Origin of the sequence: Leisingera sp. ANG-DT (assembly GCF_000813785.1) — a bacterium.
Lineage (GTDB): Bacteria > Pseudomonadota > Alphaproteobacteria > Rhodobacterales > Rhodobacteraceae > Leisingera.
Window position 1 is genome coordinate 1 of the sequence record NZ_JWLE01000048.1, and the last position, 43,492, is coordinate 43,492.

Genomic DNA, 43,492 nt, shown 5'->3' on the forward strand with positions numbered 1-43,492 from the left:
CCGGCTGCGCGCAGCCGGGCCACATGCAGCGCGTCGTAATCCGGCACAAAGGTCTCAAAACTCTTGGACCCCCAGGTGGTGCGCAGCCCCTTGGTTTCAAAGCAATCCTTGATGGCAACGGGCAGACCGTGCAGCGGGCCGGCAAAATCCCCGCGTGCCGCCATTGCATCCAGCTCCGCCGCCCGCGCCTCTGCTGCCTCCCAGTCCAGGGTGACAAAGGCATTGACCGTGCCTTCCCGCACTTCGGTCTGTGCCTTGTGGGCAGCCAGCACCTCCCGCGCGCTCAGCTCCCGCCACCGCAGTTTGGCAGCCATCGTTTCGGCGCTAAGCGCGGTTATATCGGCCATGCGGCAAGTCTCCCGGTTAAGATGGCAGCGGTGCTGCCTCGACCCTAGGGAGATTGAACGCTTCGCTCCGTCCTGAAACCGGCCTGAAAGCGGCCTGCCAGCGACCTTGCCGCGGTCAGCGGCGCAGCCAGCGGTGGACAGAGAGCTTGGCTTGACCGCAAGCGCTGTCCAAATCAGCGCCCCGCGCCAGATGGCAGGCAATTGCGGTGGCGAGGCTGCATCCGGTGCCGCGTTTCGCAACAGGCAGCCGCTGCGCCGTGTGCCGCCTGACTGACCTTTGCGGCGTGAACAACAGGTCGGTGCTCTTGGTGCCGGTGCCGTGCCCGCCCTTGACCAGCACCGCCTGCGCGCCTTGGGCCAGCAGCGCCGCCGCCTTCACTTCAACTGAGCCGCCGACGCCTGCCAGCACTTTCAGCTCCGCTAGATTGGGCGTGACCAGCGCCGCACGGTGCAGCAAGGTGCCAAACCCGTCCGCGTCCATCAGCGTGCCGCCGGAACTGGCCTGCAGAACCGGGTCCAGCACGGCGGGAAGATCAGCGGGCAGGGCGGCCGCCACAGCCTCCGCGACTGCGGCAGAACCGAGCATGCCGATCTTCACAGCACCCGGCGCCGGGGATGTTGCCAGCGCCGCGCGGATCTGATCCGCCACCGCCTCAAGCGGGCAGGGGTGAACACCCAGAACTGCCTCGTCTGTTTGCACCGTGACGGCTGTCACCACCGGGCGGACAGTCACGCCCAGCTCTGCGGCCATCGCCGTATCCCGTGTCAGCCCCGCACCGCCGCTGCTGTCGGTGCCGCCAATGGCCAGGATCACCGTCATGCGCTGTCCCCCGCGGCGAGCAGGGCCAGATCGCTGTACCCCGCCTGTCGCAGATCCTGTGCCGCACCCCAGGCCCGCAACCCGCTGCGGCAGCACAGCACGATCCGGCTCTCCCTTGGCAGCCCCGCTGCTGTTAGCTCCGCACGCGCGATCCGGCGGGCCTGCGGAGCCAGCAACTTGGGCGCCTCAGCGGTGTCCCGCAGTTCAACCACCGTATCGTCAGGCGAGATATGAGCCGCGGCAAGGAAGGGCAGGGCCTCCTCTGGCTCCTCGGCTTTGTCAAAGCGGAAAGTGCTCACCTGCAGCTCTCCGAGCCGGAAAACAAACAGCTGCCCCAGCGGCGAGGGCTCATGTTTCAGCAGCGTCTTCAGCGCCAGTTGCGCCTGCAGGGCGCCGATCATGCCCACCACCGGCCCCATCACACCGGCGGTTGCGCAGGTCGCGGCCTGTGCAGGCAAGTCCGGGAAAACGGCACGCAGCGACGGCGCGCCGCCGCAAAAGCCCCCGGCATAGCCCGACTGCCCCAGTGCAGAGGCCGAAACCAGCATCTTGCCCTGCCGCAGGCATTCATCCGACAGAATATAAGACACCGCAAAACTGTCCGCCGCATCCACCACCAGATCGACGCCAGCCACCATCTGCTCCGCGTTGGCTGCATCAAGATACCGGGCCTGCGCTGTAAACTGCAAACCCGGATTGGCGGCTAGCAAGTGCTGCCGGGCCGCCTCCACCTTGGGCAAACCGATGTCCGCCATGGAATAGAGCACCTGCCGGTGCAGGTTGCTTTCCTCTACCATGTCGCCATCCATCACCGTGATCCGCCCGACACCCGCGCCGCTCAGGTATTGCAGCACCGGACAGCCAAGCCCCCCGGCGCCAACCACCAGCACATGGGCGCGGGCGAGGCGTGCCTGGCCCTCCGCACCTACTTCCGGCAGGACCATCTGACGCGCATAGCGGCTCATGCGTCCTCCCGGATCCGGCAAGCCTGCACCCATTCGCGGGTGCGGGCCTCAGGATCGTCTGCCAGCTGGATGTCCGTCACCACCGCCGCGCTGTCGGCGCCCGCTGCAAAAACCCCCGGCAGCCGCTCCGGGGTCAGCCCGCCGATGGCAACCAGCGGCACATCGCCTGTCATCTGCTTCCAGCGCGTGACCCGCTCCAGCCCCTGCGGCCCCCATTTCATCTTCTTCAGGAGTGTCGGATAGACCGGCCCCAGCGCCACATACGCGGGCCCAAGGGACAGGGCACGGTCCAGTTCCGCCTCGTCATGGGTCGACAGGCCGAAGCGGACCCCTTTGCGGCGCAGCGCGGCAAAGTCGGCGGTGTCCATGTCTTCCTGTCCCAGGTGCACAAAGCCGCAGTTCAGATCCAGCGCCGCCTGCCAATAGTCATTGACCACCAGCTGGCAATCATGCACCGCGCAGAAATCCCGCGCCCGGGCAATCTGACGGCGGACTTCAGCCTCCGGCTGGTCCTTGATCCGCAGCTGCACCAGCTTGACCCCATGCGGCACCAGCAGCTCCAGCCGTCCCACATGGCCTGTGATCAGATAAAACCGTTCCATCATGCAAACTCCGCCATTCCCAGAACCGGGGTTGAGGGCACCGCCATATCGCGCCGCTCCATTGGATCGGCTGCAAACCCCGCACGGCCCGCCTCAACCGCCAGCGCCATTGCACGGGCCATGCCCGCAGGGTCGCCGGCCTTGGCGACCGCAGTGTTCAACAGCACCGCGTCCATGCCCAGCTCCGTCGCCTGGGCCGCGTCCGAGGGCCGCCCGATCCCGGCATCAACAACCATCGGCACCCCCGGAAAATGCGCTCGCATCGCCCGCAAGGCGTCCGGGTTGCGCAACCCCTGGCCGGAGCCGATCGGCGCGCCCCAGGGCATCAGCACTTCGCAGCCCGCCTCCAAGAGTTTCTCACCCACCACCAGATCATCGGTGGTGTAGGGGAAGACCTGGAAGCCTTCGCTGCTCAGGATACGCGCGGCCTCTACCAGACCAAACACATCCGGCTGCAGCGTGTCGGAGTGTCCGATCACCTCCAGTTTGATCCAGGGCGTATCAAACAGCTCCCGCGCCATGCGGGCCGTTGTCACCGCCTCCTGCACCGAATGGCAGCCCGCTGTGTTCGGCAGGATGCGGCAGCCGGTCTTCTGCAGCTCCTGCCAAAAGGCGGTGCCGGATCCATCGGCGGTTTCGCGGCGCAGGGACACGGTGATGATCTCCGTGCCGCTGGCCTTCACCGCCTCCGCCAGCACCGCAGGCGACGGGTATTGCGCGGTGCCCAACAGCAGCCGCGAGGTGATCTCTGTTCCGTAGAATTCCATCTCAGCCTCCCTGCATCGGGGCCAGGACTTCCAACTGGTCGCCCTCCGCCAGTTGCACCTCTGCCCGCTGGCCGCGGGCAACAAATGTGCCGTTCAGAGCGGTCGCAACAGAGGAACAGGCAAAGCCGAGTTCCCGCAGGGCAGATTGCAGGTCACTTGCCGAAACCTCATGCGGTTTGGCGTTCACGATGATCTTCATCTGAAGTCTCCGGTAGCAGGTGGTCCGCGGCCTGCTGCGCCATCGCGGGCGCCAGCAGGAAGCCATGGCGGTACAACCCGTTGAGGTAAAGCGTGCCGTCTTGTTCAGTGAGCCGCGGCAGGTTGTCGGGGAAGGCCGGGCGCAGGCCCGCGCCGGTTTCCACGACGCCGGCCTCGGCAAAGCCCGGGTGCAGGGCAAAGGCCGCGCTCAAAAGCTCGCTCAGCGAGCGCAGCGTGACGGCACGGTCGGAACTGCTCTCGATCATGGTGCCGCCGATCATGAAATACCCATCATCGCGGGGCACCAGATAGAGCGGCATCCGCGGGTGCAGCAGGCGCAGGGTGCGGCGGATTTCCAGCTCCGTGCAATGCAGGATGGCCATCTCGCCGCGCACCGGACGCAAGGCGGGCAGGGGTGCCGCCATTCCGGTGCAATCCAGCGTGACGCGGGCCGGGGCGGGTGAGCCATAGCGGATCTCGACCCCCAGCTCCTGCACCTTGGTGCTCAAGTCCCGCAGCGCCCGCCGCGGGTCCAGATGCGCCTCGTCCTCAAAGAACAGCCCTTGCGCAAACCGTCCCGCCAATGCCGGCTCCAGCGCGCTGATCTCCGCTCCGTCCACGCTGCGGTGGCTACTTGTGCGGCGGGCGAAACGGGTCAGCTCTGCCCGGTCGCGGGCAGGCGCCACCACCAGCGTGCCGCGCCTGTGCACGGTCGTGACCTTGGCCCACCAGCCGAAGGCGCGGCTGCCGAGGGTGATCACCTCTGCTTCGGCGCTTTCGCGTTCGCACCAGGGTGCCAGCATGCCGCCGGCAAAGCGCGCGACACTGCCAGCCCCGGGCGTCTCGCCCCGCTCATAGACGGTGACCGCGGCCCCGCGCTGCGCCAGTTCATAGGCGCAGGCGAGACCGGCAAGCCCCGCACCGGCGATGGTGATCATTCCGCCGGTTCCGCAGCTTCAGCGGCAGGCACATACAGCTCGCCGCCTTCGCGGAACTTGGCGGCCATTGCCTCCATGCCCTCTTTCTGCGCCTCGGAGCGGATGTCGTGCGAAATCCGCATGGAGCAGAACTTCGGCCCGCACATGGAGCAGAAATGGGCAACCTTGTGGGCCTGTTTCGGCAGGGTCTGGTCGTGGAATTCGCGCGCGGTGTCCGGGTCCAGCGACAGGTTGAACTGGTCCTCCCAGCGGAATTCGAACCGCGCGCGGCTCAGCGCATCGTCGCGGCGCTGGGCACCGGGCAGACCCTTGGCGAGATCGGCGGCATGGGCGGCGATCTTGTAGGTGATGACCCCGGTCTTAACATCGTCGCGGTCGGGCAGGCCCAGGTGTTCCTTCGGTGTCACGTAGCACAGCATCGCGCAACCGAACCAGCCGATCATCGCCGCCCCGATGCCGCTGGTGATGTGGTCATAGCCCGGCGCAATGTCGGTGGTCAGCGGCCCCAGCGTATAGAACGGCGCCTCGTGGCAGCACTCCAGCTGCTTGTCCATGTTCTCCTTGATCTTGTGCATGGCGACATGGCCTGGCCCCTCGATCATCACCTGGCAATCCTTGGCCCAGGCGATCTTGGTCAGCTCGCCCAGGGTTTCCAGCTCGGCAAACTGGGCTTCGTCATTGGCGTCCGCAATGGAGCCGGGGCGCAGCCCGTCGCCCAGCGAGAAGGACACATCGTACTGGCGGCAGATGTCGCAGATTTCCTCGAAATGCTCGTAGAGGAACGACTCCTTGTGGTGATGCAGGCACCACTTCGCCATGATCGAGCCGCCGCGCGAGACTATCCCCGTCACCCGGTTCACCGTCATCGGCACCATGTGCAGCCGCACGCCCGCGTGGATGGTGAAGTAGTCGACGCCCTGTTCCGCCTGCTCGATCAGCGTGTCGCGGAACACTTCCCAGGTCAGGTCCTCGGCGATGCCGTTCACCTTTTCCAGCGCCTGGTAGATCGGCACGGTGCCGATCGGCACCGGGGAGTTGCGCACGATCCATTCACGGGTGTTGTGAATGTTGCGGCCCGTCGACAGGTCCATCACCGTGTCGGCCCCCCAGCGGATCGCCCAGACCAGCTTGTCGACCTCTTCCTCCATCGAGGAGGTCACGGCGGAGGTGCCCATGTTGGCGTTGATCTTCACCTTGAAATTGCGGCCGATGATCATCGGCTCGATTTCCGGGTGGTTGATGTTTGCGGGGATGATGGCGCGACCGGCGGCGATTTCGGACCGCACGAATTCCGGCGTCACGTAGTCCGGGATGTTGGCGCCAAAGTCATTGCCGTCGCGGTTTGCGTGGCAGGGCGACAGCTCGCGCAGCTGGTTTTCGCGGATCGCCACGAACTCCATCTCCGGCGTGATGATGCCCGCACGCGCATAGGCCAGCTGGGTCGGCGCCTTGCCGTCCTTGCCGCGCAGCGGGGCGGGCTTCACCGGGAATTCGGGCGTCAGCCGGTCGCCTTCGACAAAGCCGTTATCCTCCGGTTTCACGTCGCGGCCCTGGTAGCTTTCGACGTCGCCGCGCGCCTCGATCCACTGGCGGCGCAGCTGCGGCAGGCCCTGGCGGATGTCGGTCAGCACCTCCGGATCGGTATAGGGGCCGGAGCTGTCATAGACCGGCAGCGGCGCCTCGCCCGCGGTGGGGTGGGTGGCAATCTCACGCATCGGCACGCGGATGTCCTCATGGACCTCGCCGCTGACGTAGATCTTGCGCGATGCGGGCAATGCGCCCGTGGTGATTTTCGGGTTGGGGACGTTCATCTGGTGTTCCTCCGGGCCTTCGGTTCAAAAACACCAATTGAGCCGGGACGGAGGAAAACGGGCAGGGGGGTGTACAGCCGGTGTACGGCCGGTGCACGCATGCTGCCTGTCCGAAACACCGCTTGCCGCCGGGGCGCCGTGCGATGCTTCTTGCTTCCTACGCCAGTATCAACTGGGTCAGGTTCAAAGGGTCGCGCCGCCGGTCCGGGATCCTCCGCACCATGACGCCTCTCAGTCCCTTGGGCGGGACTCCCCTGCGTGCCTATAGGGCTAGGGGAGGTGCGGGGTTTGCGTCAACCGGAATCTTTGTAGATTATTTTTTGGCATTAATATCAGTTCAGTATTGGCCTTATTGGCGCCGGGTTGGGGCAAATCGCTGCAGCGCAGCTTTGATGCTTGATCGAAGGCTGCAAAATTATCTATAAAACCGGAAACGCCATCCGCGCATGGCCAACAGGTATAGAGAACAGGAGACAGCATGCTGGACGCTGCACCCATCCGCACCGACTGGACCCGCGAGGAAGCGGAAGCGATTTATAACAAACCTTTCATGGACTTGCTGTTTCAGGCGCACACCGTGCACCGGCAGTATTTCGATCCCAACCAGGTGCAGAAATCCAAGCTGCTCAGCATCAAGACCGGCGGCTGCGCCGAGGATTGCGCCTATTGCTCTCAGTCGGCGCGCAACGGCGCGCAGCTTTCTGCCTCCAAGCTGATCGAGGTGCAGCGGGTGATCGCCGAGGCCAAGAAAGCCAAGGAAGGCGGCGCGACGCGCTATTGCATGGGGGCCGCCTGGCGCTCGCCCAAGGACCGAGACATGGCCGCACTTGAGGCGATGGTGCAGGGCGTCAAGGACCTGGGCATGGAAACCTGCATGACCCTGGGCATGCTGGACGAGGAACAGGTGTTCCGCCTGCGCGATGCCGGTCTGGATTACTATAACCACAACATCGACACCTCGGAGCGTTACTACTCCGAGATCATCACCACCCGCACCTTTGCCGACCGGATCGACACCCTGAACCGGGTGCGTGAGGCGGGCATCAAGGTCTGCTCCGGCGGCATCGTTGGCATGGGGGAAAAGCAGCTGGACCGCATCGACATGATGCTGGCGCTGGCCACGCTGGAGGTGCACCCGGATTCGGTGCCGGTCAACATGCTGATCCCGATCGCCGACACGCCGCTGGCCAATGTCGAGAAGCTGGACCCGATCGAATTCGTCCGCTCGGTGGCGCTGGCCCGCATCCTGATGCCGAAGTCCCACGTGCGCCTGTCCGCGGGCCGCACCGATATGTCGGACGAGATGCAGGCGATGTGCTTCTTTGCCGGTGCCAACTCGATCTTTGTGGGCGACACGCTGCTGACCGCGGACAACCCCGAAGAGGACAAGGACCAACAGCTGTTCGACCGTCTGGGCATCACCGCGATGGCGGCAGGCTGCGACGGCAGCCGCTGATGGCGGGCGCCTTTCCGCGGCATGAGAACTCGCTGGAAGCGCTGCGTACGCGTGGACGCTACCGGCAACTGATGCCGCGGGACGGGCATGACTTTGCCTCTAATGACTATCTTGGGCTGGCGGGCAGCGATGTTCTGCGCGCCGCCGCCGCAGACGCGCTGGCGCGCGGGGTGCCGGTGGGGGCGGGCGGCTCGCGCCTGCTGCGCGGCAACGATGCAGAACATCAGCTGCTGGAGGCTGAGGCGGCTGCGTTTTTCGGCACTGAGGCCGCGTTGTTCATGGGCGGCGGGTTCAATGCCAATCAGGCGATTTTCTCCACCCTGCCGCAGCAGGGTGATCTGGTGCTCTATGATGCGCTGATCCATGCCAGCACCCATGACGGGATGCGGCTGGGCCGGGCAGAGACCCGCAGCTTTGCCCACAGCGATGCGGAGGACGCGGCACGGGTGCTGAAGGACTGGCGCTCGACAGGCGGCGAGGGCCAGGTCTGGTTCGCGGTTGAGGCGGTCTATTCGATGGATGGGGATCTGGCGCCGCTGGATGCGCTGATGGCGGTGGCAGACGCCGAGGGCGCCGTGCTGGTGGTGGATGAGGCGCATTCCTCTGGCGTGTTCGGCGATCTGGGGCGCGGGCTGGCGCACGGCATCGCCAACCGTCCGAATGTCCTGTCCCTGCACACCTGCGGCAAGGCGCTGGGCGCCTCGGGCGCGCTGATCTGCGGCCAGAAGGTTTTGATCGAGACACTGATCAACAAGGCGCGCGGGTTCATCTTTGCCACCGCGCCGTCGCCGCTGAACGCGGCCCTGGTGCGCGCAGCTTTGCAGGAACTTCAGCAGAACCCGGGCCGCCGCGAACAGGCGTGGCAGGGAATTACCCATGCCCAAGATGAGGCCAAGCGCCTGTGCGGGCTGGATGGTTCCCAAAGCCAAATCCTGCCGGTGGTGATCGGTGACGACAAGAGCACCATGGCGCTGGCCGCGGCCATGCAGGCGCGCGGCTACGACATCCGCGGCATCCGCCCGCCGACAGTGCCGCGCGGCACCTCGCGGCTGCGGCTGTCGATCACACTGAATACGGGGGTAGAGGTCATCACCCGGATGTTCGAAGACCTCTCCCGGGAAATGGAGACAACCCCATGAGCGCGCTGATCGTGACCGGAACCGACACCGGCATCGGCAAGACCGTCTTCTCGGCCGGCCTGGTGCAGGCGCTGGGCGCCGCCTATTGGAAGCCGGTGCAATCGGGGCTGGAAGAGGAGACCGACAGCCAAATCGTCTCCCGCCTGTCGGGCCGCCCGGCGCTGGCCGAGGGCTACCTTCTGCAACTGCCCGCTTCGCCGCACCTGTCAGCAGAGGCCGAAGGCGTTGAGATCGACCCGGACGCGCTGTCCTTGCCGGAGGTGGACGGTACTCTCATCGCCGAAGGCGCGGGCGGGCTGATGGTGCCGCTGAACCGCGAGGTTCTGTATCTCGATCTGTTCGCCCGCTGGCGCGCACCGGTGATCCTTTGCGCGCGGACCCAGCTGGGCACGATCAACCATACGCTCCTTTCGCTGAAGGCGCTGCGCGATGCGCGCTGCCCGGTGGTCGGCGTGGCCTTCATCGGCGACGCGGAGCCGGCGGTTGAGGAGACCATCTGCCAGTTCGGCCAGGTGGCGCACCTGGGGCGGCTGCCGGTGCTGGGCGAGCTGACCTCTGACGCGCTGGCCGTGGCCTTTCAGGCCAGCATCCGGGTGGATCTGATCAAGGAGGCCTTGGCCCAAGGAGAGATGGCATGAGTGCCGCAGACCTCACCCAGCTGGAGTTTGATCAACAGCACCTCTGGCATCCCTATACAAATGTCACCAAGCCCGGCCCGACCTTTGTGGTGAAGGAAAGCGAAGGCATGTACATCACCCTGGACGACGGCACCCGTCTGATAGATGCCATGTCGTCCTGGTGGTGCATGATGCACGGCCACAAGAACCCGGCGATTACCAAGGCAATCCACGACCAGCTTGACACCCTGCCGCATGTGATGTTCGGCGGGCTGACCCATGACCCGGCCATCGACCTGGGCCGCAAGCTCTTGGAGATCACCCCCGAAAGCCTGACGCGCATCTTCTATTGCGACAGCGGGTCCGTCTCGGTCGAAGTGGCGATGAAGATGGCGGTGCAATACCAGCACGCCATCGGCCAGGCGGGGCGCAAGGAATTTGCCACCATCCGCTCCGGCTATCACGGCGACACTTGGAAGGCGATGAGCGTCTGCGACCCGGATACCGGCATGCACCACCTGTTCCAGGGCGCGCTGAGCGTGCAGCACTTCGTCTCCCGCCCGCCAGTCCGCATTCATGAGGATTGGATCGACGACCCGGCGCAGAACGGCCTGGGCGAGCTGCGGGCAGTGCTGGAGGCCAACGCCAAGAGGATCGCCGCCTTCATACTGGAGCCCGTGGTGCAGGGCACCGGCGGGATGTATTTCTATCACCCCGAATATCTCAATCAGGCGCGCGCGCTCTGTGATGAGCTGGGCATCCTCCTGATCTTCGACGAGATCGCCACCGGCTTTGGCCGCACTGGCGAGTTGTTTGCCACCAATTTCTGTTCGGTTGAGCCGGATATCATCTGCCTCGGCAAGGGGCTGACCGGCGGCCATATCTCCTTTGCCTGCACCATGACCAATGACCGGGTGGCAGAGGGCATCGGCGGCGGCAACCCGGGCCTGTTCATGCACGGGCCGACCTATATGGGCAACCCGCTGGCCTGTGCCGCTGCCAAGGCGTCGCTGGACCTGCTGACGGGGCAGGACTGGCGCGGCACGGTGGCGGCAATCGGCGAACAGATGCAGGCCGAACTGGCCCCGGCGCGGGATCTGCCGAATGTGGCCGATGTGCGGGTCCTGGGCGCCATTGGAGTCATTGAGATGAAGCATCGCGTCTCAGCCGACGAGGCGCATGCCCGGGCGCATGAAATGGGCGTGTTTCTGCGCCCCTTCGGCACCAACATCTACACAATGCCGCCCTTCATCACCTCGCCGGATCAGCTGAGCGAAATCACCGCAGGTATGCTGCGGCTGGCGCGGGAGCTGTAAGCCATGGAGTTCCGGTGGCTCAAACAGATCCAGGCAGCCGAGGCCATCGTGGTCTTCGGCGGCTGGGCTGTGGGGCCGGAGGTGTTCTGGCACCTGGATGGCCCCCAGGACATCCTGTTTGCAAGCGATTACACGGATTTGGATGCAGAGCTGCCGGACCTTTCCGGCTATGAGCGGGTCAGCCTGCTGGCCTGGTCGTTTGGCGTGGCTGCCTATGCGCATTGGCAGCAGGGGCGTCCGGACCCGTTCAGCCGCAAGACGGCAGTGAACGGCAGCCTGCAGCCGGTGAACCGCGGGGCGGGCATACCGCCGGCCGTGTTCCGCCGCACTGTGGAAACCCTGAGCCTTGACAGCTATCAGCAATTCCTAGGCCGGGTGTTTGGCGCCCGGCAGGACGCCGAAGCTCTGGATGTGGAAGCGCGCCGGGCAGAACTGCTGGCGGTGGAGCGCCGCGGGGACGCGCCTCAAATGCGCTTTGACAAGGTCTGGATTTGCTCCGGCGACAAGATTTTTCCGCCAGCCAATCTGGCGCGTGCCTGGGCGGGGCAGAACGTTGCGAACCTGGACGCGCCGCATGCGCCATTTGACCGGTTTGCGCAGTGGGAGGCGCTGTTCTGATGAAAGACATGCAGCCCCAGCATCCGGATCAGTCACGTGTGCGGAAAAGCTTCCGGCGCGGGCTGGAGAGTTATCACGACGCCGCATCGGTACAGGCGGAAACTGCCCGCCAATTGGCCCGGATGCTGCAGGATCAGGCGGGGGCGCGGCGCTTCGGCAGTGTTCTCGAGTTCGGCTGCGGAACCGGCCATTTGACGCGGCAGCTTATGCAGCGGTTCCGGGCGGACCGTTTGATCCTCAATGACCTTGTGCCGGAGGCGGGACAGGTGTTGCAGGCACTGGATGAGGAGACCCGGCTGAACGCCAGGTTCGAGGCCGGTCCGGTGGAGAGCTTGCCGCTGCCGTATCAGCTGGATTTGATCGCTTCTGCCTCGACCGTGCAGTGGATACCTGACTTGCCGGCGCTGCTTTCCCGGCTGGCAATGCAACTGAAACCCGGCGGCTGGCTGGCGCTATCGGGTTTCGGCCGCAGCCAGTTCCGCGAGCTGGCAGCGTTGGGGTCCGCCGCCGCTGCACCCAGTTACCTTGATGCGGATGAATGGTGCTCGGTGCTGCCGGATGGTTTGGAAATCCAGCAAATCGCCCAGCATCCCTCCGTTCTGGAGTTCGGCTCTGCGGTAGAGCTGCTGAAGCATCTGCGCCAGACCGGGGTGAACGGCAATGCTCAGCAGGGGTGGAGCCGCAGGAAACTGTGTTCGTTCGAGGATGACTACCGCGAGCGGTTTGGCCGGGGCTGCAAGCTGCCGCTGACCTATGATCCGGTGCTTCTGGTTGCCCGTCGTGCTGGCTGATCCGGGCGGATGCTTGAAGCAAGTTTTAGGCTTTTTCCTATTCAAAGGCGCAGCTGTTCCCGCAAGCCGTTAATCTTTGTCAACTCCCGCCTGATATGCCGGTCCGCGGAGCTGCGCTGAGGCGCGGCGCGTGGGACGACTGGCAGAACGGGAGTTACGCCAATGAAAATCAATGTGATTGCCGCAGCTTTTGCGGCACTGGCGGCTACGGGGGCCGCCGAAGCTGCAGATATGGGGGATATGGGAACTCCGATCCGGCTGTCGCTGAACAACTGGACCGGCCAGCACCTGTCGACTTATATCGCTGGCGGACTGCTGGAGGAGGCGGGCTATACCGTCGAATATGCCGAGGCGGACCAGAGCAACCTGTACGGTGAAATCGCCGACGGCGATATGCATGCAATGGTGGAAGTCTGGACCAGCAGCGATCCTGCTGAGTACTTCGATCTGGTGGATGCGGGCCGTCTGGAGAACCTGGGCGACATGGGGCTGGATGCGCGCAACGGCGTGGTGTTCCCGCCCTACGTGGCGCAGATGTGTCCTGGGCTGCCCAATTGGGAGGCGCTGCGCGACTGCGCAGGCATCTTCTCAGAGGACGGCAAGGGCAAACGTGGCATTTACTTGGCCTACCCGGAATCCTGGGGTTCGCCCGGTGCTGACCGGATCCGCGCGCTGGAATTGCCGTTTGACGTGGTCGCGGCCGAGTCGGAGGCGGCGATGATCGAAGCCTTCCAGGCGGCTTATCGCGAGAAACGCCCGGTGATCTCCACCTTCTGGGCGCCGCATTGGGCAATGTCTTCGTATGCGCTGCAGTTTGTGCGCCTGCCCAAGCCGGAGCCCGCCTGTTACACCGATCCGACCTGGGGGCCGAACCCCAAGGCCACCGGCGACTGCGATTTCTACCGCGGTGGCGTGGTCAAGGCGAGCTGGCCGGGGTTTAAGGAGCGCTGGCCTGCCGCCTATGAGATTTTGAAGAACTACCAACTCAGCATCTGGGACCAGCAACCATTGATCGGGCTGGTGGATGTCCGCGGCGAAACCCCGCAGGGTGCGGCCCGCGGCTGGCTGGCGGTGAACCGGGCCAAATGGATGCCCATTGTCGAGGAAGCGACGGGCAAGGGCCGTTCCTGAGCCGGGCTGCTCTTAACTGCTAAAAAAAAGACAGCGCTCCCGCGATGCGGGGGCGCTCGTCCCGTTTCATCGCATCCGGCTTGCGGTCTGAAGAGCCCCCGGGCTAAGTCCAGCGGGCACGCCGGTTGATTCCGGAACTTGTGTGTTTGCACAAAAACTTAAACCGTCAATCAAAATTTTTTGCCATTTGCGTCGCATTTGCTCGACAAGCGGTCGTAATATGTTCCAATACTTGCATTATCCCCGGCCACACTTGGGGCATCGGCGTCTGCAAGTAACAGAACGGCCGGCCAAAAGGCTGGCCAGGCGCCATGAACCGCCGGGTTCCAATGACGCGCCAAGCCGGACAACCGGCGGCGCAACAACAATGACAGGGAGTAGAAGGATGAACTTCAAGGGATTTGCGCTGGCGCTGGGCGCCGCAACAATGACGGTTGCCGCGGGCATCGCCTCCGCTGCCGAGCTGGGCGACACCAGCAAGCCGATCAAGCTGGCGGTGAACGAATGGACCGGCCAGCATGTGACCACCCACATCGCGGGCGAGATGCTCAAGGCTGCGGGCTATGATGTGGAATATGTCTCTGCTGGGATGATGAACCAGTTCCAGGCGATTGCAGATGGCGACATCCATGCGACGCTGGAAATCTGGTCCTCCAATGTCTCCGATGAATACGCCAAGAAGGTTGAGGAAGGCACCGTCGTCGAGCTGGGTGACCTGGAGCTGAACGCCCGCGAAGGCATTGCCTATCCGGCGCATGTGGCCGAGATCTGCCCCGGCCTGCCGGCCTGGGAGGCGCTGAAGGACTGTGCCGCGCAATTCGCCACCGCTGAAACCCTGCCCGAAGGCCGCTTGGTTGATTACCCGGCCGATTGGGGAACTCCGGGGGCCGATCGCATGACCGGCCTGGCGCTGCCGTTCAAGGCCGTGCCTGCGGGTTCCGAGGCCGCGCTGATTGTTGAACTGCGTGCCGCGACCGAACGCAAGACGCCGCTCCTGATCACCTTCTGGCAGCCGCATTGGGCGATGTCGGCATATGACGTGAAATTCGTCGATCTGCCGCCGGGCGAGGACGCCTGCTTCTCCGATCCGGCCTGGGGCCCGAACCCGGATGCTGTCAACGACTGCGACTTCTCACCCTCGCGCATCTTCAAGGCCGCCTGGTCCGGCACCGCGGAAACCTGGCCCGCGGCGTTTGAGATCCTGTCGAACTACACCCTGGCCGTGGAAGACCAGCAGCCGATGATGGGCGCGGTCGACGTGGATGGCGGCAAGGTCGAAGAGGTGGTTGCCGAATGGATGGCCGCCAATGAGGACAAGTGGCGCCCGGTTGTCGACGCCGCCATTAACTGAGCTGACCCAAGTGAGCGGCTCTGAGACGCCAGCCATCACCTGCCGGAATGTCTGGCAGGTGTTTGGCAACAACGCAGACAGCGCCTTGAAGGAGGCGCTGTCGCAACACGAAACACCTGAAGCAGCAGCACAGGACTTGCGCTCCAAGGGGCTGATCCCCGCCGTGCAGGACGCTTCCTTTGACGTGAAGGAGGGGGAGCTGTTTGTGATCATGGGGTTGTCGGGTTCTGGTAAGTCGACCCTGATCCGATGCATCTCGCATTTGCTGCACGCCACCGGCGGCGAGATCCGCATCGACGGCGAAAACATCGTCGAGGCCAGCCCCAAGCGGCTGATCGAGCTGCGCCGCAAGAAGCTGGGCATGGTGTTCCAGCATTTCGGCCTGTTCCCGCATATGACCGTGGCCGAAAACGTCGCCTACCCGCTGCGGGTGCAGGGGGTGAAGAAGAAACAGCGCCTTGCCAAGGCGCAGGAGGTGATCGAACTCGTTGGCCTTGGCGGGCGTGAAAAGAACTTCCCGCGTGAACTCTCCGGCGGTCAGCGCCAGCGCGTTGGCATTGCCCGCTCACTGGTGGCGGATTGCTCGGTCTGGTTTCTGGATGAACCGTTCTCGGCCTTGGACCCGCTAATCAGGCGGCAGCTGCAGGATGAGTTCCTTGAAATCCAGGCCAAACTTAGGACCACCATCGTTTTCATTACCCACGACATCAACGAGGCGCTGAAGCTGGCTGACCGGATCGCCATCATGCGCGACGGCAAGGTGGTGCAGATCGGCACCCCCGCCGATATCGTGCTGCGCCCGGTGGATGACTATGTGCGCGAGTTCTCCAAGGACGTGGCCAAGGGCCAGCACGCGCATGTGTCCTCGGTGATGCAGACCGGCGAGCACCATGTCTATGGCGCTGACGATCCCGGCCTGCGCCAGGATATGACGCTGGACGCGGCCCTCGCGCGCTGCATGGAGCTGTATGAGCCGGTGCCGGTCCGCACGCCGGAGGGCAAACTGGTCGGCGTCGTGAACCCGGCAGACCTGGCCGCCGCATTGCAGGTGGAGCAGGGGTGATGGCAGGTCTTTCGAAAGGCTCGATTGCGGCGCTGATTGCTGCCGCAATGGGCGCCCTGTGCCTTCTGCTGGAAAGCAGCATGCCGTGGCTGGTGAAATTTCCCGCTGCCTGGGTGCTGCCCGCCACCGACTGGGTTGGGGCCTTCATGGAGTGGTTCCTGGCGCTGATCAAACCAACCGCACGCGCCTTCTCAGCGCTGATGTTCTATCCGATGGAAGCGGCAAATTATGTGCTGAGCCACACGCCTTGGCCGCTGGTCATCTGCGCCACCACGGCGCTGGCTTGGACCCTGGGCGGCGTGCGGATGGCGCTGATGGCGGTGGTGGGCCTCGGCTTTGTGCTCGCTTCCGGCTACTGGCCCGAAAGCATGAACACCCTGGCGCTGGTTGCTGTCTCGGTGCCGTTGGCGCTGATCATCGGCGGCGGTATAGGCATCCTTGCCAATGAATACCCCCGCATCCGCCAACCGGTTCAGGCGGTGCTCGACATCATGCAGACGGTGCCGACCTTTGCCTACTTGACGCCGTTGCTGGTGCTGTTCGGCTTTGGTCCTGTGGTCGGCCTCATCGCCTCTGCCATCTACGCGGCGCCGCCGATGGCGCGCAATGTGCTCCTTGGCCTCGAACGGGTGGAGCCGGAGATCAAGGAAGCTGCCATCATGTCCGGCGGCACCCGCTTGCAGCAGCTGTTCCAGTGCGAGATCCCCTCCGCCGGGCAGCAGATCATGGTTGGTGTCAACCAGTGCCTGATGGCGGCGCTGTCGATGGTGATCATCGCCGCCGTGATCGGCGGCTTTGACGACATCGGCTGGGAGGTCCTCTTGACCATGCGCAAGGCCCAGTTCGGGCAGAGCCTGCTGGCAGGCCTGGTGATTGTGATCTTCGCGATCCTGATCGACCGGATGAGCGGCACCCTGACCCAGGACCGGCGCGACAGGCATGACCCGCGCGTTGCCTGGGGCATCCTGGCGCTGGGCGTCCTGGTCAGCGCGGCCTTCTGGGGCAGCGTTCAGCAGCCCGGCAACTACGGCTTGTTCAACCCGGTGGCGGACAGTGTCGACCGGGGGCTGTCGTCCTTTACCAGCGCCAATGCGGAGTTCCTGACCGCGCTCAAGAACAACGTGCTGTTCTATGTGCTGCTGCCGATGCGGATCGGGCTGGACCAGGCGGTTCTGCCCTTCACCTGGGGTTTTGCCTGGACCCCGGCGATGAGTGCGGCGCTGTTTGCGGCGGGCGCCGTTGCCGGCGTGGTCTTTGCACTGCGCGGACAGGTAGCGCTCGGTATCATGCTGCTGATTGCTGCCGGAATGCTCGAAACAGGCATTTCGCAGCTGCCTTGGCCCTTTGTGCTGGTGGGTGCCGGCGCGCTGGCCTGGGTTGCAGGCGGCCGCAATTTGGCCGTCCTGACTGTGGTTCTGCTGGGCACCATCCTGCTGTCCGGCCTGTGGGAGCGGGCGCTGCTGTCGCTCTACCTTTCTGGCGCTGCAGTCTTTGCCTGCGCGGTGATGGGCGGCGCCATCGGTCTGGCCTCTGCGGTCTCACCCGGTGTCTGGCGTGTGGTGCGCCCGGTCTGCGACATGCTGCAGACCATTCCGCTGTTCGTGTTCCTGATCCCGGTGCTGATGGTGTTCCAGATCGGCGAATTCTCCGCCTTCCTGGCGATCATCGCCTATGCCATCGTGCCGATGATCCGCTACACGCGGCACGGGCTGGTCTCCACTCCGGAGGAGATGATCGAGGCTGCGACTGCCTCCGGCGCCACCACATGGCAGATGCTCAAGGACATCCGCGCGCCCTATGCGGCGCCGTCGATCCTGCTTGGCCTCAATCAGACCATCCTCTATGCCTTTGCGATGCTGGTCATTGCGGCGCTGATCGGCACCACCGGCCTCGGCCAGTCGATCTATCTGGCGCTGGGACAGGCGGATGTAGGGCTGGGCATCTCTGCAGGCGCGGCGATGGCGATCCTCGCCCTGATCGCCGACCGCATGGTGCAAGGTTTTGCTGAGGAGCGGCGTAAGGCGTTGGGTCTGTAACGGCCCAAGAAGCCAATAGAAAGGGCGCCCAAGCGGCGCCCTTTTTTGATCTGGGGCAACGTTTTATACTGCCAGCCCGCCTATAGCTGCACAGAAGACTGATCTATATCCGGAGAGACCCTGATGGGCTGGCTTGAATTCACCGCCGCGCTGTTGCTGTTCCTGGCCAGCCACGCCATCCCCGTGCGCCCGCCGGTGCGGCCCTGGCTGGTCAGCCGCCTCGGCCTGCGCGTCTATATCGTCGCCTACAGCCTGCTGTCGCTGATGATCCTCGCTTGGCTGGTCGCCGCCGCCGCTCGCGCGCCTTTTGTTGGCGTTTTGCCCTATTGGGAGGGCTTCCGCTGGGTGCCGCTCTTGGTGATGCCGCTGGCCTGCCTGCTGGCTGTGGGTGGCATGATGCGGCAGAACCCCTTCAGCTTTGGCGGGCTTGGCATCAAGCCCTTTGATCCGGCAGCCCCCGGTATCTTGGCTGTAAGCCGCCATCCGCTCCTGGCGGCGATGGCGCTTTGGGCCGGGGCGCACCTGCTGGCAAACGGCGACCTGGCGCATGTGATCCTGTTCGGCCTCTTTGCGGGCTTTGCCTGGATGGGTATGGCGCTGATCGACAAGCGCAAGCAGCGTCAAATGGGGCAGGGGGAATGGCGCCGCCTCAGCCGCGATACCGCACGGCTGAACCTGCTGCGGATGCGCCCAAAGGCTAGTGAAGCCGCGCTGGCCGCTGCGGTGTTCCTGGCGCTTTTGCTGCTGCACGCCCCTGTCATCGGCTACAACCCGCTGCCCTGGTAGGGGTTGACCCCGGCGCCCGCATGACCACCTATGAAACGACACGAGACTGGAGAATAAGACCGATGCACCTGGCCTATGTGATGACCGAAGAACGCGGTGCCACGGACCGCTTGCTGAGCGAGCTGGCCGAACGGCTGCAGGCCAAGGGGATCCGCCTGGCCGGCATCGTGCAGACCAATGTGGAATGCTACGACAAGGAGCTGTGCGACATGGATGTGCGGGTGCTGCCCGCAGGCGAGACCATCCGCATTTCGCAATCCCTTGGCGCTGGCGCCCGCGGCTGCCGCCTGAACCCGGAGGCGCTGGAACAGGCGGTCGGGCAGGTCTCTGCCACCCTGCAGACGGACCCGGCACCGCAGCTGATGATCGTCAACAAATTCGGCAAGCATGAAGCCGACGGGCGCGGCATGCGGCCCATCATCGGCGAGGCGCTGGCGCTGGGCATCCCGGTTATTTCCGGTGTCAACAAGATGAACGTGGAGCCGTTCCAGGCGTTTGCCGACGGCATGGCGGTCGCGGCAGGCCCGGGTCTGGATGCACTGGCCGAATGGGCAGAACAGGCCGTGGCCGAAACTGCCTGAGTGGCGGATTCTCTATTCAAATCAAAGTAAAGGCCTGCGAAGCTCACGCGGGCTCTTTGCTGTGCGCACAGCGCGCGGCCTGTCCAGCCTGTTGCTGAACCACCATCGTCATTTCTGAAATAGAGAGAAGATGGTGGGCGACCCTGGAATCGAACCAGGCGTGCGTCTCCGCGAGGGAGTTACAGTCCCCTGCCACACCTTGCGGCCTGTCGCCCACTGTCAGTTGCTTGTTGCACCTGATGTGGAGGCGTGATTACAAGCAGGCCAAAGGGGCGTCAACCGGAAAAACGCAAGTTTTTCGCGTGCCTCGAAATTTCTTTCTGCCGGAGAGCAAAATGTCCAAGAAACCCAAATGGGTCGTCGAAAAAGAACAGTCCAAGAAGGCCGCCGCGGCAGAAACCGTATGGCTCTTCGGGCTGCATGCGGTGCGCGATGCGCTGCTCAATCCCAAGCGTGAAAAACTGCGGCTGATGGTGACCATGAACGCGCAGGCGAAACTGGCAGATGCCATTTCTGACTCCGGCATCGAGGCAGAGGTCATCGACCCGCGCAAGTTCAACCCGCCAATCGACCAGCAGTCGGTGCACCAGGGGGCGGCGCTAGAAGTGAAACCCTTGAATTGGGGCGGGCTGGCAGAGAACTGCATTGGCCGTGAAGCGCCCCGCGTGCTGCTGCTGGACCGTGTCACCGACCCGCACAACGTCGGTGCCATCCTGCGCTCTGCCGAGGTGCTGGGCGCCAGCGCGGTCATTGGCACCCGGCACCATTCGGCACCGGAAACCGGCGCGCTGGCCAAAACCGCCAGCGGCGCGCTGGAGCGCCAGCCCTACCTGCGGATGCGCAACCTCGCCGACACCATCACCGAACTGCAGAATATGGGCTTTGTCGTGCTGGGTCTGGATGGCGAGGCGGAGCAGACCATCGAAACCGCGCTGGCGGGTAAGCAGCACCTGCCGGTGGCGCTGGTGCTAGGGGCCGAAGGACCGGGCCTGCGCCAGAAGACCAAGGAAACCGTCGATGGCCTGGTCAAGATCGACGCTGCGGGCGGTTTTGGATCGCTCAATGTCTCCAACGCAGCCGCCATCGCCCTTTACGCCTCCATCGCCCGCTGACGCGACCCGCGTCACACCCTGTTCACATCTGCGTATGCTGCCTTTGCAAAGCGCGGCCTGTGCGGCAGACTCGCAGGGTTGCTGCAAGTAGTGAATGGAGTGCAATGTGATCCTGCGCCTGGTCCTGATGGCTGCCGCGGTGCTGTTCTTGTCCATGCCGGATACGGTGCGGGCCGAACCAGCGGTGTTTTCCTCCCGCTCAGGGGTGGCCATTGGCGGATATGATGCGGTTGCCTTCTTTGAACGCGGCGCGGCTGAGCAGGGGCGGCGCAGCCATGCTGTAATGTGGAAGGGAGTCGTCTGGCGCTTTGCCTCCTCCCGCAACCAGGCGCTGTTTGAGGCCAACCCGCGCGCCTATGCCCCCGCCTTTGGCGGCTACTGCGCCTATGCCATGTCCAGGGGGCAGCTGCACGAAGGCAATCCGCAGCTGTGGGCGATCGTTGATGGAGACCTGTATCTGCTGAATAACAGGCGGGTGCTCGTTCTGTGGCAGGCAGATACCGCCCAGATGATTGCCGCCGGGCACATCCACTGGCCTGCAATCCTGCGAAAATAGCTTGTCACCTCACAATTGCGTGACAGCCCCTTTTATTTTTCAATGTGTGACCCATATTCAATACAGACTGCGGAGTGGAACCACCGCAGATCTTTTTCACTGTCCCTCGTTCCATACCTAGCGCCCGGTTCTTCCGGGCGCTTTTTTGTTTGCTCAGCTCCGAATCCGGCTTTGCGGCGGGTGGCACCGCAGCTAGGGTACGCGGCATGACAGATTACAGCGATGAGCATCTCAAGAAGGTCCTGCAGCGTGCCAAGACAGTGGCCGTGGTGGGCGTGTCGATGAACCCGGTGCGTCCCAGCTACTATGTGGCGCGCTATCTGGGCCTCAAGGGCTACCGTGTGATTCCGGTGAACCCCGGCCATGCCGGCAAGATGCTGTTTGGAGAGGCAGTACGGTCCAGCCTTTCGGATATTGATCTGCCTGTGGACATGGTCGACATCTTCCGCCGCTCAGAGGCAGTGCCGCCCATTGTCGATGAGGCGCTGGAGGCCTTTCCCAAGCTGCAGACCATCTGGATGCAGATCGGGGTTGAACACACAGAGGCCGCCGCCAAGGCCGAGGCGCGCGGCGTCACCGTGATCCAGAACCGCTGCCCCAAAATCGAATACCAGCGCCTGTTTGGTGAGCTGCGCATGGGTGGCTTTGCCACCGGAATCATTTCCTCGAAACTCTGACGGCTGACGCGGGGCTAGGCGCTCCCGCCCGCTGCTGCCGTCCTGCCGGGCGGCCTTCACAGTTGGGCCCGGCGCCGCTGCGCTGCGCAAAGGATTTGCTGAGAAGCCCTTGAAGGGCAGGTTTGCCCTCTAGGTCCTGGCTGAGTTTGCTCAAGACCGCGCGTCAAGGACAAGCCGCGCGTGCCGCGCGGAGGCTGCGCCTCCCTTGACCCGCCGCCGGACCCGTTTGTCAGTCCTTGGGGCGGCTGGCCTTCTCGGCAATGCCGCTGAGACCTTGCCGCTCGGCCAGCACCTGCAGCACGTCGTCCAGCGCCACATCACGGGCGGCCAGCATCACCAGGAAATGATACAGAACATCGGCACCTTCGGACGCGAGCCCTGCCTTGTTATCCTTCACCGCCTCGATGATCGCCTCAATGGCTTCCTCGCCGAATTTCTCGGCGCATTTCTCCGGCCCTTTGGCCAGCAGCTTGGCCGTCCAGCTGGTCTCCGGGTCGGTGTCCTTGCGAGACAGGATGGTGGCTTCGAGATCGTGCAGCAGGCTCATCACATGCCCCTTCAGTTCAGCCGCATCGGGATGCCGGCGGCAGCCATGTGGTCCTTGGCTTCCTGGATGGTGAATTCGCCGAAGTGGAAAATCGAAGCCGCCAGCACCGCGCTGGCACCGCCCTTGGTCACGCCTTCTACCAGGTGATCCAAATTGCCGACGCCGCCCGAGGCGATCACCGGTACGTCCACCGCATCGGAAATCGCCTTGGTCAGCGGCAGGTTGAAACCGGATTTGGTGCCGTCGCGGTCCATTGACGTCAGCAGGATTTCCCCCGCGCCCTTGGCTGTCACCAGCCTGGCGAACTCCACCGCGTCGATGCCGGTCGGCTTGCGGCCGCCGTGGGTGAAAATCTCCCAGCGGCCGGGCTCCACCGTCTTGGCGTCAATGGCGCAGACGATGCACTGGCTGCCGAACTGATCCGCGGCCTCGGCAATCACGTCCGGGTTTGCCACTGCGGCCGAGTTGAAAGAGACCTTGTCAGCACCCGCCAGCAGCAGCGCGCGCACATCTTCCTTGGTCCTGACGCCGCCGCCCACGGTAAGCGGCACAAAGCACTGCTCGGCGGTGCGCTGGACCATGTCGAACATGGTGCCGCGGTTTTCATGGGTTGCGTGAATGTCGAGAAAGCATATCTCATCCGCGCCCGCCGCATCATAGGCCTTGGCGCATTCCACCGGGTCGCCCGCATCGCGCAGGCCGACAAAGTTGACGCCCTTGACCACGCGCCCGTCAGCGACGTCGAGACAGGGGATGATGCGGGTTTTCAGCATGGATCGTGCCTTTCAAGCTGCTTGCCCCGTGGGTACGCAAACCAAAAGGCAAGCGCAACAGATATGGCGGGGGATGCGCGTTTTGGTCCTGACTGTCGGCGGAGGAAGCATCCGCGTGGAACCGCCGGAACGGGCTGGTCTCGCAGATTTGAGTTGCCTGCCCGGCCTGCCTGCCCGGATCATGGATGGACGCCGTGACATTTGGAGACTTCGTTATGACAAAATCCCTTGTTCTTGCAGGCGCCGTTGCGCTCGCCTCTGCACTCCCCGCCGCCGCTGAACTGGTGACTGTGCAAAGCCAGAAATCCGTCGGTGAAACCATGGATGCGCTGCAGGCCGCGGTGGAGGGTGCGGGCGCGACTGTCTTTGCCCGGGTGGACCATGCCGCAGGCGCGCAGAATGCAGCACTGGAGCTGAGCCCGTCCCAGCTCCTGATCTTCGGCAATCCGAAACTCGGCACTCCGGCGATGCAGGCAGACATGCGGGCGGGGCTCTACCTGCCGCTCAAGGTGCTGGCGTATGAGGATGGGGACGGCCAGGTCTGGCTGACTTATCAGGATCCAGGCGAAATGCTCTCTGGCCTCGACATCCCGGCTGACGCGGCGTTTATCGCCAAGATGCAGGGCGCCTTGGGCAAGCTGACCGCAAAAGCAGCCGAGTAGCCTCAGCGCCGCGCTGCCAGATAGCGTGACAGCGCAATCGCCAGCCCCCACAGCAGCCCGGCCCCCATGGAGACCGGGCCAAAAATCAGCGGCCCCCAGGCGGCAAGGACACCCATGGTATAGGCGGTCTCGCCCAAGTCCTGGCCCAGCACCACGCAGGGGTTGGCAAACCCTTCGTGAATTTCGCAATCAAAGCCAAACCCCAGCAGCATCACAAAGGCAATGCACAAGAGCCACAGGACAATCGGCCCAATGGTCAGGATGGCCAGAACTCGGCGGACAAGGCGCATGGGTTTTCCCTTCGCCAGTAAGGTGTCAGGCTTTCAGAACCGCCAGCGCCTCTTTCAGGTCAATGGCGCCATCATAGAGCGCCCGGCCTGAAATCGCACCATTGAGAGGCGCGCCGCAGGATTTCAGCGCCCTGAGGTCATCCAGCGATGACACGCCGCCGGAGGCAATCACCGGAATGCTGACCGCATTGGCCAGATCGGCGGTGGCTTCCACATTCGGGCCCTTCATCGCACCGTCGCGCAGGATGTCGGTATAGATGATCGCGGCAACGCCCGCGTCCTCAAAGGATTTGGCGAGGTCGGTGACCATCACGTCGGTCTCCTCGGCCCAGCCCTTGGTTGCGACCTTGCCGTTGCGGGCATCGATGCCAACAGCAACCTTGCCGGGGAACTCCCGCGCAGCCTCGCGCACCAGCTCCGGGTTCTCCACCGCCACGGTGCCCAGGATGACCCGGGCCAGGCCCTTGCTGATCCAGCGCTCGATGGTCGCCATGTCGCGGATGCCGCCGCCCAGCTGTGCGGGCACCTTGGTCTGCTTCAGGATCTCCTCCACCGGTGCCGCATTCACCGGCTCGCCAGCAAAGGCGCCGTTCAGGTCCACCAGATGCAGCCACTCGCAACCCGCCTCGACAAACTCCAGCGCCTGCGCGGCGGGGTTGTCATTGAACACAGTGGTCTTGTCCATCTCGCCATGCAGCAGGCGCACGGCCTGGCCGTCTTTGAGGTCAATCGCGGGGTAGAGGATCATCCGGGCGGTCCTTCGTGAAATCAAGCTGGCGGTGTTTTGCACAACGTAAGGGCAGATTGCAACGCGACCCGAAGTCAACCTTGCCTCAAAGACGGCATCAGGGACAGGCTGCCTGAAAAACAGGGAGGAAATGGAATGAAACATCTTCTGGCAGGCATTGCTGTCGCCTTGGGACTGGCAGGCGCCGCAGCGGCGGACCCGGTTCTGGGCGTCTGGAAGACGGAAGCAGATGACGGCTCCTATGCTCATATCCAGATGGCGAAATGCGGCGCAGCGGTCTGCGGCAAGATCGCCCGTACCTTCAACAGCGAAGGCGAGTACAAATCTCCGAACATCGGCAAGACGCTGGTGATCGACATGGTGCCGAACGGCGACGGCTCCTATGAGGGCAAGGTATGGCGCCCGTCCAACGACAAGATCTACACCGGCAAGATGGATCTGGCGGGCAGCTCTCTGGCCTTGCGCGGCTGCGTCGCGGGCGGGCTGATTTGCTCCAAGCAAACCTGGACCCGGGTCCAGTAAGCACCTTGAGGGCTGCCGCTACAGCAGCCCCAGCTGCACCGGGATCGGCGCATAGCCGCGTTTCAGCTGCCGGTCCCGGAAGCGCTCGAATATTGCTTGCGCCTCGGCCTGCGCCGCGAAATAGGTCCGCTTCTGTGCGCCGCCCGGAGCATTCAGAGGCCCCGAGACACGCTCAACACACCAGTCGCCGAACAGCGTCGGCGTCAGGCTCAGCAAGCAATACCGGTGCTTGCCTTCGGCGTGGTCGTATTTCTCGAAACGGATGTGCAAGGGGGGCTGCTGCAGTGACAAGAGGTCCGCCCCGTATGCCTCGAAGCGGACCTCTTGTCTATTGCTCAAACCGGTGAATTGTACCGGCCCCGGCGGCAGCTGTGACGGTTACACATCACCGGTGTATTCACCGCGCGCCGGGTAGTTGTTGGGGATGGCGAAATCCAGCGCCGCCACCAGTTCCGCGAAATGCGGGCGCACAAACGGCATGGTCTGCACCGAGCCGTAATAGAGCGTCTGTTCCGGCGTCACCATGAACAGGCCGGGCTCGGAGAACAGCGCCGGCTCCTCGATCCCGATCGAGGTCTTGCCGCGCGAGGTTGAGATATAAAGCCCCCATTCCTTGGCCACGGACAGCGGCAGGTCATAGCCGAACCGCAGTTCCTTGGCCTCGATCTTGTCGGCCATCGCGCGGGTACGCTCCTCGCCGTCGGAGCTGATCGCGATGCAGTTGACGCCGCGCTCGGCAAAGGCCGCAACCTTCTTCTCGAATTCCTTCAGATAGGTGGCGCAGATCGGGCAGTGCAGACCGCGGTAGAAACAGATCACGGTGCCGCGCTCGGCATTTTCCGAGGACAGGTCGAACTGGCCGTGGTCCAGCGTCGGCAGGGTCAGGTCCGGGGTCTTCTGGCGGGGGATCAGCATGTGATTGGTCCTTGTGAGCGGTGTGAGTGGTGGTGCTTGCCTGAATGTATTGCGCAGTTTAATGTCCGGAAAATCCGAAAAACATGATGGAAACACCGAAAGCATGGACCGCCTCACGACTTTAATGGACCGTTTTCAGCTCGCCGTGCAGGCCGCCGTCCCGGGCCGCGCCAACCTGATCGCCCTGGCAAACGCGGCAGGAGAGCCTGTGCGGATCCTCTACCGCACCCGCAGCCCGCTGTCGGAGCCTGCTCCGGGTGCGGTCATGTGGGCGGCGCGGGTGGAATGGTCGGGGCAAAGCAACCCGTTCCTGGCCGCCCTGCCGCCGGTGGTGGAGTATGACGTGTCCGGCAATGCCGAGGCGCAGGGGCTGGTTAGGCTGATGCGGGACGAGGCAGAGGGCCAGCACTGCGGCGCGCAATCGGTGATCAACCGGCTGGGCGAGGTTCTGATGGTGCGCCTGTTGCGCAACCAGATCCAGAAAGGCGCGACAGAGCCGGGGCTGCTGGCGGGCCTCGCCGATCCGCGCCTCAGCCGCGCCATCGTGGCGATGCATGATCACCCCGGCAGGCTCTGGACCAATGCCGATCTGGCGCAGGAGGCGGGGTTGTCGCTGTCGCGCTTTGCGGAACTCTTCGCGGCAGAGGTGGGCGAAACCCCGATCGGCTACCTGCGCCGCTGGCGGCTGATCCTGGCGCACCAGGACCTTGCGCGCGGCGATAGGGTGGAGGCGGTGGCACGCCGCTATGCCTATACCAGCCCCGAGGGCTTTACCCGCGCCTTCCGCAAGGCCTATGGCGTCGCGCCGGTTTCGCTGAGGACGGCTGCTGCATAGCGCCCCTAACTTCACCTTTGCTCTAATACTCCCGCCGGAGGCAACGGCGCATCAGCGCCGTCCCCTTACGGTTTCCAGGTCAGGAAGTTGCCGATCATCCGCAGGCCGGTGGTCTGGCTTTTCTCCGGGTGGAACTGCATTCCCACCATCGTGTCGCGGCCGATGACCGCGGTCACGTCGCCGGCGTAATCCACATGCGCCAGCCGTTCCGCCGGGGTCGCCACGCGGAAATGGTAGGAATGCACAAAATAAACGTGATCACCGCTCTGGATGCCGTCAAACACCGGGTGGGAGTGATCGATTACCAGATCGTTCCAGCCCATATGCGGCACCTTCAGGGAGGCATCCGCGGGCGTGATCTTCACCACATCACCACCAACCCAGCCGAGGCCCGGTGTCTCCTGATACTCATGCCCGGTGGTCGCCATCAGCTGCATGCCGACACAGATACCCAGGAACGGACGGCCCTTCTGCTCCACCGCCTCGACCAGAGCGTCATAGATGCCCTTGTGGCCGCGCAGTTCAGCCGCGCAGGCAGGGAAGGCGCCATCGCCGGGCAGCACCAGCCGGTCGGCGCGGGCCACCACATCGGCGTCAGAGGTTACCACGACCTCGCCCGCATCCATCTCCCGCGCCATACGCTGGAACGCCTTCTCGGCCGAGTGCAGGTTGCCGGATTCGTAATCGATAATTGCGGTCAGCATCTCAGAGCGCGCCCTTGGTCGACGGAATCGCATCCGCCTTGCGCGTATCGGTCTCCACCGCCAGCCGCAGCGCGCGGGCCACTGCCTTGAAGCCCGCCTCGGCGATGTGGTGGCTGTTGAATCCGTGGATCTGGTCGATATGCAGGGTGATGCCGCCGTGGGTGCTGAGCGCCTGGAAAAACTCGCGCACCAGCTCGGTGTCAAAGGTGCCGATTTTCTGGGTCGGCAGCTCCACATTCCAGATCAGGAAGGGGCGCGCCGACAGGTCCAGCGCACAGCGCACCTGGGCGTCATCCATCGGCAGGTGGCACTCGCCGTAACGGCGGATGCCTTTCTTGTCCCCCAGCGCTTGCACCAGCGCCTGACCCAGCGCGATGCCGGTGTCCTCCACCGTGTGGTGGTCGTCGATGTGGTAATCGCCCTTGGCGCGAATGGTCATGTCGATCAGCGAATGGCGCGCCAGCTGGTCCAGCATGTGGTCGAAAAAGCCAACCCCGGTCTGGTTGTCGTAAACCCCGGTGCCGTCGAGGTTGATCTCGACCGAAATATCGGTTTCCGCGGTCTTGCGGGTCACTTTGGCGGTACGCATCAGCGGCTTATCCTTCGTCATGCTGCAAGAACTTCAATTCTGCCTGGGCGCTTATAGGGCGGGCAGGGGGCATGGCTCAAGTGCGGCATTGTGCAAGGGGGGCAACCTGTTGCAGCAATCCCGGTCTCTTGCGCCGGGATGCGCCGCGTGCGAGCTTGGGCGAAAATCCGTGACCATTCAAAAGGGCCGCCCATGTCCACCTGCGTCTTTGTCCAGATCCGCTGCAAACCCGGCACTACCTACAAGGTGGCCGAGGAGATTGCCCTGCGCGAAATCCATTCTGAGCTTTACTCCACCAGCGGCAACTTCGACCTGCTGATGAAGCTCTACATTCCGTCGGGCGAGGATGTTGGCAAATATATCAACGACCAGCTGTTGCAGATCGACGGGATCGAACGGTCGCTGACCACCATGACCTACAAGGTGTTCTGAAAGGTCAAAGAAAGCCCCCCGCAGCTGCCCGGGCTGCGAGGGGCATTGAGGGTCCCCGGTCCCCAACGGAACTCGTGACCGGAACAGGTGCCCGGTCTGCTGTCAGCAGGCTGAGATTCGGCGCAGAGCGCTTAAGCGGTCACAAAACGGACCCTTGCAGTGGTATCTCTGGCAGATGGACCGGCAATGCCGGTGCGGCGTGTCATAATTAAAATCTCGGTCTGAAACAAACTGTGTGAAGTGTAGCGGATTTGAGCAGAAAAATCGACCCGCTTGACGAGGGGTGATTAACCTCTTGCGCAGCAGACACTTAACGGAAAACGCCCCGGACAGGCCGGGGCGTCTCACGGAAATTTGTCAGGTCGCTGGCTTCAGCCTGCAATCAGCCCCTGCGCCTTCAGCTCCCCATAGGCGCTGTCGACCGCGGTTTTCATCCGCGCCAGCATGTCATTGACCTCTTCCTTGGTGATGATGATCGGGGGGCAGAGCGCCAGCGCGTTGCCGGCCACCGCCCGCAAGATCAGACCGTTCTCCTGGCAGGCCTTCTGCGCGGCGGCGCCTGCGGCCCCTTTGTCAAAGCTGGCGCCGGTGGTCTTGTTCGACACCAGCTCCAGCGCCGCAATCAAGCCCTTGCCGCGAACTTCGCCGACCAGCGGATGATCAGTGAAAACCTCGCGCAACTGCGCCTGCATATAGGCACCCACTTCGGCGGCGTGCTCGAACAGGTTGTCACGCTCATAGATTTCAAGCGTCTTCAGCGCCGCTGCACAGGCTGCCGGGTGACCGGAATAGGTATAGCCGTGGCCGAACACGCCGACCTCATTGGTCTGGTCGATCATCGCCTCGTACATGTAGCCGGGAATGACCGAGGCGGAGATCGGAAAATAGGCAGAGCTCAGCTGCTTGGCGAATGTCATCAAGTCCGGCTTGATGCCCATGGTGGTGCAGCCGAAATCGGCGCCGGTCCGGCCAAAGCCGCAGATCACCTCATCGGCCCAGACTAGAATGCCATGCTTGCGCAACAGCGCCTGCAGCTTCTCGTAATAGCCTTCCGGCGGTACGATCACGCCGGACGCGCCGGTGATCGGCTCGACAATCATCGCTGCGATGGTGTCGGGGTCCTCGGCCAGGATCTGCTCTTCCAGGTTATGGATGATCCGGTCGACAAACTGCTCCTCGGTCTCATTGCCCCGGCGACCGGTGTAATAATGCGGCGCGTCAGAACGCAGAATGTGCAGCGCTTCCAGCGGCGCGTCGAAATGCGCCAGATTCGCGGGCAGGGAGGTCAGCGAGCCGGCGGCGACAGTCACACCGTGATAGCCGCGCTCGCGGGTGATGATCTTGCGCTTCTCCGGCTTGCCGATGGCGTTGAAGTAATAGCGCAGCATCTTGTAGTGGGTGTCATTGGCGTCCGAACCCGAGTTACCAAAGAAGATATAGGCATCCTCCACCGGCACCATCGCCTTCAGCTTCTCGGCCAGCTCCATGATCGGCTTGTGGGTCTTGCCGCCGAATGTGTGGGTGAACGGCAGCTTGTGCAGCTGCTCGGTGATCGCGTCCATTACCTCAGTATTGCTGTAGCCCAGCGAAGTGCACCACAGGCCTGCCAGCCCTTCGATATATTTGTTGCCGTCGGTGTCATAGACATGGATGCCTTCGCCGCGGTCCAGGCACAGCTGTTCGGTCGCGGTGAAATTGGTGGTGGGGTAGATGACTGGGGCCATGGCCAAACTCCTGCGATGATCTGCCCGTGAGCATTGTTTGGCAGTAGCATTGGCCTGTTTTTCAGCCCGCGTCAAAGGAATTTGATCAAATTTCACGAGGGTGCCTGAAAAAGCGAAAGGCCGCCCCGGAAGGCGGCCTTTTCGTTTCCCGATGGAGCGGGCGATGAGATTCGAACTCACGACCCTTACCTTGGCAAGGTAATGCTCTACCCCTGAGCTACGCCCGCGCTGCCATCCGGTGACGCGGTGAATAGGAAATCCGCGCGCAACCCGCAAGCGGAAAATGAAAGGATGGTGAAGAAAATGCCGCCGATGCCGCGGCGCAGAAAAGCGAAAGGCCGCCCTGAAGGACGGCCTGTTCCGCTTTCGAATGGAGCGGGCGATGAGATTCGAACTCACGACCCTTACCTTGGCAAGGTAATGCTCTACCCCTGAGCTACGCCCGCGCTGCCATTCGGTGAAGCGGTGTTTAGGGATTTCCCAAACGGGCCGCAAGTGGAAAATTCCGAAACCTAGCAAGTATCTGTGGATAATCGTTATTCTTCCGTTTCAAGGAACTGTGTGAGGCGTTTTTCCAAGGCAGCAAGATCCTTGCTCTCGCATTCCCAGATGGTCAGCACCTGCCAGCCTGCCGCCTGCAGCGCGGCCAGATGCTCCGCGTCACGTTCCGCATTGCGCAGCAGCTTGGGTTCCCAATAGTCGCGGCGCGTTGCCGGGATGCGCCCGTCGCGGCAGTCATGCAGATGCCAGAAGCAGCCATGCACAAAGATCACCTTGCGGCGCGGCCCGAACACCAGATCTGGCTTGCCCGGCAGGTCTTTGCGGTGCAGGCGGTATCGGATGCCCATCCCATGCACCATCCGCCGCACCAGCATTTCCGGCTTGGTGTTCTTGGCGCGGATCTTGGCCATATTGGCGCTGCGCCGTTCCGGTGTCAGCTTGTCGGCCACGCGATGGGATGCCCTGATTGTCCGGCCATGCGGGCATGGTACTCCGTTTCAATCCGGCAGGAAATGAATTCGCTGGCCGCACAGGGCGGCAGATCCAGCGCCTTGATCAGCTGGGCATCCTTGCGCCCCTCCAGCACCACAATCTGCTCCCGCCCCAGAATGTCGCGGGTGCCATGGCCGCCGTCGGCGCGGATGCGGCGCATGAAATCCTTCTGCTGCGCCACCGCCTCCACCGCAGCGCGGGGAATCGGGCGGCGCTGCATCAGCCGGAACAGTGTGGCCATGCGGGCGTTGCCTGTGTCGCAGCCAAATATCTCCTCGACTGCATCCGCATCTGCAGTGCGCCAGAAGTTGGCGGGGTAGGGGTGGTCCTTCAGCAGCCATTGGATGTGCTTGAACCCTTCGGCAGAAATGGTGCGCTTAGCATCCTTGTTCTGGCCTGCGGTCAGATACTCGGGCCGCGCCACGATCAGCCCCAGATAACAGCGCGCCCGCGCCTCGTCCGCGGCCACCAGCAGGCAGGCGCTGCCCACCGCTTCAGTTGGGATCATCCAGTTGCTGCCCATGGTGTGCTTGATGTCCACGTCATGGCCCAGGATCACGGTATCCAGCCGTCCCTTCCGCAGGCCCAGCAGCGCCCGCAGTTCAATCTCCACCCGGGTGCCGATGTATGTCTTCTCGGTCTTCTCCAGCTCTTCGTAGGACCGCCGCCCGGTCTTGGGCGTCATGATCACATCGTCGATGCAGTCGCGCAGCATGAAGGCCACGTCATGCTCAAGTGCCAGCAACCCGCCGGCGCGCTGGGTGATCTCCATCTCAAGGTGGAGCAGAACGTTGAAATCCTGGTGGTCGAAATCAACAAGGCTGTCGGGAATGTTCTGTTTCATGGCTGCTGCTGTCCAACGATCCGCAAGACAGCGGGGGCAGGAAACGGATTACGCCCGCACGGCATGCAGCTTCGGCTTGGCAATCGCCGCCTTCAACTCCCGCGCCACCGCCTCTGCCACCGGCGGCGGGAAGGCGTTGCCCACCTGGCGGTAGGCATTGGTCTTGGCGCCGGTGAAATGCCATGAGTCCGGAAACCCCTGGATACGCGCGACCATCCGCACCGTCAGACGCGGCATGTCGTTGTGGAAGGGATCCGGCGCCTCATTCGCAATGGTGCGTCCTTCAACCCCCAGCGCCGCCCAGGCGCGCCGCGCACGGGTCGGACCCAGATCGGGCCCCCCGTGTTTCTTGGAGCCGCCGACGATGGTTGGCGCGATCTCATCTGCTTTGGCGGCCCAGTCGTCCGCCCCGCGCCAGCCGCGCTCCTTCATCAGGTCCACTAGGGTTGCGCCCACGGTCGGCGGATTGTGCGGCAGCGGCTCAGGCCAGTTGAACTGGCTGGCAAATTCCTTGCGCAGGGCAACAATTGCCACCCGTGGCCGCAGCTGCGGCACGCCGAAATCGGAGGCATTGAGCAAGCGCCAGTCGGTTTCATAGCCCAGTTTCGAGAGCTGTTTCTTCAGCTTTTCGCGGTAGTCATGAAACACCGCATCCAGAAAGCCGCGCACGTTTTCAATCATCACCGCGCGAGGGCGGGTGGCATCGACGATCTCAATCGCATCATCGAACAGGTTGCGCTCGTCCTTCTCGCCCAGCTGCTTGCCCGCGACCGAAAACGGCGGGCAGGGCAGGCCGCCGGCCAACAGGTCGATGCCTTTGTAGTCGCCCGCGACGTCCTTGAACTTGCGCACGTCCTCTTCCAGCACGTTCCACGCGGGGCGGTTGTGGCGCAGGGTGGCGCAGCAGTGCTTGTCGATCTCAACCAGCGCCGTGTGGTCAAAGCCCGCCGCCTCGAGACCGAGGGCCTGGCCGCCCGCACCTGCGCATAGTTCTACCGATGTCAGCATTCTGCTCTGCCCGCCCGTTTCTGTTCTTGCTCTGTTCCTAAGCGGTAAAGCGATTCCGCACAAGGTTTTCTGCACCCGGCCAGACTATGCGGAAATGCCGAAAAGCGAAAGGCCGCCCTAAGGGCGGCCTGTCCGTTTCCCGATGGAGCGGGCGATGAGATTCGAACTCACGACCCTTACCTTGGCAAGGTAATGCTCTACCCCTGAGCTACGCCCGCGCTGCCATCCGGTGAGCGGTGAAATAGGGTCTCGGGGGCTAAGCTGCAAGAGGAAAATCGGCAATGGAAGAAAAAAATCTGCATCGGCAGCGACGGAAAGCCAAAGGACGTGCGTTTGATTGGCGAAGAAGAAGATTTTCAGGGAGATTGAGCCCATGCCGTGCAAGGATTACCTGCGGATCGCCAGCTTGGCGGCCGCGATTGCCCTGGGGCTATTTGTGCACAGTGATCATCACTTCAGCACACCTCAGGCGGACAGCTGGGCGGGGCAGTTCGAGGCGGTTAAGCCAGTGCAGGTTGAAACCATGACCCTGCCGGCTCCAGCCGCCTTAAAGGCCTGACAGCGAAGCAATCCGTTTCCCGGCGCGGGAAACGGCCAAAATCCTGCGAGGATTTTCGGCTGCCGGCGACGCCGGTTTTCCGCGCCGGTAAATTGGCCGGAATTCGCGCCGAATTCCGCCTCCTGAAAACGCGCCGAATTCCGCCTCCTGAAAAAAAGAAAAGGGCGCCCCGCCATCCGGCGGGACGCCCTCTGTTGAGTTCAGCCTTGCAGCTTATTCCAGCTCGACCAGCAGGTCCTTGGCGTCAATCTGGCCGCCGGCCTGAACATGCACCGCCTTCACCACCGCGTCGCGCTCGGCGTGGATGCCGGTCTCCATCTTCATCGCTTCGATGGTCAGCAGCATATCACCTTCATGCACTTGCTGGCCCACCTGAACCGCGACAGATGCCACAACACCGGGCATCGGTGCGCCGACGTGGTTCGGGTTGCCCGCTTCCGCCTTGGGGTTGGCCTGGGTTGAGGCCTTCACCAGACGGTTCGGCACCCGGATCACCCGCGGCTGGCCGTTCAGCTCGAAGAAGACCTTCACTTCGCCCTTCTCGTCGGTTTCGGAAATCGCCTGCAGGCGGATTTCCAGGGTCTTGCCCGGATCAATCTCGGCGGTGATCTCCTCACCCGGCTCCATGCCATAGAAGAAGGTCTTGGTCGGCAGGGTGCGCACCGGGCCGTACTGGCGGTGGCGGCCCATGTAGTCGAGGAACACCTTGGGGTACATCAGGTAGCCGTTCAGGTCCTCGTCATCGACGGTGAAGCCTTCCAGCTGCTTGGAGAGATCCGCACGGACCGCCTCCAGGTCAACCGGCTCCAGATGCGCGCCGGGGCGCTCGGTGTTGGGCGCTTCGCCCTTCAGCACCTTGGCGACGATGCCGTCCGGGAAGCCGCCCGGGGGCTGGCCCAGGTTGCCGCGCATCATGTCGACGACCGAGTCGGGGAAGGCCACGTCGGTCTTGGGATCCTCGACCTCATCACGGGTCAGGCCCTGGGAGACCATCATCAGCGCCATGTCGCCAACCACCTTGGACGACGGAGTCACCTTCACGATATCGCCGAACATCTGGTTCACGTCAGCATAGGTCTGCGCCACGTCGGCCCATTTCTCTTCCAGACCCAAGGAGCGCGCCTGCGCCTTCAGGTTGGTGAACTGGCCGCCCGGCATCTCGTGCAGGTACACTTCCGAAGCCGGGGCTGCGAGGCCGCTTTCAAACGCCGCATACTGCGCCCGCACCTGTTCCCAGTAGCCGGAGATCTCGCGCACCTTGGCAATGTCGATGCCGGTGTCGCGGTCGGTGTTGCGCAGGGCCTCGACTATCGAACCCAGGCAGGGCTGCGAGGTGCCGCCGGAGAAGGCGTCCATCGCCGCATCCACCGCATCCACGCCGGCATCCGCCGCCGCCAGGATGGTGGCACCGGCCACGCCGGAGGTGTCGTGGGTGTGGAAGTGGACCGGCAGGCCGACCTCTTCCTTCAGCGCCTTGACCAGCTGGCGGGCCGCGGCGGGTTTCAACAGGCCCGCCATGTCCTTCAGGCCCAGGATGTGGGCACCGGCGGCCTCCATCTCCTTCGCCATGCCGACATAATACTTGAGGTCGTACTTGGCGCGGTTCGGATCCAGGATATCGCCGGTGTAGCAGATGGTGCCTTCGCAGACCTTGCCGCTCTCGACCACTGCATCCATCGCAACGCGCATGTTCTCGACCCAGTTCAGCGAGTCGAAGACGCGGAACACGTCGACGCCGGTCTCCGCGGCCTGGCGCACGAACTCCTGCACCACATTGTCCGGATAGTTGGTGTAGCCGACGCCGTTGGAGGCGCGCAGCAGCATCTGGGTCATCAGGTTCGGCATCCGCTCGCGCAGGTCGCGCAGGCGCTGCCAGGGACATTCCTGCAGGAACCGGTAGGCCACGTCAAAGGTCGCACCGCCCCAGCATTCGACCGAGAACAGCTGGTTCAGGTGCTGCGCATAGGCCGGCGCCACTTTGATCATGTCGATCGAGCGCATCCGGGTCGCCAGCAGCGACTGGTGGCCGTCGCGCATGGTGGTGTCGGTCAGCAGCAGCTGGCGCTGCGCCTTCATCCAGTCGGCCACGGCCTGCGCGCCTTTCTGCTCCAGCAGATTGCGGGTGCCATAAGGCAGATTGCCCACATCCGCCTTCGGTGCGCGCGGCTCCTTCAGGTCGGCAGCGGGGGCCGCCCGGCCTTCTGTCTCCGGGTGGCCGTTCACGGAGATATCCGCGATATAAGTCAGCACCTTGGTGCCGCGGTCGCGCCGTTTCTTGAACTGGAACAGGTCCGGGGTCTCGTCGATGAACTTGGTTGTGTATTCATTCGACAGGAAGGTCGGGTGCTTCAGCAGGTTCTCGACAAAGGCGATGTTGGTGCTGACACCACGCACCCGGAATTCGCGCAGCGCGCGGTCCATGCGAGCAATCGCCTTCTCCGGGGTCGGCGCCCAGGCGGTCACTTTGGTCAGTAGCGAGTCATAATAGCGGGTGATCACGCCGCCCGCATATGCGGTGCCGCCGTCCAGGCGGATGCCCATGCCGGTGGCGGAACGGTAGGCGGTGATGCGGCCGTAGTCCGGGATGAAATTGTTCAGCGGATCTTCGGTGGTCACGCGGGTCTGCAGCGCGTGGCCATTCAGGCGGATGTCGCCCTGGCTGGCCTTGCCGGTTGCCTCAGCAATGGTCTTGCCTTCGGCGATCAGGATCTGCGCCTGCACGATGTCGATGCCGGTGACCTCTTCAGTCACGGTATGCTCCACCTGCACCCGCGGGTTCACCTCGATGAAGTAGAACTTGCCGTCGTTCATATCCATCAGGAATTCGACGGTGCCCGCGCATTCATAGTTCACATGCTGGCAGATCTTGCGGCCCAGGTCGCACAGCTCGGCGCGCTGTTCTTCGCTCAGGTACGGGGCAGGCGCGCGCTCAACCACTTTCTGGTTGCGGCGCTGCACCGAGCAGTCGCGTTCATAGAGGTGGTAGATCTCACCGTGCTTGTCGCCCAGAATCTGCACCTCGACGTGGCGGGCGCGGGTGATCATCTTTTCCAGGTAGCCCTCGCCGTTGCCAAAGGCGGCTTCCGCCTCGCGGCGGCCTTCCAGAACCTTCTCTTCCAGCTCCTTCTCGGCGTGGATCGGACGCATGCCGCGGCCGCCGCCGCCCCAGGAAGCTTTCAGCATCAAGGGGTAGCCGATCTCCGCTGCTTCCTTGCGGATCGCGTCCATGTCGTCGCCCAGCACCTCGGTCGCCGGAATGACCGGCACGCCGGCCGCAATCGCCACCTTGCGGGCAGAGGCCTTGTCACCCAGCGCGCGCATGGTTTCGGCCTTGGGACCGATAAAGGTGATGCCGTTGCGGGCGCAGGCGTCCACGAAATCCGGGTTTTCCGACAGCAGGCCGTAACCGGGGTGGATCGCGTCAGCACCGCTTTCCTTGGCAACGCGGATGATCTCGTCGATCGACAGGTACGCCGCAACCGGCCCCATGCCTTCGCCGATCCGGTAGGCTTCGTCCGCCTTGAACCGGTGCAGGCCGAGCTTGTCCTCCTCGGCATAGACGGCGACGGTGCGTTTGCCCATTTCGTTGGCGGCGCGCATCACGCGGATCGCGATCTCGCCACGGTTGGCAATCAGGATTTTTTTGAAGTCGGTCATGTCACCCTCGGGGTCCGTGCAAGTTGGTGCAGTGTTAGGCGGATATTATCGAACCGCACAACAGTAGTTCTGGGTATTTCCGGCATGATTGCGCTCTCAAGCGGCTTGTCCTTTCCTTTCTGGCCTCGTTTTTGGGGGTTCCTGACTTTGCAATTTACCGCATTGCTCGGCGCTAACATTTGCAGATTCTGCAGAAATTCTGCACATGCAGCATGATTTTGTAACTTTTTTTGTTGCGGTGCAGCGCAAAGTGACGCTGCGTGTGCGTCATTTTGGCGCAATTCGTGCGAATTCGCGCAAAAAGCGCCGGCCGGGTGCGCAATCAGCCCAGTTGACGGGTTTGCAATCCGCATGCCCCGGCCAGGCTGGACAGGCCCAGCTGGCCCATATTGGCCTCCAGGTCCTTGGCCAGGATGCTGATCAGATGCGCCGGCCCGGCACTTCCCAGGGCCGCCAGCGCATAGTGGAAGGCACGCCCCAGCATGACGAAATCCGCACCCAGCGCCAGCGCCCGCAGGATGTCCAGCCCGCCCCCGATGCCGCTGTCAAAGACCACCGGCACGGTGACGGCCTCGCGGATCTCCGGCAGCAGGCTGATGGCAGGCGGGCAGCCGTCGAACTGGCGGCCGCCGTGGTTCGACAGCCAGATGGCATCTGCGCCGGCCTCCTGCAGCCGCTGCGCATCCGCAGCCCGCTGCACGCCTTTGATGATCAGCGGTCCGTCCCAGTTGCGCCGCAGCCAGTGCACGTATTCCCAGTCGGGGGAGGTGCGCAGCAGGTAACCGATATGCGCCGTTGGCGGCAGGTTGGCCTGTTCGCCGCTGATGTATTTGTCCAAGGTCCGCATATGCGGCATCCCGGCCCGCGCCATCCCCAGCGCCCAGGCAGGCCGCATGGCGATCTGGGCCAGCAGACGCGGGGTCAGCCGCGGCGGCTGCGTCAGGCCGGAACGCGTCTGCCGTTCCCGGCGCGAGGCCACCGGCACATCCACGGTCAGCACCAGGGTGCGGAACCCGGCGTCCTTCGCCCGCGCCAGCATATCGGCACGGATGCCTTCATCCTTGGGCGGGTACAGCTGGAACCAGGCATTTGCCCCCAGATGCGGCGCCAGGTCCTCAGGCGATTGGCTGGCCACGGTGGACAGGCAATAGGGAATGCCTGCCGTTCTGGCGCTGCGGGCCAGGATGCCCTCCGCATCCGGCCAGATCAGCCCGGACATGCCGACAGGAGCGACCCCGAAGGGGAAAGCGTGCTTCGTGCCCAGCAGATCAACGGACAGGTCGGTCTCCAGCGGCCCGTGCAGCACCGAGGGCAGCATGCCGATCCGGTCCAGCCCGGCGCGGTTCTGCGCCTTGGCGGATTCAATGCCTGTGCCGCTGTCCAGATACTCCCAGACAAACTTGGGCAGCCGCTGCCGGGCGCGGCGTTTCAGGTCATCCAGGCCCGGATATGTCTGATGCAGATCCATCTGCGCATTGGTACGCGCCGTGAACGATTGTGCAAGGCAAAGTGCCGGCGCCTGCAACGGGTGCTGGCGGCCAGCCGAGGCTTACGCCGCGCCTTTCTGCCGGTCCTCAGCATCCTCTGCGCTGTCTGCAACTGGCAGCGCTGCCGGGTTGCGGGGCAGGGGGCTGGCGCCTTCGGCGACGCAGACCTGGTTGCGGCCCTTGGCTTTCGCCTCATACAGCGCCTCATCCGAGGCGCGCAGCAGATCCTGCGGCATGGTGCCGTGCGCCGGGTAATGGGCCACCCCGAGTGAGATCGAGATCCGCGGCAGCGCCTTTTCACCATAGCGCACCACCACGTCCTCAATGGACTGGCGCAGCAGCTCCGCCTTGGTGATGGCATCTTCCGGGCTCACGCCAGGCAGCAGCAGCGCGAACTCCTCGCCGCCGGGGCGGCAGGCCACCTCGTCGCCATCGCAGGCCTGCTCCATCGCGGCGCCAACAGCGCGCAGCACCATGTCGCCGGCATCATGGCCGTGGTTATCGTTGAACTTCTTGAAGTGATCGACGTCGATCGACACCACGCTCAGCGGCTTGCCGCTGTTCTGGCTGGCCCCCACGAACTTGCGCAGGGATTCGGTCATGTGGCGGCGGTTGAACAGCCCGGTCAGCGAATCGCGCACCGACTGGTCGTGCAGCTGATCGCGCATCTTCACGTTGGCAATCGCCATGCTGATCTGCTCGGCGCACATTTGCGCCAGCTGCTTGCAGCCGGCAAAATCCCCGGCCCGGCTGGGCCGCGCCCGCAGATGCATCAGGCCCACCGTCTCGCCATGCGCCAGAATCGGAAAGCAGAAATAGGGGCGCCCGTCGTGCGGTTCTGCATGGGCACAGGTGAACTCGACTTCCGAGGCGCCGAACTCATAGGTCCGCCCGCGGCGCAGGCCCCAGCACTCGCCTGGCTGGATATGGTCCTTGTGGCTGCCGCCGTTCCAGCTGGAGCATCCATCCAGCACATCACGCGAATTAGAGAACACATAGATGCTGCCTTCTGCATCCGGCAGCAGATGGCCCATGAACTCCGACACCATGTCAAACAGCTCACCCAGCGAGCGGCAGGATTGCAGCCACTCGTTCAGTTCGCCCAGCAGCTTCACCTCCCGCGCCAGTTGCAGCTGGTTCGCCATTGCCTCCTGATCGCGGGCAGAGCGTTCCTCAACCTGGCGCAGGCTGCGGCGGTTGGCCTTGAAGACGACAACCGACACGATGGTCATCGCCGCCACTGTCACCAGCGAAATCAGCGCCAGCGAGATCCGGACGCGGGTGATGAAGGTGTTCCGGATATCGGTGATGTCCGAATAGAACTCAATGGCGCCAATGAAAATGCCGTCGTGCAGCACCGGGGAATAAACCTCTGCCACCTCGCGCTCCGGGATCGACCCGTCCGCATTGGCCGCGGTGCGCAGCCCGTCCACCTCTGTCGCGGGCTTTTCCTCATGCTTGTAATAAACCAGCCCTTGCGAGACGACGGACTGAAAATACGGCTTGGTGTTGCGCTCACCGATTTCCTCGGGCCGCGTCGACCAGAAGATAGTGCCATCCGCCTCAAACAGTTTCAGCCGGTACACATCCGAGGTTTCCGGCACCAGGCCCAGGTATTCCTGGTCGTGCTCATCCAGATCACCCAGCACAAAGGCATCCTTGCTGTTATCAAGATGCAGCAGAACCGCCCGCCGCCAGGTGTCGGCCTGCTTTCGCAGGTCCGCTTCCAGCATCCGGTCCACAATGGGTGCCGGCACAGAATAGACCGCCCAGGCGCTCAGGCCGGCCGCCGCCAGCAGCAGCGGCAGCATCGAAAATGTTTTGAGCTTGGATATCAGCTTCCGGGCCGTCCCCTGTGTCATGGTGGTCCTCTGGCATTGGGCGTTTGCGCTAGAATTGCGCGTTAGCCTTTACAGAACATGAAGACACCGGCCTGCGCTTGTGCCGAATAGGCAAAATGCAAGTGAAAGCAGGTCTTGACGCCGGGCGCGGATACTACGGGCGGACAAGTGAACAGACTGTGAACGTCCTCTTTCCGCCGGACCTGAATCACGCTAGGATCACGGCCATGAGCAGTTTTGACGAAATGGACGCCTTTGAGGGCGCATCGCTGTCGTCCCGCGCCATGGGCGCGCGGGTGATGCCCTATTTGGACACGCTGAATCCCGCCCAGCGGGAGGCGGTGGAATGCCTCGACGGACCGGTGCTGATGCTGGCCGGCGCCGGAACCGGCAAGACCAAGGCGCTGACCACCCGCATCGTGCATCTCCTCAGCACCGGCCGCGCGCGCCCGAACGAGATCCTGTCGGTGACCTTTACCAACAAGGCCGCCCGCGAGATGAAGGAGCGGGTGGCAGGCATGCTCGGCCAGGCGGTCGAAGGCATGCCCTGGCTCGGCACCTTCCACTCGATCTGCGTCAAGCTGCTGCGCCGCCATGCTGAGCTGGCGGGGCTGAAATCGAACTTCACCATTCTCGACACCGATGACCAGATCCGGCTGCTGAAACAGCTGATCCAGGCCGCAGGCATAGACGACAAACGCTGGCCTGCGCGGATGCTGGCAAACATCATCGACGATTGGAAAAACCGCGCCCTGACGCCGGAGAAGGTCCCCGCAGGCGACGCCAGCGCCTACAACAACCGCGGCACCGAGTTCTACGCTTTGTATCAGACCCGCCTGCGCGAGCTGAACGCGGTCGATTTCGGCGACCTGCTCCTGCACATGGTGACAATCTTCCAGAACCACCCCGACGTGCTGGAGCAGTACCAGCGCTGGTTCCGCTACATCATGGTGGATGAATACCAGGATACCAACGTCGCCCAGTACCTCTGGCTGCGGCTGCTTGCCGGTGCGCACAAGAACGTCTGCTGCGTTGGCGACGACGACCAGTCGATCTACGGCTGGCGCGGCGCCGAGGTCGGCAACATCCTGCGGTTCGAGAAGGATTTTCCCGGCGCCATGGTGGTGCGGCTGGAGCAGAACTACCGCTCCACCGGCCATATCCTCGCCGCCGCCGCGGGCGTGATCCGCGGCAATGCCGGCCGTCTGGGCAAGGAGCTGTGGACCGACGCGGGCGATGGCGAGAAGGTCCGGCTTATCGGCCACTGGGATGGCGAGGAAGAGGCCCGCTGGATCGGCGAAGAGATTGAATCGATGCAGCGCGGCACCCGTGGACAGTCTCCCCTCGGCCTCAACAGCATGGCCATCCTGGTCCGCGCCTCCCACCAGATGCGCGCGTTTGAGGACCGCTTCCTCACCATCGGCCTGCCGTACCGGGTGATCGGCGGCCCGCGCTTCTATGAGCGGATGGAGATCCGCGATGCCATGGCCTATTTCCGCGTTGTGGTCTCGCCTGATGACGGTCTGGCGTTTGAACGCATCGTCAACACGCCAAAACGCGGCCTTGGCGACAAGGCGCAGCAGACCATCCAGATGGTTGCCCGCGAGAACAACGTCTCGCTGGTGGAGGGCGCCCGGCTGGCAGTTGAAGGCGGCCATATCAAGGGCAAGGGCGCAGGCAAGCTGCGCGAACTGGTCGAGGGCATTGCCCGCTGGGGCCGCATGGCCGGCGACGCGGACATCACCCATATGGAGCTGGCGGAGATCATCCTCGACGAGTCCGGCTACACAACCATGTGGCAAAACGACAAAAACCCGGATTCGCCCGGTCGGCTGGAGAACCTCAAGGAGCTGGTCAAGGCGCTGGAAAGCTTCGAGAACCTCCAAGGCTTCCTCGAGCACGTCAGCCTGGTGATGGACAATGACAAGCAGGACGCGGATGAGAAGGTCTCGATCATGACCCTGCACGCCGCCAAGGGCCTGGAGTTCCCCGCTGTTTTCCTGCCGGGCTGGGAGGATGGGCTGTTCCCCTCGCAGCGCTCGATGGACGAAAGCGGCCTGAAAGGCTTGGAGGAAGAACGCCGCCTGGCCTATGTCGGCATCACGCGGGCAGAGCAGATCTGCACCATCTCCTTTGCCGGCAACCGCCGGGTGTTCGGCCAGTGGCAGTCGCAGCTGCCCTCCCGCTTCATTGACGAACTGCCGGAGGAGCACGTCGAGGTGCTGACTCCGCCGGGCCTCTACGGCGGCGGCTACGGCGCGGCGGCTCCAGGTGCCGCACAAGTCCGCTCCACCATCGACGAGCGCGTGGCACAGGCCGACGGCTACAACTCCCCCGGCTGGAAACGGATGCAGGCCCGTGCAGGGCAGTACGGCATGTCTCAGCCCAAGGAGAGCAGGAACACGGTGATCGACCTCACCGCCACCTCCAGCTTCACGATGGGGGAGCGGGTGTTCCACCAGAAGTTCGGCTATGGCGCCATCACCGGCATCGAGGGCGACAAGCTTGAAGTGGACTTCGAGAAGGCAGGCCCCAAGAAAGTGGTGGCCAAGTTTGTGACCGCCACCGACGACGTGCCGTTCTGAAACATCCATCTGCATCGGGATGACCGCCGGATCGGATCGCGCAGCGATCCGATCCGGGCGCAGGCGCGGCGGGCAGCACTGCTGCCCGCCGCGCCTGCG

44 protein-coding genes, 4 tRNA genes and 1 riboswitch are annotated in these 43,492 nt (G+C 63.7%); of the genes, 21 read left to right on the plus strand and 27 right to left on the minus strand.

All coding sequences use genetic code 11. The annotated features are described in order from the left end of the window. From RA21_RS21120 to thiC, 8 genes are all read right to left on the minus strand, one after another. On the minus strand, positions 1-347 hold a 347-nt coding region (locus RA21_RS21120; RefSeq protein ID WP_039152461.1), incomplete at its 3' end, for an amidase family protein. A gap of 115 nt (positions 348-462) precedes the next feature. Further along, positions 463-1,167, minus strand: coding sequence for a hydroxymethylpyrimidine/phosphomethylpyrimidine kinase (locus RA21_RS21125; protein WP_039152464.1), 705 nt, complete (start codon positions 1,165-1,167; stop codon positions 463-465). Further along, positions 1,164-2,132: a HesA/MoeB/ThiF family protein gene (locus RA21_RS21130; RefSeq protein WP_039152466.1), complete on the minus strand. Its 969-nt coding sequence runs from the start codon at positions 2,130-2,132 to the stop codon at positions 1,164-1,166. The genes RA21_RS21125 and RA21_RS21130 overlap by 4 nt, the downstream gene beginning before the upstream one ends. Continuing rightward, positions 2,129-2,734: a thiamine phosphate synthase gene (locus tag RA21_RS21135; RefSeq protein ID WP_019294660.1), complete on the minus strand. Its 606-nt coding sequence runs from the start codon at positions 2,732-2,734 to the stop codon at positions 2,129-2,131. The genes RA21_RS21130 and RA21_RS21135 overlap by 4 nt, the downstream gene beginning before the upstream one ends. Continuing rightward, on the minus strand, positions 2,734-3,501 hold the full coding sequence (locus tag RA21_RS21140) for a thiazole synthase (protein WP_039152468.1): 768 nt from the start codon (positions 3,499-3,501) through the stop codon (positions 2,734-2,736). The genes RA21_RS21135 and RA21_RS21140 overlap by 1 nt, the downstream gene beginning before the upstream one ends. Position 3,502: 1 nt before the next feature. Next, positions 3,503-3,700 (minus strand): sulfur carrier protein ThiS, encoded by a 198-nt coding sequence (thiS, locus tag RA21_RS21145; RefSeq protein WP_019294658.1) that lies wholly within the window; start codon positions 3,698-3,700, stop codon positions 3,503-3,505. Continuing rightward, complete coding sequence (locus tag RA21_RS21150) at positions 3,669-4,637, minus strand: FAD-dependent oxidoreductase (protein WP_039152471.1); 969 nt, start codon at positions 4,635-4,637, stop codon at positions 3,669-3,671. Before RA21_RS21150 ends, thiS begins: the two co-directional genes overlap by 32 nt. Further along, positions 4,634-6,448: a phosphomethylpyrimidine synthase ThiC gene (gene thiC / locus RA21_RS21155; RefSeq protein ID WP_039152474.1), complete on the minus strand. Its 1,815-nt coding sequence runs from the start codon at positions 6,446-6,448 to the stop codon at positions 4,634-4,636. Before thiC ends, RA21_RS21150 begins: the two co-directional genes overlap by 4 nt. Positions 6,449-6,585: 137 nt before the next feature. After that, a riboswitch (TPP riboswitch) is annotated at positions 6,586-6,714 on the minus strand. A gap of 212 nt (positions 6,715-6,926) precedes the next feature. Between thiC and bioB the strand changes: the two genes are divergently transcribed. The 12 genes from bioB (at position 6,927) to RA21_RS21215 (ending at position 19,333) form a co-directional block, all read left to right on the plus strand. Continuing rightward, a complete protein-coding gene (bioB, locus tag RA21_RS21160; protein WP_019294655.1) occupies positions 6,927-7,904 on the plus strand; it encodes a biotin synthase BioB in 978 nt (325 codons plus the stop codon). Next, complete coding sequence (locus RA21_RS21165; RefSeq protein ID WP_039152477.1) at positions 7,904-9,043, plus strand: 8-amino-7-oxononanoate synthase; 1,140 nt, start codon at positions 7,904-7,906, stop codon at positions 9,041-9,043. Before bioB ends, RA21_RS21165 begins: the two co-directional genes overlap by 1 nt. Further along, entirely contained in the window at positions 9,040-9,681 is a 642-nt protein-coding gene (bioD, locus tag RA21_RS21170; protein WP_039152479.1) for a dethiobiotin synthase, read from the plus strand. Before RA21_RS21165 ends, bioD begins: the two co-directional genes overlap by 4 nt. Beyond that, positions 9,678-10,976 carry an adenosylmethionine--8-amino-7-oxononanoate transaminase gene (gene bioA / locus RA21_RS21175; RefSeq protein WP_039152481.1) on the plus strand — a complete coding sequence of 433 codons (1,299 nt, stop codon included), beginning with the start codon at positions 9,678-9,680 and terminating at the stop codon, positions 10,974-10,976. The genes bioD and bioA overlap by 4 nt, the downstream gene beginning before the upstream one ends. Before the next feature lie 3 nt (positions 10,977-10,979). Beyond that, positions 10,980-11,594, plus strand: coding sequence for a pimeloyl-ACP methyl esterase BioG family protein (locus RA21_RS21180; protein ID WP_039152483.1), 615 nt, complete (start codon positions 10,980-10,982; stop codon positions 11,592-11,594). Then, positions 11,594-12,385 (plus strand): methyltransferase domain-containing protein, encoded by a 792-nt coding sequence (locus RA21_RS21185; RefSeq protein WP_039152484.1) that lies wholly within the window; start codon positions 11,594-11,596, stop codon positions 12,383-12,385. Before RA21_RS21180 ends, RA21_RS21185 begins: the two co-directional genes overlap by 1 nt. Before the next feature lie 162 nt (positions 12,386-12,547). Beyond that, positions 12,548-13,516 (plus strand): ABC transporter substrate-binding protein, encoded by a 969-nt coding sequence (locus RA21_RS21190; RefSeq protein WP_039152486.1) that lies wholly within the window; start codon positions 12,548-12,550, stop codon positions 13,514-13,516. Positions 13,517-13,901: 385 nt separating this feature from the next. After that, positions 13,902-14,867, plus strand: a complete 966-nt coding sequence (locus RA21_RS21195) for an ABC transporter substrate-binding protein (RefSeq protein ID WP_019294648.1) — start codon at positions 13,902-13,904, stop codon at positions 14,865-14,867. A 10-nt stretch (positions 14,868-14,877) separates the two neighbouring features. After that, the gene (locus RA21_RS21200; RefSeq protein ID WP_039152488.1) at positions 14,878-15,930 is read left to right on the plus strand and encodes a quaternary amine ABC transporter ATP-binding protein; all 1,053 of its coding nucleotides are present in this window, start codon (positions 14,878-14,880) and stop codon (positions 15,928-15,930) included. Next, a complete protein-coding gene (locus RA21_RS21205) occupies positions 15,930-17,966 on the plus strand; it encodes an ABC transporter permease (protein WP_039152490.1) in 2,037 nt (678 codons plus the stop codon). Before RA21_RS21200 ends, RA21_RS21205 begins: the two co-directional genes overlap by 1 nt. 123 nt (positions 17,967-18,089) lie before the next feature. Next, positions 18,090-18,752 (plus strand): NnrU family protein, encoded by a 663-nt coding sequence (locus tag RA21_RS21210; protein WP_039152492.1) that lies wholly within the window; start codon positions 18,090-18,092, stop codon positions 18,750-18,752. A 62-nt stretch (positions 18,753-18,814) separates the two neighbouring features. After that, positions 18,815-19,333 (plus strand): DUF2478 domain-containing protein, encoded by a 519-nt coding sequence (locus RA21_RS21215; RefSeq protein ID WP_039152494.1) that lies wholly within the window; start codon positions 18,815-18,817, stop codon positions 19,331-19,333. A gap of 131 nt (positions 19,334-19,464) precedes the next feature. On the opposite strand, the gene RA21_RS22730 is transcribed toward RA21_RS21215, so the two are convergent. Next, positions 19,465-19,548 (minus strand) — tRNA-Tyr (locus RA21_RS22730). A 120-nt stretch (positions 19,549-19,668) separates the two neighbouring features. Here RA21_RS22730 and rlmB point away from each other — a divergent pair. The 3 genes from rlmB (at position 19,669) to RA21_RS21230 (ending at position 21,678) form a co-directional block, all read left to right on the plus strand. Further along, complete coding sequence (gene rlmB, locus RA21_RS21220) at positions 19,669-20,445, plus strand: 23S rRNA (guanosine(2251)-2'-O)-methyltransferase RlmB (protein ID WP_039152497.1); 777 nt, start codon at positions 19,669-19,671, stop codon at positions 20,443-20,445. A gap of 94 nt (positions 20,446-20,539) precedes the next feature. Beyond that, complete coding sequence (locus RA21_RS21225; RefSeq protein WP_019294642.1) at positions 20,540-21,001, plus strand: YHS domain-containing (seleno)protein; 462 nt, start codon at positions 20,540-20,542, stop codon at positions 20,999-21,001. 206 nt (positions 21,002-21,207) lie between these two features. Beyond that, positions 21,208-21,678: a CoA-binding protein gene (locus tag RA21_RS21230; protein ID WP_019294641.1), complete on the plus strand. Its 471-nt coding sequence runs from the start codon at positions 21,208-21,210 to the stop codon at positions 21,676-21,678. A gap of 229 nt (positions 21,679-21,907) precedes the next feature. On the opposite strand, the gene RA21_RS21235 is transcribed toward RA21_RS21230, so the two are convergent. Both RA21_RS21235 and hisF read right to left on the minus strand, forming a co-directional pair. Then, the gene (locus RA21_RS21235; protein ID WP_039152500.1) at positions 21,908-22,225 is read right to left on the minus strand and encodes a phosphoribosyl-ATP diphosphatase; all 318 of its coding nucleotides are present in this window, start codon (positions 22,223-22,225) and stop codon (positions 21,908-21,910) included. 11 nt (positions 22,226-22,236) lie between these two features. Continuing rightward, positions 22,237-22,998 carry an imidazole glycerol phosphate synthase subunit HisF gene (gene hisF, locus RA21_RS21240; protein WP_039152502.1) on the minus strand — a complete coding sequence of 254 codons (762 nt, stop codon included), beginning with the start codon at positions 22,996-22,998 and terminating at the stop codon, positions 22,237-22,239. A gap of 215 nt (positions 22,999-23,213) precedes the next feature. Here hisF and RA21_RS21245 point away from each other — a divergent pair, with 215 nt between their 5' ends. Further along, positions 23,214-23,660 carry a DUF302 domain-containing protein gene (locus RA21_RS21245; protein WP_019294638.1) on the plus strand — a complete coding sequence of 149 codons (447 nt, stop codon included), beginning with the start codon at positions 23,214-23,216 and terminating at the stop codon, positions 23,658-23,660. A 2-nt stretch (positions 23,661-23,662) separates the two neighbouring features. On the opposite strand, the gene RA21_RS21250 is transcribed toward RA21_RS21245, so the two are convergent. Both RA21_RS21250 and hisA read right to left on the minus strand, forming a co-directional pair. Further along, positions 23,663-23,950, minus strand: coding sequence for a hypothetical protein (locus RA21_RS21250; RefSeq protein ID WP_019294637.1), 288 nt, complete (start codon positions 23,948-23,950; stop codon positions 23,663-23,665). Positions 23,951-23,975: 25 nt separating this feature from the next. Beyond that, entirely contained in the window at positions 23,976-24,698 is a 723-nt protein-coding gene (gene hisA, locus RA21_RS21255; protein WP_019294636.1) for a 1-(5-phosphoribosyl)-5-[(5-phosphoribosylamino)methylideneamino]imidazole-4-carboxamide isomerase, read from the minus strand. Positions 24,699-24,833: 135 nt separating this feature from the next. On the opposite strand from hisA, the gene RA21_RS21260 reads away from it, so the two are divergent. Continuing rightward, positions 24,834-25,220 carry a DUF2147 domain-containing protein gene (locus RA21_RS21260; RefSeq protein WP_039152503.1) on the plus strand — a complete coding sequence of 129 codons (387 nt, stop codon included), beginning with the start codon at positions 24,834-24,836 and terminating at the stop codon, positions 25,218-25,220. A gap of 18 nt (positions 25,221-25,238) precedes the next feature. Here RA21_RS21260 and RA21_RS21265 read toward each other — a convergent pair whose 3' ends face one another. Further along, positions 25,239-25,490, minus strand: coding sequence for a WGR domain-containing protein (locus RA21_RS21265; protein ID WP_039152505.1), 252 nt, complete (start codon positions 25,488-25,490; stop codon positions 25,239-25,241). A 108-nt stretch (positions 25,491-25,598) separates the two neighbouring features. After that, positions 25,599-26,135, minus strand: a complete 537-nt coding sequence (locus RA21_RS21270; protein ID WP_039152508.1) for a peroxiredoxin-like family protein — start codon at positions 26,133-26,135, stop codon at positions 25,599-25,601. Between the two features lie 103 nt (positions 26,136-26,238). On the opposite strand from RA21_RS21270, the gene RA21_RS21275 reads away from it, so the two are divergent. Further along, complete coding sequence (locus tag RA21_RS21275; protein ID WP_029204648.1) at positions 26,239-26,970, plus strand: AraC family transcriptional regulator; 732 nt, start codon at positions 26,239-26,241, stop codon at positions 26,968-26,970. Positions 26,971-27,035: 65 nt separating this feature from the next. Here RA21_RS21275 and hisH read toward each other — a convergent pair whose 3' ends face one another. Together hisH and hisB are read right to left on the minus strand one after the other, a co-directional pair. After that, positions 27,036-27,674: an imidazole glycerol phosphate synthase subunit HisH gene (gene hisH, locus RA21_RS21280; RefSeq protein WP_039152509.1), complete on the minus strand. Its 639-nt coding sequence runs from the start codon at positions 27,672-27,674 to the stop codon at positions 27,036-27,038. A 1-nt stretch (position 27,675) separates the two neighbouring features. Then, positions 27,676-28,263 (minus strand): imidazoleglycerol-phosphate dehydratase HisB, encoded by a 588-nt coding sequence (gene hisB, locus RA21_RS21285; protein WP_039152526.1) that lies wholly within the window; start codon positions 28,261-28,263, stop codon positions 27,676-27,678. A 192-nt stretch (positions 28,264-28,455) separates the two neighbouring features. Between hisB and RA21_RS21290 the strand changes: the two genes are divergently transcribed. Next, positions 28,456-28,695, plus strand: a complete 240-nt coding sequence (locus RA21_RS21290) for an Lrp/AsnC family transcriptional regulator (RefSeq protein WP_019294629.1) — start codon at positions 28,456-28,458, stop codon at positions 28,693-28,695. Positions 28,696-29,066: 371 nt separating this feature from the next. On the opposite strand, the gene RA21_RS21295 is transcribed toward RA21_RS21290, so the two are convergent. The 7 genes from RA21_RS21295 to RA21_RS21325 all read right to left on the minus strand — a co-directional run bounded on the left by RA21_RS21295 (position 29,067) and on the right by RA21_RS21325 (position 33,482). Beyond that, positions 29,067-30,419: an aminotransferase gene (locus tag RA21_RS21295; protein WP_039152511.1), complete on the minus strand. Its 1,353-nt coding sequence runs from the start codon at positions 30,417-30,419 to the stop codon at positions 29,067-29,069. 152 nt (positions 30,420-30,571) lie between these two features. Then, a tRNA-Gly gene (locus RA21_RS21300) sits at positions 30,572-30,646 on the minus strand. 144 nt (positions 30,647-30,790) lie between these two features. Then, positions 30,791-30,865: transfer RNA gene (locus tag RA21_RS21305), tRNA-Gly, on the minus strand. A 90-nt stretch (positions 30,866-30,955) separates the two neighbouring features. Then, on the minus strand, positions 30,956-31,369 hold the full coding sequence (locus RA21_RS21310) for a very short patch repair endonuclease (RefSeq protein WP_039152515.1): 414 nt from the start codon (positions 31,367-31,369) through the stop codon (positions 30,956-30,958). Further along, positions 31,354-32,256 carry a NaeI family type II restriction endonuclease gene (locus RA21_RS21315; RefSeq protein WP_039152517.1) on the minus strand — a complete coding sequence of 301 codons (903 nt, stop codon included), beginning with the start codon at positions 32,254-32,256 and terminating at the stop codon, positions 31,354-31,356. Before RA21_RS21315 ends, RA21_RS21310 begins: the two co-directional genes overlap by 16 nt. Positions 32,257-32,304: 48 nt before the next feature. Next, the gene (locus tag RA21_RS21320; protein WP_019297439.1) at positions 32,305-33,264 is read right to left on the minus strand and encodes a DNA cytosine methyltransferase; all 960 of its coding nucleotides are present in this window, start codon (positions 33,262-33,264) and stop codon (positions 32,305-32,307) included. Between the two features lie 143 nt (positions 33,265-33,407). Continuing rightward, positions 33,408-33,482, minus strand: a tRNA-Gly gene (locus RA21_RS21325). Positions 33,483-33,601: 119 nt separating this feature from the next. On the opposite strand from RA21_RS21325, the gene RA21_RS21330 reads away from it, so the two are divergent. Continuing rightward, on the plus strand, positions 33,602-33,823 hold the full coding sequence (locus RA21_RS21330) for a hypothetical protein (RefSeq protein ID WP_019298321.1): 222 nt from the start codon (positions 33,602-33,604) through the stop codon (positions 33,821-33,823). Positions 33,824-34,036: 213 nt separating this feature from the next. On the opposite strand, the gene RA21_RS21335 is transcribed toward RA21_RS21330, so the two are convergent. The 3 genes from RA21_RS21335 to RA21_RS21345 all read right to left on the minus strand — a co-directional run bounded on the left by RA21_RS21335 (position 34,037) and on the right by RA21_RS21345 (position 40,829). After that, positions 34,037-37,480 carry a pyruvate carboxylase gene (locus RA21_RS21335; RefSeq protein ID WP_039152519.1) on the minus strand — a complete coding sequence of 1,148 codons (3,444 nt, stop codon included), beginning with the start codon at positions 37,478-37,480 and terminating at the stop codon, positions 34,037-34,039. Between the two features lie 322 nt (positions 37,481-37,802). Then, a complete protein-coding gene (locus tag RA21_RS21340; protein WP_039152521.1) occupies positions 37,803-38,948 on the minus strand; it encodes an alpha-hydroxy acid oxidase in 1,146 nt (381 codons plus the stop codon). An 81-nt stretch (positions 38,949-39,029) separates the two neighbouring features. Beyond that, the gene (locus tag RA21_RS21345; RefSeq protein WP_039152523.1) at positions 39,030-40,829 is read right to left on the minus strand and encodes a sensor domain-containing diguanylate cyclase; all 1,800 of its coding nucleotides are present in this window, start codon (positions 40,827-40,829) and stop codon (positions 39,030-39,032) included. Positions 40,830-41,035: 206 nt separating this feature from the next. On the opposite strand from RA21_RS21345, the gene RA21_RS21350 reads away from it, so the two are divergent. Then, positions 41,036-43,393 (plus strand): ATP-dependent helicase, encoded by a 2,358-nt coding sequence (locus RA21_RS21350; RefSeq protein WP_039152525.1) that lies wholly within the window; start codon positions 41,036-41,038, stop codon positions 43,391-43,393. Positions 43,394-43,492: the final 99 nt, after the last annotated feature.

Coding starts and splice junctions, on each gene's coding strand:
- RA21_RS21125 (WP_039152464.1), bottom strand. CDS start 1,167: ATGACGGTGATCCTGGCCATTGGCGGCACCGACAGCAGCGGCGGTGCG.
- RA21_RS21130 (WP_039152466.1), bottom strand. CDS start 2,132: ATGAGCCGCTATGCGCGTCAGATGGTCCTGCCGGAAGTAGGTGCGGAG.
- RA21_RS21135 (WP_019294660.1), bottom strand. CDS start 2,734: ATGGAACGGTTTTATCTGATCACAGGCCATGTGGGACGGCTGGAGCTG.
- RA21_RS21140 (WP_039152468.1), bottom strand. CDS start 3,501: ATGGAATTCTACGGAACAGAGATCACCTCGCGGCTGCTGTTGGGCACC.
- thiS (WP_019294658.1), bottom strand. CDS start 3,700: ATGAAGATCATCGTGAACGCCAAACCGCATGAGGTTTCGGCAAGTGAC.
- RA21_RS21150 (WP_039152471.1), bottom strand. CDS start 4,637: ATGATCACCATCGCCGGTGCGGGGCTTGCCGGTCTCGCCTGCGCCTAT.
- thiC (WP_039152474.1), bottom strand. CDS start 6,448: ATGAACGTCCCCAACCCGAAAATCACCACGGGCGCATTGCCCGCATCG.
- bioB (WP_019294655.1), top strand. CDS start 6,927: ATGCTGGACGCTGCACCCATCCGCACCGACTGGACCCGCGAGGAAGCG.
- RA21_RS21165 (WP_039152477.1), top strand. CDS start 7,904: ATGGCGGGCGCCTTTCCGCGGCATGAGAACTCGCTGGAAGCGCTGCGT.
- bioD (WP_039152479.1), top strand. CDS start 9,040: ATGAGCGCGCTGATCGTGACCGGAACCGACACCGGCATCGGCAAGACC.
- bioA (WP_039152481.1), top strand. CDS start 9,678: ATGAGTGCCGCAGACCTCACCCAGCTGGAGTTTGATCAACAGCACCTC.
- RA21_RS21180 (WP_039152483.1), top strand. CDS start 10,980: ATGGAGTTCCGGTGGCTCAAACAGATCCAGGCAGCCGAGGCCATCGTG.
- RA21_RS21185 (WP_039152484.1), top strand. CDS start 11,594: ATGAAAGACATGCAGCCCCAGCATCCGGATCAGTCACGTGTGCGGAAA.
- RA21_RS21190 (WP_039152486.1), top strand. CDS start 12,548: ATGAAAATCAATGTGATTGCCGCAGCTTTTGCGGCACTGGCGGCTACG.
- RA21_RS21195 (WP_019294648.1), top strand. CDS start 13,902: ATGAACTTCAAGGGATTTGCGCTGGCGCTGGGCGCCGCAACAATGACG.
- RA21_RS21205 (WP_039152490.1), top strand. CDS start 15,930: ATGGCAGGTCTTTCGAAAGGCTCGATTGCGGCGCTGATTGCTGCCGCA.
- RA21_RS21210 (WP_039152492.1), top strand. CDS start 18,090: ATGGGCTGGCTTGAATTCACCGCCGCGCTGTTGCTGTTCCTGGCCAGC.
- RA21_RS21215 (WP_039152494.1), top strand. CDS start 18,815: ATGCACCTGGCCTATGTGATGACCGAAGAACGCGGTGCCACGGACCGC.
- rlmB (WP_039152497.1), top strand. CDS start 19,669: ATGTCCAAGAAACCCAAATGGGTCGTCGAAAAAGAACAGTCCAAGAAG.
- RA21_RS21225 (WP_019294642.1), top strand. CDS start 20,540: ATGGAGTGCAATGTGATCCTGCGCCTGGTCCTGATGGCTGCCGCGGTG.
- RA21_RS21230 (WP_019294641.1), top strand. CDS start 21,208: ATGACAGATTACAGCGATGAGCATCTCAAGAAGGTCCTGCAGCGTGCC.
- RA21_RS21235 (WP_039152500.1), bottom strand. CDS start 22,225: ATGAGCCTGCTGCACGATCTCGAAGCCACCATCCTGTCTCGCAAGGAC.
- hisF (WP_039152502.1), bottom strand. CDS start 22,998: ATGCTGAAAACCCGCATCATCCCCTGTCTCGACGTCGCTGACGGGCGC.
- RA21_RS21245 (WP_019294638.1), top strand. CDS start 23,214: ATGACAAAATCCCTTGTTCTTGCAGGCGCCGTTGCGCTCGCCTCTGCA.
- RA21_RS21250 (WP_019294637.1), bottom strand. CDS start 23,950: ATGCGCCTTGTCCGCCGAGTTCTGGCCATCCTGACCATTGGGCCGATT.
- hisA (WP_019294636.1), bottom strand. CDS start 24,698: ATGATCCTCTACCCCGCGATTGACCTCAAAGACGGCCAGGCCGTGCGC.
- RA21_RS21260 (WP_039152503.1), top strand. CDS start 24,834: ATGAAACATCTTCTGGCAGGCATTGCTGTCGCCTTGGGACTGGCAGGC.
- RA21_RS21270 (WP_039152508.1), bottom strand. CDS start 26,135: ATGCTGATCCCCCGCCAGAAGACCCCGGACCTGACCCTGCCGACGCTG.
- RA21_RS21275 (WP_029204648.1), top strand. CDS start 26,239: ATGGACCGCCTCACGACTTTAATGGACCGTTTTCAGCTCGCCGTGCAG.
- hisH (WP_039152509.1), bottom strand. CDS start 27,674: ATGCTGACCGCAATTATCGATTACGAATCCGGCAACCTGCACTCGGCC.
- hisB (WP_039152526.1), bottom strand. CDS start 28,263: ATGCGTACCGCCAAAGTGACCCGCAAGACCGCGGAAACCGATATTTCG.
- RA21_RS21290 (WP_019294629.1), top strand. CDS start 28,456: ATGTCCACCTGCGTCTTTGTCCAGATCCGCTGCAAACCCGGCACTACC.
- RA21_RS21295 (WP_039152511.1), bottom strand. CDS start 30,419: ATGGCCCCAGTCATCTACCCCACCACCAATTTCACCGCGACCGAACAG.
- RA21_RS21315 (WP_039152517.1), bottom strand. CDS start 32,256: ATGAAACAGAACATTCCCGACAGCCTTGTTGATTTCGACCACCAGGAT.
- RA21_RS21320 (WP_019297439.1), bottom strand. CDS start 33,264: ATGCTGACATCGGTAGAACTATGCGCAGGTGCGGGCGGCCAGGCCCTC.
- RA21_RS21335 (WP_039152519.1), bottom strand. CDS start 37,480: ATGACCGACTTCAAAAAAATCCTGATTGCCAACCGTGGCGAGATCGCG.
- RA21_RS21340 (WP_039152521.1), bottom strand. CDS start 38,948: ATGGATCTGCATCAGACATATCCGGGCCTGGATGACCTGAAACGCCGC.
- RA21_RS21345 (WP_039152523.1), bottom strand. CDS start 40,829: ATGACACAGGGGACGGCCCGGAAGCTGATATCCAAGCTCAAAACATTT.
- RA21_RS21350 (WP_039152525.1), top strand. CDS start 41,036: ATGAGCAGTTTTGACGAAATGGACGCCTTTGAGGGCGCATCGCTGTCG.